General features: G+C 63.6%; 58 protein-coding genes (1 of these 58 cut by a window edge). 17 read left to right on the top strand and 41 right to left on the bottom strand.

Going from position 1 to position 54,620, the window contains the following annotated elements:
- The 16 genes from ACT6VE_RS15475 to sdhC all read right to left on the bottom strand — a co-directional run.
- Window positions 1-282 carry the 5' end (the start) of an SDR family oxidoreductase gene (locus tag ACT6VE_RS15475; RefSeq protein ID WP_444799446.1) on the bottom strand. The gene continues 471 nt to the left of window position 1, outside the view, so the window shows 282 of its 753 coding nt (coding positions 1-282); it begins with the start codon at window positions 280-282; its stop codon lies off the left edge, out of view.
- Window positions 279-770: a hypothetical protein gene (locus ACT6VE_RS15470; RefSeq protein ID WP_444799445.1), complete on the bottom strand. Its 492-nt coding sequence runs from the start codon at window positions 768-770 to the stop codon at window positions 279-281. Before ACT6VE_RS15470 ends, ACT6VE_RS15475 begins: the two co-directional genes overlap by 4 nt.
- A 3-nt stretch (window positions 771-773) precedes the next feature.
- The gene (locus ACT6VE_RS15465) at window positions 774-1,418 is read right to left on the bottom strand and encodes a LysE family translocator (protein ID WP_444799444.1); all 645 of its coding nucleotides are present in this window, start codon (window positions 1,416-1,418) and stop codon (window positions 774-776) included.
- Between the two features lie 34 nt (window positions 1,419-1,452).
- Window positions 1,453-1,866, bottom strand: a complete 414-nt coding sequence (locus ACT6VE_RS15460) for an MAPEG family protein (protein WP_444799443.1) — start codon at window positions 1,864-1,866, stop codon at window positions 1,453-1,455.
- A gap of 11 nt (window positions 1,867-1,877) precedes the next feature.
- Complete coding sequence (gene odhB / locus ACT6VE_RS15455) at window positions 1,878-3,107, bottom strand: 2-oxoglutarate dehydrogenase complex dihydrolipoyllysine-residue succinyltransferase (RefSeq protein WP_444799442.1); 1,230 nt, start codon at window positions 3,105-3,107, stop codon at window positions 1,878-1,880.
- Window positions 3,108-3,159: 52 nt separating this feature from the next.
- Window positions 3,160-6,156 (bottom strand): 2-oxoglutarate dehydrogenase E1 component, encoded by a 2,997-nt coding sequence (locus tag ACT6VE_RS15450; RefSeq protein ID WP_444799441.1) that lies wholly within the window; start codon window positions 6,154-6,156, stop codon window positions 3,160-3,162.
- Between the two features lie 148 nt (window positions 6,157-6,304).
- Window positions 6,305-7,207 (bottom strand): succinate--CoA ligase subunit alpha, encoded by a 903-nt coding sequence (sucD, locus tag ACT6VE_RS15445; RefSeq protein WP_069060768.1) that lies wholly within the window; start codon window positions 7,205-7,207, stop codon window positions 6,305-6,307.
- A 17-nt stretch (window positions 7,208-7,224) separates the two neighbouring features.
- Window positions 7,225-8,418, bottom strand: a complete 1,194-nt coding sequence (gene sucC / locus ACT6VE_RS15440) for an ADP-forming succinate--CoA ligase subunit beta (protein ID WP_444799440.1) — start codon at window positions 8,416-8,418, stop codon at window positions 7,225-7,227.
- Between the two features lie 25 nt (window positions 8,419-8,443).
- Complete coding sequence (gene mdh / locus ACT6VE_RS15435; protein ID WP_444799439.1) at window positions 8,444-9,406, bottom strand: malate dehydrogenase; 963 nt, start codon at window positions 9,404-9,406, stop codon at window positions 8,444-8,446.
- Between the two features lie 166 nt (window positions 9,407-9,572).
- A complete protein-coding gene (gene zapE / locus ACT6VE_RS15430; RefSeq protein ID WP_444799438.1) occupies window positions 9,573-10,766 on the bottom strand; it encodes a cell division protein ZapE in 1,194 nt (397 codons plus the stop codon).
- 39 nt (window positions 10,767-10,805) lie between these two features.
- Window positions 10,806-11,351 (bottom strand): protease inhibitor Inh/omp19 family protein, encoded by a 546-nt coding sequence (locus ACT6VE_RS15425; RefSeq protein ID WP_444799437.1) that lies wholly within the window; start codon window positions 11,349-11,351, stop codon window positions 10,806-10,808.
- A 156-nt stretch (window positions 11,352-11,507) separates the two neighbouring features.
- Window positions 11,508-12,311: a nucleotidyltransferase domain-containing protein gene (locus ACT6VE_RS15420; RefSeq protein WP_444799436.1), complete on the bottom strand. Its 804-nt coding sequence runs from the start codon at window positions 12,309-12,311 to the stop codon at window positions 11,508-11,510.
- A gap of 2 nt (window positions 12,312-12,313) precedes the next feature.
- Window positions 12,314-13,093: a succinate dehydrogenase iron-sulfur subunit gene (locus tag ACT6VE_RS15415; protein ID WP_444799435.1), complete on the bottom strand. Its 780-nt coding sequence runs from the start codon at window positions 13,091-13,093 to the stop codon at window positions 12,314-12,316.
- An 18-nt stretch (window positions 13,094-13,111) separates the two neighbouring features.
- Window positions 13,112-14,953, bottom strand: coding sequence for a succinate dehydrogenase flavoprotein subunit (gene sdhA / locus ACT6VE_RS15410; protein WP_444799434.1), 1,842 nt, complete (start codon window positions 14,951-14,953; stop codon window positions 13,112-13,114).
- Between the two features lie 6 nt (window positions 14,954-14,959).
- Window positions 14,960-15,340 (bottom strand): succinate dehydrogenase, hydrophobic membrane anchor protein, encoded by a 381-nt coding sequence (gene sdhD / locus ACT6VE_RS15405; protein WP_444799433.1) that lies wholly within the window; start codon window positions 15,338-15,340, stop codon window positions 14,960-14,962.
- Window positions 15,341-15,350: 10 nt separating this feature from the next.
- The gene (sdhC, locus tag ACT6VE_RS15400; RefSeq protein WP_444799432.1) at window positions 15,351-15,743 is read right to left on the bottom strand and encodes a succinate dehydrogenase, cytochrome b556 subunit; all 393 of its coding nucleotides are present in this window, start codon (window positions 15,741-15,743) and stop codon (window positions 15,351-15,353) included.
- 300 nt (window positions 15,744-16,043) lie between these two features.
- Between sdhC and ACT6VE_RS15395 the strand changes: the two genes are divergently transcribed.
- Window positions 16,044-16,502 (top strand): hypothetical protein, encoded by a 459-nt coding sequence (locus tag ACT6VE_RS15395; protein WP_444799431.1) that lies wholly within the window; start codon window positions 16,044-16,046, stop codon window positions 16,500-16,502.
- On the opposite strand, the gene ACT6VE_RS15390 is transcribed toward ACT6VE_RS15395, so the two are convergent.
- The 5 genes from ACT6VE_RS15390 to tsaD form a co-directional block, all read right to left on the bottom strand.
- The gene (locus ACT6VE_RS15390; RefSeq protein ID WP_444799430.1) at window positions 16,483-17,139 is read right to left on the bottom strand and encodes a class I SAM-dependent methyltransferase; all 657 of its coding nucleotides are present in this window, start codon (window positions 17,137-17,139) and stop codon (window positions 16,483-16,485) included. The genes ACT6VE_RS15395 and ACT6VE_RS15390 overlap by 20 nt on opposite strands.
- A gap of 70 nt (window positions 17,140-17,209) precedes the next feature.
- Complete coding sequence (locus tag ACT6VE_RS15385; RefSeq protein ID WP_444799429.1) at window positions 17,210-17,641, bottom strand: EVE domain-containing protein; 432 nt, start codon at window positions 17,639-17,641, stop codon at window positions 17,210-17,212.
- 5 nt (window positions 17,642-17,646) lie between these two features.
- Window positions 17,647-17,940, bottom strand: a complete 294-nt coding sequence (locus tag ACT6VE_RS15380) for a YciI-like protein (RefSeq protein ID WP_444799428.1) — start codon at window positions 17,938-17,940, stop codon at window positions 17,647-17,649.
- A gap of 17 nt (window positions 17,941-17,957) precedes the next feature.
- Complete coding sequence (locus ACT6VE_RS15375) at window positions 17,958-18,944, bottom strand: NAD(P)H-dependent glycerol-3-phosphate dehydrogenase (protein ID WP_444799427.1); 987 nt, start codon at window positions 18,942-18,944, stop codon at window positions 17,958-17,960.
- Window positions 18,941-20,035 carry a tRNA (adenosine(37)-N6)-threonylcarbamoyltransferase complex transferase subunit TsaD gene (gene tsaD / locus ACT6VE_RS15370; RefSeq protein WP_444799426.1) on the bottom strand — a complete coding sequence of 365 codons (1,095 nt, stop codon included), beginning with the start codon at window positions 20,033-20,035 and terminating at the stop codon, window positions 18,941-18,943. The genes ACT6VE_RS15375 and tsaD overlap by 4 nt, the downstream gene beginning before the upstream one ends.
- 73 nt (window positions 20,036-20,108) lie before the next feature.
- Here tsaD and hemC point away from each other — a divergent pair, with 73 nt between their 5' ends.
- From hemC to ACT6VE_RS15335, 7 genes are all read left to right on the top strand, one after another.
- Window positions 20,109-21,038 (top strand): hydroxymethylbilane synthase, encoded by a 930-nt coding sequence (gene hemC / locus ACT6VE_RS15365; RefSeq protein WP_444799425.1) that lies wholly within the window; start codon window positions 20,109-20,111, stop codon window positions 21,036-21,038.
- Window positions 21,039-21,041: 3 nt separating this feature from the next.
- A complete protein-coding gene (locus tag ACT6VE_RS15360; RefSeq protein WP_444799424.1) occupies window positions 21,042-21,767 on the top strand; it encodes a uroporphyrinogen-III synthase in 726 nt (241 codons plus the stop codon).
- A 98-nt stretch (window positions 21,768-21,865) separates the two neighbouring features.
- The gene (locus tag ACT6VE_RS15355; protein ID WP_444799423.1) at window positions 21,866-23,113 is read left to right on the top strand and encodes a COG4223 family protein; all 1,248 of its coding nucleotides are present in this window, start codon (window positions 21,866-21,868) and stop codon (window positions 23,111-23,113) included.
- A 12-nt stretch (window positions 23,114-23,125) separates the two neighbouring features.
- Complete coding sequence (locus tag ACT6VE_RS15350; RefSeq protein ID WP_444799422.1) at window positions 23,126-24,757, top strand: heme biosynthesis protein HemY; 1,632 nt, start codon at window positions 23,126-23,128, stop codon at window positions 24,755-24,757.
- A 27-nt stretch (window positions 24,758-24,784) separates the two neighbouring features.
- Window positions 24,785-25,273, top strand: coding sequence for a tellurite resistance TerB family protein (locus tag ACT6VE_RS15345; RefSeq protein ID WP_444799421.1), 489 nt, complete (start codon window positions 24,785-24,787; stop codon window positions 25,271-25,273).
- A 3-nt stretch (window positions 25,274-25,276) separates the two neighbouring features.
- Window positions 25,277-25,993, top strand: a complete 717-nt coding sequence (locus ACT6VE_RS15340) for a glutamine amidotransferase (protein ID WP_444799420.1) — start codon at window positions 25,277-25,279, stop codon at window positions 25,991-25,993.
- A gap of 154 nt (window positions 25,994-26,147) precedes the next feature.
- The gene (locus ACT6VE_RS15335) at window positions 26,148-26,441 is read left to right on the top strand and encodes a YggT family protein (protein WP_069060745.1); all 294 of its coding nucleotides are present in this window, start codon (window positions 26,148-26,150) and stop codon (window positions 26,439-26,441) included.
- Window positions 26,442-26,535: 94 nt separating this feature from the next.
- Here ACT6VE_RS15335 and ppa read toward each other — a convergent pair whose 3' ends face one another.
- Window positions 26,536-27,069, bottom strand: coding sequence for an inorganic diphosphatase (gene ppa, locus ACT6VE_RS15330; RefSeq protein ID WP_069060744.1), 534 nt, complete (start codon window positions 27,067-27,069; stop codon window positions 26,536-26,538).
- A gap of 131 nt (window positions 27,070-27,200) precedes the next feature.
- Between ppa and ACT6VE_RS15325 the strand changes: the two genes are divergently transcribed.
- On the top strand, window positions 27,201-27,818 hold the full coding sequence (locus ACT6VE_RS15325; protein ID WP_444799419.1) for a hypothetical protein: 618 nt from the start codon (window positions 27,201-27,203) through the stop codon (window positions 27,816-27,818).
- 1 nt (window position 27,819) lies between these two features.
- Here ACT6VE_RS15325 and ACT6VE_RS15320 read toward each other — a convergent pair whose 3' ends face one another.
- The 4 genes from ACT6VE_RS15320 to ACT6VE_RS15305 form a co-directional block, all read right to left on the bottom strand.
- Entirely contained in the window at window positions 27,820-28,326 is a 507-nt protein-coding gene (locus ACT6VE_RS15320) for a GNAT family N-acetyltransferase (RefSeq protein ID WP_444799418.1), read from the bottom strand.
- Between the two features lie 215 nt (window positions 28,327-28,541).
- Entirely contained in the window at window positions 28,542-30,368 is a 1,827-nt protein-coding gene (gene typA / locus ACT6VE_RS15315; protein ID WP_444799417.1) for a translational GTPase TypA, read from the bottom strand.
- A 134-nt stretch (window positions 30,369-30,502) separates the two neighbouring features.
- Window positions 30,503-32,065, bottom strand: a complete 1,563-nt coding sequence (locus ACT6VE_RS15310; RefSeq protein ID WP_444799416.1) for an alkaline phosphatase D family protein — start codon at window positions 32,063-32,065, stop codon at window positions 30,503-30,505.
- 282 nt (window positions 32,066-32,347) lie between these two features.
- On the bottom strand, window positions 32,348-34,408 hold the full coding sequence (locus ACT6VE_RS15305; protein ID WP_444799415.1) for a M3 family metallopeptidase: 2,061 nt from the start codon (window positions 34,406-34,408) through the stop codon (window positions 32,348-32,350).
- A 379-nt stretch (window positions 34,409-34,787) separates the two neighbouring features.
- Between ACT6VE_RS15305 and ACT6VE_RS15300 the strand changes: the two genes are divergently transcribed.
- Window positions 34,788-35,906, top strand: a complete 1,119-nt coding sequence (locus ACT6VE_RS15300; RefSeq protein WP_444799414.1) for a DUF475 domain-containing protein — start codon at window positions 34,788-34,790, stop codon at window positions 35,904-35,906.
- Between the two features lie 195 nt (window positions 35,907-36,101).
- On the opposite strand, the gene ACT6VE_RS15295 is transcribed toward ACT6VE_RS15300, so the two are convergent.
- From ACT6VE_RS15295 to ACT6VE_RS15275, 5 genes are all read right to left on the bottom strand, one after another.
- Complete coding sequence (locus tag ACT6VE_RS15295) at window positions 36,102-36,266, bottom strand: hypothetical protein (RefSeq protein WP_171902425.1); 165 nt, start codon at window positions 36,264-36,266, stop codon at window positions 36,102-36,104.
- 158 nt (window positions 36,267-36,424) lie between these two features.
- Window positions 36,425-37,942, bottom strand: a complete 1,518-nt coding sequence (locus ACT6VE_RS15290) for a tripartite tricarboxylate transporter permease (RefSeq protein ID WP_444799413.1) — start codon at window positions 37,940-37,942, stop codon at window positions 36,425-36,427.
- Window positions 37,943-37,952: 10 nt separating this feature from the next.
- Window positions 37,953-38,441: a tripartite tricarboxylate transporter TctB family protein gene (locus tag ACT6VE_RS15285; protein WP_069060736.1), complete on the bottom strand. Its 489-nt coding sequence runs from the start codon at window positions 38,439-38,441 to the stop codon at window positions 37,953-37,955.
- On the bottom strand, window positions 38,438-39,382 hold the full coding sequence (locus ACT6VE_RS15280) for a Bug family tripartite tricarboxylate transporter substrate binding protein (protein ID WP_069060735.1): 945 nt from the start codon (window positions 39,380-39,382) through the stop codon (window positions 38,438-38,440). The genes ACT6VE_RS15285 and ACT6VE_RS15280 overlap by 4 nt, the downstream gene beginning before the upstream one ends.
- A 230-nt stretch (window positions 39,383-39,612) precedes the next feature.
- Complete coding sequence (locus ACT6VE_RS15275; RefSeq protein WP_444799568.1) at window positions 39,613-40,680, bottom strand: ABC transporter substrate-binding protein; 1,068 nt, start codon at window positions 40,678-40,680, stop codon at window positions 39,613-39,615.
- Window positions 40,681-40,759: 79 nt separating this feature from the next.
- Here ACT6VE_RS15275 and ACT6VE_RS15270 point away from each other — a divergent pair, with 79 nt between their 5' ends.
- Together ACT6VE_RS15270 and ACT6VE_RS15265 are read left to right on the top strand one after the other, a co-directional pair.
- Window positions 40,760-41,434, top strand: a complete 675-nt coding sequence (locus ACT6VE_RS15270) for a response regulator (RefSeq protein WP_069060734.1) — start codon at window positions 40,760-40,762, stop codon at window positions 41,432-41,434.
- Window positions 41,431-42,822, top strand: coding sequence for a sensor histidine kinase (locus tag ACT6VE_RS15265; RefSeq protein ID WP_444799412.1), 1,392 nt, complete (start codon window positions 41,431-41,433; stop codon window positions 42,820-42,822). The genes ACT6VE_RS15270 and ACT6VE_RS15265 overlap by 4 nt, the downstream gene beginning before the upstream one ends.
- Here ACT6VE_RS15265 and ACT6VE_RS15260 read toward each other — a convergent pair.
- Window positions 42,819-43,460, bottom strand: a complete 642-nt coding sequence (locus ACT6VE_RS15260; protein WP_069060732.1) for a LysE family translocator — start codon at window positions 43,458-43,460, stop codon at window positions 42,819-42,821. The two genes, ACT6VE_RS15265 and ACT6VE_RS15260, sit on opposite strands and share 4 nt — an antisense overlap.
- A gap of 164 nt (window positions 43,461-43,624) precedes the next feature.
- Between ACT6VE_RS15260 and ACT6VE_RS15255 the strand changes: the two genes are divergently transcribed.
- Window positions 43,625-44,110 (top strand): MarR family winged helix-turn-helix transcriptional regulator, encoded by a 486-nt coding sequence (locus ACT6VE_RS15255; RefSeq protein WP_444799411.1) that lies wholly within the window; start codon window positions 43,625-43,627, stop codon window positions 44,108-44,110.
- On the top strand, window positions 44,107-45,324 hold the full coding sequence (locus tag ACT6VE_RS15250; protein WP_444799410.1) for a multidrug effflux MFS transporter: 1,218 nt from the start codon (window positions 44,107-44,109) through the stop codon (window positions 45,322-45,324). The genes ACT6VE_RS15255 and ACT6VE_RS15250 overlap by 4 nt, the downstream gene beginning before the upstream one ends.
- Window positions 45,325-45,386: 62 nt before the next feature.
- Here the strand turns inward: ACT6VE_RS15250 and ACT6VE_RS15245 are convergent, their stop codons facing one another.
- The 5 genes from ACT6VE_RS15245 to ACT6VE_RS15225 all read right to left on the bottom strand — a co-directional run bounded on the left by ACT6VE_RS15245 (window position 45,387) and on the right by ACT6VE_RS15225 (window position 49,086).
- Window positions 45,387-45,890 carry an invasion associated locus B family protein gene (locus ACT6VE_RS15245; protein ID WP_444799409.1) on the bottom strand — a complete coding sequence of 168 codons (504 nt, stop codon included), beginning with the start codon at window positions 45,888-45,890 and terminating at the stop codon, window positions 45,387-45,389.
- Between the two features lie 341 nt (window positions 45,891-46,231).
- Window positions 46,232-46,621, bottom strand: a complete 390-nt coding sequence (locus ACT6VE_RS15240; protein ID WP_069060728.1) for a YkvA family protein — start codon at window positions 46,619-46,621, stop codon at window positions 46,232-46,234.
- A gap of 85 nt (window positions 46,622-46,706) precedes the next feature.
- Window positions 46,707-47,015 carry a 4a-hydroxytetrahydrobiopterin dehydratase gene (locus ACT6VE_RS15235; RefSeq protein ID WP_444799408.1) on the bottom strand — a complete coding sequence of 103 codons (309 nt, stop codon included), beginning with the start codon at window positions 47,013-47,015 and terminating at the stop codon, window positions 46,707-46,709.
- 77 nt (window positions 47,016-47,092) lie between these two features.
- On the bottom strand, window positions 47,093-47,818 hold the full coding sequence (locus tag ACT6VE_RS15230; protein WP_444799407.1) for a beta-ketoacyl-ACP reductase: 726 nt from the start codon (window positions 47,816-47,818) through the stop codon (window positions 47,093-47,095).
- A gap of 86 nt (window positions 47,819-47,904) precedes the next feature.
- A complete protein-coding gene (locus tag ACT6VE_RS15225; protein ID WP_444799406.1) occupies window positions 47,905-49,086 on the bottom strand; it encodes an acetyl-CoA C-acetyltransferase in 1,182 nt (393 codons plus the stop codon).
- Window positions 49,087-49,377: 291 nt separating this feature from the next.
- Between ACT6VE_RS15225 and phaR the strand changes: the two genes are divergently transcribed.
- Window positions 49,378-49,956 (top strand): polyhydroxyalkanoate synthesis repressor PhaR, encoded by a 579-nt coding sequence (gene phaR, locus ACT6VE_RS15220; protein WP_444799405.1) that lies wholly within the window; start codon window positions 49,378-49,380, stop codon window positions 49,954-49,956.
- 34 nt (window positions 49,957-49,990) lie between these two features.
- On the opposite strand, the gene ACT6VE_RS15215 is transcribed toward phaR, so the two are convergent.
- The 4 genes from ACT6VE_RS15215 to mtgA form a co-directional block, all read right to left on the bottom strand.
- Window positions 49,991-50,398 (bottom strand): hypothetical protein, encoded by a 408-nt coding sequence (locus tag ACT6VE_RS15215; protein WP_069060723.1) that lies wholly within the window; start codon window positions 50,396-50,398, stop codon window positions 49,991-49,993.
- Between the two features lie 166 nt (window positions 50,399-50,564).
- Window positions 50,565-50,750 carry a 50S ribosomal protein L32 gene (gene rpmF, locus ACT6VE_RS15210; RefSeq protein ID WP_069060722.1) on the bottom strand — a complete coding sequence of 62 codons (186 nt, stop codon included), beginning with the start codon at window positions 50,748-50,750 and terminating at the stop codon, window positions 50,565-50,567.
- A 147-nt stretch (window positions 50,751-50,897) separates the two neighbouring features.
- Entirely contained in the window at window positions 50,898-51,545 is a 648-nt protein-coding gene (locus ACT6VE_RS15205) for a glutathione S-transferase family protein (RefSeq protein WP_444799404.1), read from the bottom strand.
- A gap of 76 nt (window positions 51,546-51,621) precedes the next feature.
- Entirely contained in the window at window positions 51,622-52,305 is a 684-nt protein-coding gene (gene mtgA / locus ACT6VE_RS15200) for a monofunctional biosynthetic peptidoglycan transglycosylase (protein ID WP_150129983.1), read from the bottom strand.
- Between the two features lie 208 nt (window positions 52,306-52,513).
- Here mtgA and ACT6VE_RS15195 point away from each other — a divergent pair, with 208 nt between their 5' ends.
- On the top strand, window positions 52,514-53,431 hold the full coding sequence (locus ACT6VE_RS15195; protein WP_444799403.1) for a polyprenyl synthetase family protein: 918 nt from the start codon (window positions 52,514-52,516) through the stop codon (window positions 53,429-53,431).
- A 4-nt stretch (window positions 53,432-53,435) separates the two neighbouring features.
- The gene (hisC, locus tag ACT6VE_RS15190; protein WP_444799402.1) at window positions 53,436-54,491 is read left to right on the top strand and encodes a histidinol-phosphate transaminase; all 1,056 of its coding nucleotides are present in this window, start codon (window positions 53,436-53,438) and stop codon (window positions 54,489-54,491) included.
- Window positions 54,492-54,620: the final 129 nt, after the last annotated feature.

Below are 54,620 nucleotides of genomic sequence, written 5' to 3'. Positions count from 1 at the left end.
GGCGACGATGCCGGCATTGTTGACCAGCCCGTCGAGCCGGCCGAACGTGCCGTCGATCGCCGAAAAGATCGAGGCGAGGCCGAGCTCACTGCCGACATCGCCCTGAACGGCAATCGCCGAGCCGCCCAGCGCATGGATCTGCGCGACGACAGCCTCGGCCGCGTCGAGGTTGGAGACGTAGTTCACCGCGACCTGCCAGCCGGCAGCGCCTGCCATGCGGCAGACACTCGCGCCGATGCCACGGCTGCCGCCGGTGACGAGAAGAACGGGCGCTTCCGTCATGCGGCGCATCCCTTCCGCTTGAACACGTCCCACGGCGCGACCTTGGCCTTGCCCTCGTCCCACAGCGTCGAATAGCGCAGCGACGGCCCGAAGCCGGCCAGCAGCAGCGTTTCGGCTGCCTTGGCGCCTTCCTCCGGCAGGACGGCTGCATCACCGGCGCCGTCGAGCACGTAGACCACGCCCTCCCAGACGGTGCAGGCGGCGATCTCCTCGCCGGTCACGTCGCCTTCCGGGCAATTGTGCATGACCATGCCGTTGGAACGGACCGGGTCGTCACCGGGCATGACGATGCCGTCGAGAACGGTCTTGCTCGAAAGAACCTTCAGCTTGAAGTGATGGCTGGTTGCCGCGGCACTCGACCCGACCGGCTCGAAGGTCAACTCATAGCCCCCGTCGCGATCCGCATAGATCGCGCGGTCCTGCCGGCACTCCGCCGCGGAGGCGGCGGTCGCGGCAACGAGACCGAGGAAAACGAGGGCGGTGCGCATGGCTCAGTGGGCCTTTTCCGTGGCGAGCTTGATGCCGAGCGCGATGAAGACGAGACCGCTGGCCCGGTCGATCCACTGGCTGGCACGGGAAAACGCCGCCCGCATGCGCGGCGTCGTCATGAACAGCGAGACGCCGACAAACCAGGCGATCAGGCAAGACGCCATGACGAGGCCATAGCCGAACTTGATGGCGATCGGCGTGTGGGCGCTGACGACGGTCGAAAAGATCGACAGGAAGAAGAAGACCGGCTTGGGGTTCAGCGCATTGGCGAGGAAGCCGAGGCCGAAGGCGCGCAGCGCCGACTGCTCGCCCTTGCCGTCCTCGTTGCCCTTCACCGCCTCGACGGACATGTCCGTCTTGCCGGCACGCAAGGCCTTGATACCGATATAGATCAGGTAGGCGACACCGCACCATTTGACGATGTTGAAGAGGTAGATCGACTGGGAAATGATGAGGCCGAGGCCGAGGATCGTATAGGTGACGTGGAACATCAGCGAGGTGCCGACGCCGAAGGACGTGATGATCGCCGAACGGCGCCCATGCACGATCGACTGGCGCATGACCATGGCAAGGTCGGCACCGGGCGAGACGATGGCAAAGGAGAAGATCGCCATCAGTGAGGCGAGTTCCAGAAAATAGCTGCTCATGTTGACTCCAGCAGTGAATGTCACGCCACGTTTCCTAGAGAACGATCACACCCGCCATGATCGCAAGCCCCGCCAGCGCGACGAGCCAGACGATCGAACGGATATAGGGAATGCCTGCAAGATAGAGCGGGATATAGGCGAGCCGGGCAACAAACCACAGCCACGCCCCGATGAGGCCCCAGCCCGACGCGTCCCCCGCGATGGCGAGTGCCAGCGCAAGGGCGACGAAGGCAGGGTAGGTTTCCCGATAGTTCGCTGACGCGCGGGCGGCGCGTCCGGCAAGTTTGCCCGCCGGCTCCCGCGCGTCGTCGCGCGGGCCGGCGTTCCAGGTGGAGCCGAGCTCCTTCGTGGCCAGCATGCCCTGGAGCCCGATATGGAAGACGAGCAGCGCCACGCTCAGTGCGAGAAGCACGAGCATCGGCGAAGATGCAGACGCTGCCGCCTCCATAGGGACCTCCCTTACAGATCGAGAACGAGACGTTCCGGATCTTCCAGGCTGTCCTTGACGCGGACCAGGAAGGTAACCGCTTCCTTGCCGTCGACCATGCGGTGGTCATAGGAGAGGGCGAGATACATCATCGGGCGGATGACGATCTGGCCGCCGACGACGACCGGGCGCTCCTGGATCTTGTGCATGCCGAGAATGCCGGACTGCGGAGCGTTGAGGATCGGCGAGGACATCAGCGAACCGTAGACGCCGCCGTTCGAGATGGTGAACGTGCCGCCCTGCATGTCGGCCATGGAGAGCGCGCCGTCACGGGCGAGCTTGCCGAGGCGGCCGATGTCCTTTTCAATCTCGGCAATCGACATCTGGTCGGCATCGCGCACGACCGGAACGACAAGACCCTTGTCCGTGCCGACGGCGACGCCGATGTGGCAGTAGTTCTTGTAGATGATGTCGGTGCCGTCGATCTCGGCGTTGACCGCCGGGAGTTCCTTCAGCGCGTGCGTCACGGCCTTGGTGAAGAAGCCCATGAAGCCGAGTTTTACGCCGTGCTTCTTCTCGAACAGGTCCTTGTAGCGGTTGCGCAGGTCCATCACGGCCGACATGTCCACCTCGTTGTAGGTGGTGAGCATGGCGGCGGTGTTCTGCGCATCCTTGAGGCGCTTGGCGATCGTCTGGCGCAGGCGCGTCATCTTCACGCGCTCTTCGCGCGGCGCATCGGCTTCCGTAGAGGCTACACGAGCGACAACCTTGACCGGTTCCGCGGCGGCGGCAGGGGTTGCCGTGATGCCCTTGGCAACAGCGGCAATGACGTCACCCTTCAGCACCTGGCCACGCTTGCCCGAACCATCGACCTGATCGGCCGAGACGTTGTTTTCGGCAAGCAGCTTTGCAGCGGACGGGGCCGGCGGCATGGAGGATGCAGCAGCGGCAGGCTTGGCTTCAGCAGCCGGAGCGGCAGCGACAGCCTTCTCGGCAGCAGCAGGCGCGCTCGCGCCGGCAGAGGCGCCTGCGGAGATCTGACCAAGCAGCCCGCCGGGCGCAACGGTGTCGCCGGCATTCGCGACGATTTCCGACAGCACGCCTGCGGCCGGTGCGGGCACTTCGATCGTCACCTTGTCGGTTTCGAGCTCACAGAGCGGCTCGTCGGCCTTGATGACGTCGCCGACCTTCTTGAACCAGGTGCCGACGGTGGCTTCGCTGACGGATTCGCCCAAAGTCGGGACGCGGATTTCGGTAGCCATGAGTGTGTTCCGTTCTTGATTTCGTTGTCGCGGGTGCGGGGAACTGGGCGGATCAACCGCCCAGTGCGTCCTCAAGGAAGGCAGCGAGCTGCGCGAGGTGCTTCGACATCAGGCCTGTTGCCGGCGAGGCAGCGGCCGGACGGCCGGTGTAGCGCACGCGCTGGTACTTGGCGTCGATATGGGCAAGCACCCATTCGAGATAGGGGTCGATGAACGCCCAGCCGCCCATGTTCTTGGGCTCTTCCTGGCACCACACCATCTCGGCATTGCGGAAGCGCGACAGCTCGTTGATCAGCGCCTTGGCCGGGAACGGATAGAGCTGTTCCAGGCGCAGCAGGTAGACGTCGTCGATGCCGCGCTTTTCGCGCTCTTCCAGAAGGTCGTAATAGACCTTGCCCGAGCACATCACGACGCGACGGATCTTCGCGTCCTTCTGCAGCTTGATCGGGCCGTCCTTGATGACCTCCGCATCGTCCCACAAGAGGCGGTGGAACGAGCTTTCGCCGGCCATTTCCGACAGCGACGAAACCGCCTTCTTGTGACGAAGCAGCGACTTCGGCGTCATCATGATCAGCGGCTTGCGGAAGTCGCGCTTCACCTGACGGCGCAGGATGTGGAAGTAGTTCGCCGGCGTCGTGACGTTGGCGACCTGCATGTTGTCTTCGGCGCACATCTGCAGCCAGCGTTCGAGGCGGGCGGAGGAGTGCTCCGGACCCTGGCCCTCATAGCCGTGCGGCAGCAGGCAGACGAGACCCGACATGCGCAGCCACTTGCGTTCGCCCGACGAGATGAACTGGTCGAAGACGACCTGCGCACCGTTGGCAAAGTCGCCGAACTGGGCTTCCCACAGCGTCAGCGCGTTCGGACGGGCCAGCGAATAGCCATATTCGAAACCGAGCACGGCCTCTTCCGAGAGCATCGAGTTGATGACCTCGTAGCGGGCCTGGGTCGGTGCGAGGTTGGCGAGCGGTATGTAGCGGTCTTCGGTCTCCTGATCGTAGAGCACCGAATGGCGCTGCGAGAAGGTGCCGCGTTCGCAATCCTGACCGGACAGGCGGATCTTCGTGCCCTCGACGCAGAGCGTACCGAAAGCGAGCGCCTCGGCCATCGCCCAGTCGATACCCTCGCCCGTCTCGACCATCTGCATGCGGTTGTCCATGAACCGCTGGATGGTCTTGTGGGCGCGGAAACCTTCCGGGATGGTCGAGATCTTACGCCCGATTTCCTTCAGCTGCTTCATCGGCACGGAGGTCTTGCCGCGACGCTGTTCGTCCTGATTGTCGGCCGAGCGCAGGCCCGACCAGACGCCGTCCAGCCAGTCGGCCTTGTTCGGCTTGTAGGACTGGCCGATCTCGAACTCCTGTTCGAGGTTGGCGCGCCAGTCGGCCTTCATCTTCTCGAATTCGCCCTCGCTGATCACGCCCTCGGCAATGAGGCGCGCGGCATAGATGTTGACCACGGTCTTGTGGGCGCGGATCGCCTTGTACATCTTCGGCTGCGTGAACGCCGGCTCGTCGCCTTCGTTGTGGCCGAAGCGACGGTAGCAGAACATGTCGATGACGACCGGCTTGTGGAACTTCATCCGGAATTCGGTGGCGATCTTCGCAGCGTAGACAACCGCTTCCGGATCGTCGCCGTTGATGTGGAAGATCGGCGCCTCGATCATCTTGGCGACGTCCGACGGATAGGGCGAGGAGCGCGAAAACGCCGGATTGGTGGTGAAGCCGATCTGGTTGTTGATGATCACGTGCACCGTGCCGGCAACGCGATGGCCGCGCAGGCCCGACAGGCCGAGGATTTCAGCCGTAACACCCTGGCCGGCAAAGGCCGCATCGCCGTGCAGCAGCAGCGGCATGACCTGCGCCCGCTCGGACAACGGAATGATGTCGCCCTCGAAGACCTTCGCCATCTGGTCCTGCTTGGCGCGCGCCTTGCCCATGACGACCGGGTTGACGATTTCGAGATGCGAGGGGTTGGCGGTCAGTGACAGATGCACCTTGTTGCCGTCGAACTCGCGGTCCGAGGAAGCGCCGAGATGGTACTTCACGTCGCCGGAGCCTTCCACTTCGTCCGGGGCGTAGGAGCCGCCCTTGAACTCGTGGAAGACGGCGCGGTGGGGCTTGGCCATCACGTTCGTCAGAACGTTGAGGCGGCCGCGATGCGCCATGCCGAGCACGATTTCCTTGAGGCCGAGCTGGCCGCCGCGCTTGATGATCTGCTCAAGTGCCGGGATCAGCGATTCGCCGCCGTCGAGGCCGAAGCGCTTGGTGCCCTTGTACTTGACGTCGATGAACTGCTCGAAACCTTCCGACTCGATCAGCTTCTGCAGGATCGCCTTCTTGCCTTCCGGCGTGAAGTCGACGCCCTTGTCCGGGCCTTCGATGCGTTCCTGGATCCAGCCCTTCTCTTCCGGGTTGGAGATGTGCATGAACTCGACGCCGATCGTCGAGCAATAGGTGCGCTCGAGGATTTCGACCATTTCGCGAATGCTCGCGTATTCGAGGCCGAGCACGTTGTCGATGAAGATCTTGCGGTCGAGGTCGGCATCGGTGAAGCCGTAGTTCGACGGCGACAGCTCGTGATAGTCCTCGACGGGTGCGGCAATGCCGAGCGGGTCGAGCTTCGCGTGCAGGTGGCCGCGGGCGCGGTAGGCGCGGATCATCATGATGGCGCGCACGCTGTCGCGCGTCGCCTGGTTGATGTCGGCCTGGTTGATGGGCGCACCGGTCTTGACGGCAACGGCTTCCGCCTTGGCCTGGACCTTCTTCTCAAGCACCTTCTCGACGACGCCCCAGTTGCCGTCGAGCGCCGAGACGAGTTCGCCATTGGCGACGATGGGCCAGTTCGTCCGCTGCCACGAGGCGCCCTTGGCGGCCTTCACAATGTCAGAGGGCTGGTCTTCGAGGGCCTTGAAGAAGGCCTGCCACTCTTCGCCGACGGAAGCGGGGTTCGCCTCATACTTCGCATAGAGCTGTTCGATATAGGCTGCGTTCGCGCCGTCGAGGAAGGACGTGGCGAGAAATTGTTCGTTGGCGTCTAGTCGTGCCATGGTATTTCGCGGGCGTAGCACCCGCCTCCCGAACGATCGTGTTGACCGGGCTTTTCCCGGTTTGCCACCCGTCGCGTGCCTGTCCGCACCGCGCCGGGAAGTGACGGACCGGCCGGCATTTTCAGCCGGCCCATCCAGTTCTGATGTCTCAGCCCTTCAGGACTTCGACGAGGGTCTTGCCGAGACGTGCCGGCGACGGCGAGACGCGGATGCCCGCGGCTTCCATCGCGGAAATCTTGGATTCCGCATCGCCCTTGCCGCCGGAAACGACAGCGCCGGCGTGGCCCATGGTGCGGCCCTTCGGCGCAGTACGGCCCGCGATGAAGCCGGCCATCGGCTTCTTGCGACCCTTCTTGGCTTCGTCGATGAGGAACTGCGCCGCATCTTCTTCAGCCGAACCGCCGATTTCGCCGATCATGATGATGGAGGTCGTGGCGTCGTCCGCCAGGAACATCTCCAGCACGTCGATGAATTCGGTGCCCTTGACCGGGTCGCCGCCGATGCCGACAGCCGTCGTCTGGCCGAGGCCTTCGTTGGAAGTCTGAAAGACGGCTTCATAGGTCAGCGTGCCGGAGCGCGAGACGATGCCGACCGAACCCTTGCGGAAGATCGAGCCTGGCATGATGCCGATCTTGCATTCTTCCGGCGTCAGGATGCCCGGGCAGTTCGGGCCAAGCAGGCGCGAGGAGGAGCGGTCGAGGCGGGCCTTGACGCGCACCATGTCGGCAACCGGGATGCCTTCGGTGATACAGGTGATGAACGGGATTTCCGCTTCGATCGCCTCGATGATGGCGTCCGCAGCACCTGCCGGCGGAACGTAGATCACGGAAGCGTCCGCGCCGGTCTTTTCCTTGGCTTCGGCAACCGAGGCAAAGATCGGCAGGCTTTCGCCCTTCGAGCCGGTCCAGGTTTCGCCGCCCTTCTTCGGGTGGATACCGCCGACCATCTGCGTGCCGTAATAGGCGAGCGCCTGCTCGGTGTGGAAGGTACCGGTCTTGCCGGTCAGGCCCTGAACGAGGACCTTGGTGTTCTTGTTGACGAGAATCGACATGAGGTCAGGTCCTTCAATTAGCCGTTGATCGCGGCAACGATCTTCTTGGCAGCATCGTCCAGATCGTCGGCGGCGGTGATCGCCAGGCCCGATTCGTTCAGGATCTTCTTGCCAAGTTCGACATTCGTGCCTTCGAGACGAACGACCAGCGGAACCTTGAGGCCCACTTCCTGCACGGCCGCGACGACGCCTTCAGCGATGACATCGCACTTCATGATGCCGCCGAAGATGTTGACGAGGATACCCTCGACCTTCGGGTCGGCCGTGATGATCTTGAAGGCCGCAGCGACCTTCTCCTTGCCGGCGCCGCCGCCGACGTCGCAGAAGTTCGCCGGCTCCTTGCCGTACAGCTTGATGATGTCCATCGTCGCCATGGCGAGCCCGGCACCGTTGACCATACAGCCGATGTTGCCGTCGAGCGCCACATAGGCGAGATCCCACTTGGAGGCCTCGATTTCCTTGGCGTCTTCTTCGGTTTCGTCGCGCAGCGCCTTGATGTCGTCGTGGCGGAACAGCGCGTTGCCGTCGAACGAGACCTTGGCGTCGAGAACGCGCATGCGGCCGTTCTTCATGACGATCAGCGGGTTGATCTCGAGCAGGCTCATGTCCTTCTCGACAAAGGCCTTGTAGAGGATCGGGAAGAGCTTTTCGGCGTCAGCCTTGGCTTCGCCTTCAAGCTTCAGGGCCGAGGTGAGCTTCGCCAGGTCGTCGGCGGTGACGCCGGCTTCCGGGTTGATCGCGACGGTGAGGATCTTTTCCGGCGTGTCGTGGGCGACGGCCTCGATGTCCATGCCGCCTTCGGTCGAAACGACGAAGGCAACCTGGCCGACGGAGCGGTCGACGAGCAGCGACAGGTAAAGTTCACGGTCGATGTCGGCGCCGTCCTCGATATAGAGGCGGTTCACCTGCTTGCCGGCGGGACCGGTCTGCGCGGTGACCAGCGTGTTGCCGAGCATGTCCTTGGCGTGAGCCTTGGCTTCCTCGATCGAGAAGGCGAGGCGCACACCACCCTTGGCGTCGGGGCCGAGTTCCTTGAACTTGCCCTTGCCGCGGCCACCGGCGTGAATCTGGCTCTTGACCACGTAGAGCGGACCGGGAAGCGACTTCGCAGCCGCTTCCGCCTCGTCGGCGGAGAAGATGGCAACGCCTTCGGCGACCGGAGCACCAAAGCTCTTCAGCAGAGCCTTGCCCTGATATTCATGAATGTTCATAGGGGATTCCTATCCTGATACCGGATTACTTCAGCGAAGGCGCGATGTTGATGCAGGCTTCGCAAAGACCCGCAACGGCACCGACCGACTTCTCGAAAGCTTCCTGTTCGGCCTTGTTGAACTCGACTTCGATGATGCGCTCGACACCACCTTCGCCGATGATGGTGGGCACGCCGACATACATGTCCTTCACGCCGTACTGGCCGGAAAGGTAGGCCGCGCAGGGCAGGACACGCTTCTTGTCCTTGAGGAAGGATTCGGCCATTTCGATCGCCGAAGCGGCAGGCGCGTAGTAGGCCGAGCCGGTCTTGAGCAGGCCGACGATTTCAGCGCCGCCGTCACGGGTGCGCTGGATGATTTCTTCGAGGCGTTCCTTGGTGACCCAGCCCATCTTGACGAGGTCGGTCAGCGGAATGCCGCCGACGGTCGAGTAGCGGGCGAGCGGCACCATCGTGTCGCCGTGGCCGCCGAGAACGAAGGCGGTGACGTCCTGGACGGAAACCTTGAATTCTTCGGAAAGGAAGTGGCGGAAGCGGGCACTATCCAGCACGCCGGCCATGCCGACGACCATGTTCTTCGGCAGGCCGGAGAACTTCTGCAGCGCCCAGACCATCGCGTCGAGCGGGTTGGTGATGCAGATGACGAAGGCGTTCGGGGCATACTTCTTGATGCCGGCGCCGACCTGTTCCATGACCTTGAGGTTGATGCCGAGCAGGTCGTCGCGGCTCATGCCGGGCTTGCGGGCAACACCGGCGGTGACGATGCAGACATCCGCGCCTTCGATGGCCGCGTAGTCGCTTGCACCTGTCAGCGAGGCGTTAAAACCTTCGACCGGCGCGGACTGGGCGATGTCGAGGCCCTTACCCTGCGGAATGCCGTCGGCGATGTCGAAGAGGACGATGTCGCCCAGTTCCTTCAGGCTGGCGAGATGCGCCAGCGTGCCACCGATCATTCCAGAACCAATAAGTGCGATCTTCTTGCGGGCCATGAAAGCTTCCTCTTGCTCCGATCAACAGGTCCCGAATGTCGCAATTGCAGGACCTTTCGGCGCAAGGGCTTACGCCCCTCCCGTTAAAAATTCAATACATACTTTTGGAGTGAGGCTTTTCAATCGGTTAGATGTAAAAACTCTTACGTAAACGTAAGAATTACCGTCACGCTTCCGTCACGTGACTGGTGTAACGGGCCTTATGGTCGGCCAGATACTCGGTGCTGCGGATCTCGATGAGGCGCGATACCGTGCGGTCGAACTCGAAGCCTTCCGTACCCTTTCGGGTTACAAGCAGGCTCTCCGGTGCCGCCGCAGCCGAAGCGAAGAGCCGCGCGCGATGATCGTAGATCGTATCGACGAGGTTGATGAAGCGCTTCGTCTCGTTGCGCTTTTCCGCCCCGAGCAAAGGCACATGATCGACGAACAGCGTGTCGTAATGCGCGAGGATTTCCAGATAGTCGGCCGCGCCCAGCGGCCGCTCGCAGAGATCGGCGAAGGAAAAACGCGCAATGCGGCCTGCCGCCTGCGGCACGGCAATTTTTCTGCCCCGGAAGGAAATCGTCTCGGATGTGACCGCCCTGCCCGCCGTCTCGCGCCGCCACGCCGCATCCATCGCCATATCGGCTTCGACGCTCAGCGGATAGCGAAAGACCGGCAGACCGCTGTCCTTCTCCAGCCGGTAATCCGTCAGGGAATCGAGCGGCACGATCTCGACATACTGCTTGAGGAGATCGACAAACGGCAGGAAAAGGCTGCGGTTGAGGCCGTCCCGATAAAGATTGTCCGGCTCGACATTCGACGTCGCGACCAGAATGCAGCCGCGCCGGAACAGTTCGCCGAAGAGACGCGACAGGATCATCGCGTCGGCAATGTCGGTCACGGAAAATTCGTCGAAGCAGAGAAGCCGCGCCTCCTCGATCAGGCTTTCGGCGACCGGCGGCACGGGATCGGCCTGCCTGGTCTCGCCGGCTTTCAGCTTCTGGCGATGTTTGTGGATACGATCGTGCACATCGGCCATGAATTCATGGAAATGCGCCCGGCGCTTGCGCTTCACCCGCGCCTGCTCGAAAAACATGTCCATGAGCATGGTCTTGCCACGCCCGACGCCGCCATGAATGTAGAGCCCCTTGGGCGCACTGACGGTCTCGGGCTTGCGGGAGGCGAAGAGCCAGCCGAGCGCACTCGACTTGCGTGCCGGCCGCTGGGCATGAAGCTCGACAAGCAGGCGGTCGAAACGCGCCGCCATCGCCCTCTGGGCTTGGTCCGGCTTCAACTCACCGCTTGCGACAAGCGCTTCAAGCCGATCCGAAACACCGTGGTCCGGATGCGTCGAACCCCTGTCCCAGTCCTTGCCCATAGGCGGAGGCTACCCGTATCGGAGAGATCTAAAGGGGGATCAGCGCGAGAGGCTGACGGGCTGGCCCGAATTGGTCGTGCCGTTGAAGCGGGCATCCGCCGACTTGTAGAGGCGCGCGATCGCGTTGCCGGCACGGTCCTTCAGCACGACCTGCTTGCCGGCGACTTCCCAGGAGCCCATCGCCGTCAGCTCGCCGGCGCAACCGCGCGTACCGCCGCGCGACCCGCCGCCAAGGTTGGTGAGCGTCAGGAACATGTCGCAGGAGGAGGGGCCGCTTGCCACGCGCCAGTTGCCGACCATGGATTCCTTGGTGACATCGAGCGCCGTCGTTGCCGCCGCATCCACCGCGCCGCCAGCAACGCCGGTGCCGGTCGCCATCGCCGTCTCGGTCGTCGGCTTTGCCGGGAACTGCGAGGTATCGGTAGTGGGGTCCGGAAGCTGGCTCGACTGGACAGTCCCAATCGGCTGGGCTTCCAGCGGCGTGAGGTTCTGCTGCGTATTCACGCTGTCCATCGACGAAGTCCGCTGGCAACCAGCCAGAGCAAGCGCCATCATCAGCCCGCCTGCTACATGTACAATCCGCATGTCGTTACTCCTGCCTTCGTGCGATGCCGTGCATACGCGACAATCATGGCGAATTAGCGTGAATCGTTGGTTTAAATCAAGTGTCGGTGAGCATGTTTCGAGTTCACGGAGTCTGTCACACGTTTACTTTACGCGCAGTAAACTTGCCGACACTCTCTAGGACGACCCGCTAAGAACTTCGGCTCGGTAGAACGCATTCGCCTTTTCTTTTCGCCAGTCGACGTCAGGTGCAGTTTTTAGTACCTGCTTATCCATGTCGGCGAAGCGAGCGTGGGTCTCCGCTACAAAGGCCCGCAAGGCCGGATGTGGCACGCCCTCACCCATCTCCCGTGTCCGTTTCTTGGTGTCTATGAGCAGCAAGGTTTCGCGCGTGACCTCATCCGGAAGCGCTACACCCTCCATGCATTCCACCATGTTCATCGGCGGCAGCGACTTGAAATCCCGCGCCGACATCCAGGCAAGCGCGATTGCGGGACGAAGCGCGTAAAGGAATTTCTTCAATCTGGCCGATTCGAGCGGGCCATCGCCGGCGTGCTTTTGCAGAAGCCCTACATAGTGCTTGGCCACCCGCTGCGGCTCGACGATCTCGTCGAGCAGCGCAGACATTCGAGCACGGAAGCCCGCTTCTTCCTCGTAGACCAGCGGCGATTTCAGCCACTCGATGATCACGGCATTGCCCGAAAGGGCGAGAAGAAGTGCCTTGCGAAGATCCCAGCCGCCCGTATCGACGAGACCGACAATCGGAAACTCGATCACGTCTCGCGCCGCATTCAAGCTCAGATGGTCCGTCACCGGCCGCACATAGACGAAGCGGCAATCGTAGTCGCTGTCAGGCGAAGGAAATCCCCAGGCACGACTGCCGCTTTCGATGGCAAAACCAATGCGAATGCCCTGCGCCCGCACGCTGTCCAGACGACGGCGAATCTCTGCGACGATTTCGGGTGCGAAACCGTCCAGCATGGTCAGAGACGGCGCTCGATCATCATCTTCTTGATTTCGCCGATGGCCTTGGCCGGGTTCAGCCCCTTCGGGCAGGCCTGGGCGCAGTTCATGATCGTGTGGCAGCGATAGAGGCGGAAGGGGTCTTCCAGATTGTCGAGACGCTCGCCCGTTGCTTCGTCGCGGCTGTCGATCAGCCAGCGGTAGGCCTGGAGGAGGACGGCCGGGCCGAGATAGCGGTCGCCGTTCCACCAGTAGCTCGGACAGGAGGTCGAGCAGCAGGCACACAGGATGCACTCATAGAGGCCGTCGAGCTTCTGGCGGTCGTCGTGGCTCTGTTTCCATTCCTTGGCCGGCGTCGGCGACACGGTTTTGAGCCACGGCTCGATCGAGCGGTGCTGGGCGTAGAAATTGGTGAGGTCTGGAATAAGATCCTTCACCACCGGCATATGCGGCAGCGGATAGACCTTTACCGTGCCCTTCACCTCGTCCATGCCCTTGGTGCAGGCGAGCGTGTTGGTGCCGTCGATGTTCATGGCGCAGGAGCCGCAGATGCCCTCGCGGCAGGAGCGGCGCAGCGTCAGCGTCGGGTCGATCTTGTTCTTGATATAGAGCAGCGCATCCAGCACCATCGGGCCGCAATCGTCGACGTCGATGGTGAAGGTGTCGATCGACGGGTTCTTCCCGTCGTCCGGGTTCCAGCGGTAGATACGGAACTCGCGGGTGTTCGTGGCGCCGGCCGGCTTCGGCCAGACCTTGCCTTCGGTCATCTGCGAGTTTTTCGGGAGAGCGAGTTCAACCATGTCCTGTTCTCCTCGGGATCAGTAGACGCGGGCCTTGGGCTCGATCTTCTTGGGATCGATCCCGTCCGCGATGAGGTCGGTGTGCACCGGGCGATAGTCGAGCGATACGTCGCCCGCCTCGTTCACCCAGGACAGAGTGTGCTTGCGCCAGTTGACGTCGTCGCGGCCAGCGAAGGGGCCGTCGACATAGTCTTCGCGGGCATGCGAGCCGCGGCTTTCCTTGCGCGCTTCCGCGCCGTAGACCGTGGTGATGGCGTTTGCCATCAGGTTTTCCAGCTCCAGCGTCTCGACGAGGTCGGAGTTCCAGATCATCGAGCGGTCGGTGACCTTGACGTCCGGCAGCTCCTTCCAGATCGCCGTCATGCGCTTGCAGCCGCTTTCGAGCGATTCCTGGGTGCGGAACACCGCCGCGTCATCCTGCATCGTGCGCTGCATCTTGTCGCGCAGGATCGCCGTCGGCGTGCCGCCATTGGCGTTCCGCAGGCGATCGAAACGGTCCATGATCTTGTCGCAGGCGGCAATGTCGAGCGCCGGCACGGCGCCGACGCGATCGATCACCTGGCCGGCGCGGATGGCGGCGGCGCGGCCGAACACCACAAGGTCGATCAGCGAGTTCGAGCCGAGACGGTTGGCGCCGTGTACCGAGGCACATCCGGCTTCGCCGACAGCCATCAGGCCGGGCGCGATGCGCTCCGGGTTCTCGCTGTTGGCATTCAGCACTTCGCCCCAATAGTTGGTCGGCACGCCGCCCATATTGTAGTGCACGGTCGGCAGAACCGGGATCGGCTCGCGCGTCACGTCGACGCCGGCAAAGATTTTTGCGCTCTCGGAAATGCCGGGCAGGCGCTCGTGCAGCACGGCCGGATCGAGATGGTCGAGATGCAGGTAGATGTGGTCCTTGTTCTTGCCGACGCCGCGGCCTTCACGGATTTCCATCGTCATGCAGCGCGAGACGACGTCGCGCGATGCGAGGTCCTTCGCCGACGGGGCATAGCGCTCCATGAAGCGCTCGCCCTCCGAATTGACGAGATAGCCGCCTTCGCCGCGTGCACCTTCGGTGATGAGGCAGCCCGCGCCATAGATGCCGGTCGGGTGGAACTGCACGAATTCCATGTCCTGCAAGGGCAGGCCGGCACGCGCGATCATGCCGCCGCCGTCGCCCGTGCAGGTATGGGCCGAGGTGGCGGAGAAGTAGGCGCGGCCATAGCCGCCGGTTGCCAGCACCACCATCTTGGCGGCGAAGCGGTGGATCGTACCGTCATCGAGGTTCCAGGCGACGACACCGGTGCAACGGCCATCGGGCGCCATGATCAGGTCGAGCGCGAAATACTCGATGAAGAATTCCGCATTGTGCTTGAGCGACTGGCCATAGAGCGTGTGCAGGATGGCGTGACCGGTCCGGTCGGCGGCGGCACAGGTGCGCTGCACCGGCGGGCCTTCGCCATAGTTCTGCATATGGCCGCCGAACGGCCGCTGGTAGATCTTGCCTTCCGCGTTGCGCGAGAAGGGCACGCCGTAATGCTCCAGCTCATAGACCGCCTTCGGCGCTTCCATGGCGAGGTACTGCATGGCGTCGACGTCGCCGAGCCAGTCGGAGCCTTTGACGGTGTCGTAGAGGTGCCACTGCCAAGAATCCGGCGTCATGTTCTGCAGCGAGGCCGCGATGCCGCCCTGGGCGGCGACCGTGTGCGAACGTGTCGGGAAAACCTTGGTGATGCAGGCGGTCTTGAGGCCTTGCTCGGCCATGCCGAGCGTGGCGCGCAGACCCGCACCGCCGGCGCCGACGACGATCACGTCGAAGGAGTGGTCCACATAGTTATAGGCCTTGCCGTTGGCCGCCGGGGAGGAGATCGCTGCCATGATGGATTATCCTGCGAAAGCGATTTTGAGGACGGCGAAAAGACAGAGCCCGCCGACGAGAATCGCGAAGAAGGTGTTGAGCATGAGAAGGCCGATCTTGATGCCCTCCGCATGCACGTAGTCCTCGATGATGACCTGCATGCCGAGCTTCATGTGGATGAGGCCAGAGACGACGACAAGGCCCATGAGGACGGCGACGATCGGGTTCGACAGCGCTGCCGTCACTTCGGCAAAGGACGCGCCGTTGTAGCAGATGAGGAAGCCGATGAAGAACAGGATGAGCGGAACGTTGGCGACGGCCGTCAGGCGCTGGCGCCAGAAATGCTCCGTGCCGTCCTTTGCCGAGCCGAGGCCGCGAACCTTGCCGAGGGGCGTGCGCATGTCCATGGGGCTCTCCTCAGCGGGCCAGATAGCCGACGACCCAGATCAGCACCGTCAGGGCGACGGAAACGATCGGGGTTGCGATGGCGAGTTTGGTTGAAAAGTTCTTCTCGTAGCCGTGGCCCATGTCCCACATGAAGTGGCGAAGGCCACCGAGCATGTGCTGCATCAGCGCCCAGGTGTAGCCGAAAAGAATGAGGCGACCGATCAGCGAGCCGAAGAACCAGTTGGCCCAGTCGAAATAGGCCTCGCCCGACGCGGCGGCAATCAGCCACCAGGCGACCAGCACGGTACCGAAATAGAGGGCTGCTCCGGTGATGCGGTGCACGATGGACATGACCATCGTCGGGATCGGTTTGTAGACCTGGAGATGCGGCGAGAGCGGCCGGCTTCGAGTGACATTCGTCATCTGAACCTCACGGAACCCCGGAGAGCCAAAAACTGGACAAATTTTCTCCGGAATTGCAGTATGTTGTGCACAATGTAGTGATTGCGACGTTTACTCACCAGAGGGCGGGACCACAAGCCTCATTGCACTGCAAAATGAATTTAATCGATTATACGGCTATCGCGATTTGCGCCATTTCGAGACGCTTTCCGCCAATTAACGATAACGCCAAAATTCATAACCAAATCCGTGACTTTTGCCCGGCCCTGCCCCATCTTGCCATTAAGGATTTGTTAAGCGTATTCTGGAAGGCAGGACAGAATGACTCTGTTTTCAGTATCCCGTGCGACGAAAGTTCTAGTGCTTTCGGTCGCATTGGCAGCGGGCGGCATGACGGCCGCACAGGCGAGCGACCGCAATTCCGATATCGGATGGTCGGGCGGTTCCGAATTGTCGCAGGACAGCATCAGCGGCCGCGTCACGACGCAGCGCGACCGTCGCGAATGGCGACCGCGCGACCGAAACCGTTATGAGCGCCGGGTGGAGCGCAATCGCGACCGCCATTGGCGGCAGGACCGCAACTTCTACGGCGGCGCCATCTCGGCCTACCGCGATCCCGGCAACGGCCTGTATTTCTACATCGACCGGGACCGTTATTCTGACGACCTGATCGACGCGCCGTTCGTCGAAAACCGCAGGCCCAAGGTCATCACGGTCACGCCAGGCCAGGACGGTTGTTCGTGGGAAGCCGGCGTCTGCGTCATCCGGCCGGGTTCCTGAACCGCCAGACGGTGGTTTTCTTGGCTTCGCTGTCCTCCAGCGCCCGCGTCACCGGCACCGTATAGATCGCGAGCGCTTCCATGCGCTCGCGCGGGCAGTAGGCGCGGCCCGGATCGCCGACGATCACCATTGCCCCGCGCGCCGCAAGGGCGGTAAACCACGGGATGAGGGCGTCCGCAAACACCCGGTCATAAAAGACATCGCCGGCAAGCACGACATCCCAGCCCTCGTCCCTGCCCACCATATTTTCTGCGGTAGAGGCGAGTTCCACGCCATTCAGCGCCGTATTGAGCCGGATTGCGGTTTCGCTCCAGGGGTCGATATCCGCTGCCAGAACAGTTGAGGCTCCCGACAGGCGCGCCGCGATGCCGACAAGGCCGGAACCGCTAGCGAAATCCAGCACCGATCGGCCGGCAACCAATCCCGGATGATCCAGCACATGGCGAGCCAGTCCCTGCCCGCCGGCCCAGGCAAAGGCCCAGAACGGCGGCGGCAGGCCGATGGCCTCCAGCTCCTCCTCCGTCTTCAGCCAGAGCTCATGCGCCTCGGTGGCAAGCCTGAGCTTGACCTCCGGCACATGCGGCGGCGACAGCACATCGGTGTTTTCGCGGATGAAGACTTCGGGGTCGGTTTTCACCGAAGCATCGTCCCGAAAAGTGGGAACCGGTTTTCGGAAAGACGATGCGAAGAACAAAAAAGGCGAAGCATTAGCGCGGCGGCTTGGCGAGGCCACCCATGCGGCAGACCTCGATCCACTCGTCCTCGGTCACCGGCTGCACCGAAAGACGCATGGAGGTGACGAGCGCCATGTTGGAGAGCTTGGGATTGGCCTTGATATCCTTCAGCGTCACCGGTTTCGGCATATCCTGCAGCGCGCGAATATCGACGCAATCCCAGCGAGGATCCTCGCCGGCCGTCGAATCCGGATGCGACAGCGCACAGACTTCCGTGAAGCCGACGATCTCCAGCCCTTCATTCGAATGATAGAAGAAGCCCTTGTCGCCGACCTTCATCGCCCGCATGTGGTTGCGCGCCAAATAGTTGCGCACGCCGGTCCATTCGGTGCCAGCTTCACCGGCATCCTTCTGCATCTGCCAGGACCATTTGAAGGGTTCGGACTTGTAGAGCCAATATGCCATGCGTCTCAGGCCTCCGGATTGTTGAAGACCCAGTTCCAGGCCTTCACCTCGACGGAGGCGAACAGGCCAGCCTTGGCATAGGGGTCGTTGTCGGCGATCTGCCGCGCCTCTTCGATCGTCTCGGCCTTGACCACGACGAGGCTGCCGGTCGGCTTGCCATCGTCACCGAGGAAAGGACCGGCAAAGGCGAGTTTTCCGCCCGCATTGAGGTCGTTGAGATAGGCGACGTGTTCAGGCCGTGTATCGAGGCGGATCTGAAGCGCACCGGGCTTGTCTGCGCAGATGAATGCGAAAAGCATGAAACAATCCTTCCTGTCTATTCCTGGGTGATCGGGCGCGTCATCAATTGCCCGATCGCTGTCTTCACGTCGAGCGTGCCGTCGATGATGCGGGCGACCGCATCGGTGATCGGCATGTCGATACCCTTTTGCACGGCAACGCCGGCGGCAACCGAAGCGGCAAAGGCGCCCTCGACGAGATCGCCCGACCAGCCGGCGGCATTGCCGTCGCGGCCGAGCGCGATGCCGAAGCGCAGGTTGCGCGACTGGTGGCTCGTGCCTGTCAGCACGAGGTCGCCGAGGCCGGAAAGCCCCGTCACCGTGTTGCCCTCCCCGCCATGCGCCGCAACGAAGCGCGACAGTTCCGCAAGCCCGCGCGAAATCAAGGCTGCACGCGCCGAATCACCGAGCTCGGCGCCCTCGATGATGCCGCAGGCTATCGCCAGCACATTCTTCAAGGCGCCGCCAAGCTGCACGCCGATCCGGTCCGTCGATGGATAGAGCCGGAACGTCGGCCCGGACAAAGCCTGCGCCAGCGCCGCACCGATCTCCGCCGTCCGCGCGGCAATCACCATCGCCGTCGGCAGGCCGCGCGCGATATCCGCGGCAAAGCCGGGGCCGGACAGCACCGCAATCTCGCGGCCGGGCAGTTCCTCTTCCAGCACATCCGTCAGAAGCCGGCCGGTGCCCTTTTCCATGCCCTTGGCGCAGATGACGACCGCCGTGCCCGGTGCCAGCAGGGGCGCCAGATCCCGCGCCGCCTGGCGCTGCGCCTGCGAGGGCATGGCAAACAGCACGATGCCGGCACCGCGAACGGTTTCGACCTCGGCGCTGAAGGCCAGCGCTTCAGGCAGGTCGATGCCCGGCAATGCCTTCTCGTTGCGCCGCGACGCGCGCATGACCTCAACGGCCGCAGCATCACGACCGATCAGCGTGACATCGCCGCCGCTCGCCGCGGCAACACTCGCCAGCGCCGTGCCGAAGGCGCCAGCGCCGACGACGGCGATCTTCGGGGTGGTGCTCATGCCTTGGCTCCCCGTTTGCCGGATCCAAGCATCGTCGCGGCCTCACGGTCGAGCGGCCAGCGCGAACGCGGCGCGACAGCAAGGTCATCCGGCGCAAAGCCGGCCGCCATGCGCTCCAGCCCCGCCCAGGCGATCATCGACGCATTGTCGGTGCAGAGCGCCAGCGGTGGTGCGATGAAACGGAATTTGTGTTTGTCGCAAAGCGTCTGCAACGTGGACCGCAGCTCGGCATTCGCCGCGACACCACCGGCAACGACGAGCGCCGGTGTTGCCATTTCGGGAAAGAGCCTGCGGAACCGTTCGAGACCACGGCCGATGCGGTCCTTCAGGGTGCGCGACACGGCGCGCTGGAAGGAGGCGCAGATGTCCGCGATGTCCTGCTCCGTCACCGGCTCGATCGACTGTGCCGCCTGACGCACTGCGGTCTTCAGGCCGGAGAAGGAAAAATCAAGCCGCGCCTCGCCGACGAGCGGCCGCGGAAAGGTAAAGCGTTCCGCATTGCCCGTCTTCGCCGCGCGCTCGACCGCCGGCCCGCCGGGATAGGGCAGGCCGAGCAGCTTTGCCGTCTTGTCGAAGGCCTCGCCGAGCGCATCGTCGATCGTCGTGCCCCAGCGCTCATAGTCGTCGACGCCGCGGATCAGCACGAGCTGGGTATGGCCGCCGGAAACGAGCAGCATCAGATAGGGAAACGACAGTCCGTCCGTCAGCCGCGCCGTCAGCGCATGGCCTTCGAGATGATTGACGGCATAAAGCGGCTTGCCGGTGGCGCGGGCGATCGCCTTGCCCGTCATCAGCCCAACGATGAGCCCGCCGATCAGCCCCGGCCCGCTCGTCGCGGCGATGGCATCGACATCCTTGAGCGAACGCCCGGCGCGCAAAAGGGCTTCGGCAATCAGGCTGTCCAGAGCTTCCACATGGGCGCGCGCCGCGATCTCAGGCACCACGCCGCCATAGGCGCTGTGCTCTTCGAGCTGGCTCAGCACGACTTCGCCGAGAATCTCGCCCTTTCCGTCCGGATCGCGCACGACGATGGCAGCGGCGGTCTCGTCGCAGCTCGTTTCGATGCCGAGAATGGTCAATTGGGACGACATGAAGCACTAGGATTGATTGCGGGCGGCTTTAAAGCCGGTTACGAGACATCCCGGTAACAACGGATTACGGCGGATGCAAACAAAACCTTTCAGGATCGGCACGCGCGGCAGCCCGCTGGCGCTCGCCCAGGCCCATGAGACCCGTTCGCGCCTGATGGCGGCCCATGGTCTTTCGGAAGCAATGTTCGAGATCGTCGTGCTCTCGACGAAAGGCGACCGCATCACCGATCGTTCCCTGGCGCTGATCGGTGGCAAGGGCCTGTTCACCGAAGAAATCGAGGCGCAGCTCATCTCCGGCGAACTCGATTTCGCCGTGCATTCCTCCAAGGACATGCCGACGAAACTGCCGGACGGCTTGTATCTCTCTGCCTTCCTGCCGCGCGAAGACGTCCGTGACGCCTTCATCGGCCGTGCGGCAAAACGCCTGCTCGACCTGCCGCAGGGCGCCACCGTCGGCTCCGCGTCACTTCGCCGCCAGGCATTGATCCGCCGCCTGCGGCCGGACCTCAACGTCATCGTCTTCCGCGGCCAGGTCGAAACGCGCCTCGCAAAACTCGCCGAAGGCCAGGCCGATGCGACGCTGCTCGCCTATGCGGGTCTCAAGCGCCTCGGCAAGCTCGACGTGCCGACGGAAATCCTCGATCCCGTTTCCTTCCCGCCCGCCCCGGCGCAGGGCGCGATCTGCGTCGAAAGCCGCCTAGGCGATGATCGCATGAACAGCCTGCTCGCCGCCATCGACGACCGGGCGACGCGCGCCGCCGTCACCTGCGAACGCGGCTTCCTCGCCACGCTCGACGGTTCTTGTCGCACGCCGATCGCCGGCTATGCGACGGTCGAGGGCGAGCACCTGCAGTTCCGCGGCATGATCCTGACACCCGACGGCAGCCAGTATCACGAGATCGAGACGAGCGGCCCGGCGGGCGATGCCGGACGGCTCGGCGAAGAGGCCGGCCAGACGATCCGCGGCAAGGCGGGAGCGGATTTCTTCGAAAGCTGGGGCTGATCCGTGCAGGTTGTCGTCACACGACCGCAAAAAGCGGCAGCACGCACCGCACGCAAGCTGGAGGCGCTCGGCCATGACACGAGGCTGCTGCCGCTGGCCGCACCGGAACACGACGTCGAAGCCCTGAAATCAGCTCTTGCCGTGCGCCATTCGGCAATCGCCATCACCAGCGCGGAAGTCGCCCGCCTTTTCGGCATGGTCGGCGAGACACTCGACCGCCACCTGCTAACCACCGTCTTCTCGGTCGGTCGCGCCTCGGCGCAGGCGGCGGCAGAGGCCGGTTTCCGCACCGTGCTGACCCCCGAGGGGGACGGCCGGGATCTGGCCAACATGATCATCGGGCATTGCCGGGATTTCGGCATGCCAGCAGAACCGATCCTCTATCTTGCCGGCAATCCGCGCGCGCCCGCCTTCGAAGCCCGCCTCAAAGAGAACGGCATCCCCTTCCGGACGGTCGAATGCTACCGCATGGTGTCCCGCATCCCGAGACGCAGCGAAACGGAGGCCGCCCTCCTCCGGCCCGTACCCGATGCGGTGCTGTTTTATTCGCGGGAAACCGCCCGTACTTTCTTCGAACTGTCGCCGCTGATCGAAATGCCAGAACGCTTTCTTTCGACGCTCATGCTCTGCATGAGCCCGAACGTCGCTCGCGGCGTGCCGCAGCGTTTTGCGGCCTTGACGGTCGTCGCCATCGCCCCCAACGAGGAAAGCCTGCTCGATCTGCTCTAAGCGCGGGCGCCGGTGGATGAATTTACCGCAAGGGTCTTTCCCTCCTTGCCATCCCTGTCTACGTTTAATGCAATGCACATGAACGCGAGGAGCTCGCCATGGAACCGGAAACCCCGTCCCGTCGCAAGAAGGCCAGCGATGAACCCGTGACCATCGACCTGGAGGCGGTTCCGGCCTCCGTGAGCAACGAAGCGCTCGCGGCCGAGGAAAAGGCCGAAGCCGAGGCCGTCACACCGGAAACCGCAACCGAGGAACCGGTCGCCGAAGAGATTGTTGCCGCTGAGCCTGAGGTCGTCGAGGAAAAGCAGGACCCGGTCGAGCCGGCCCGGTCGACCTATGAGGAACCGGTGCGCGCGCAAACGCCACCGCCGCCGCAGAAAAGCAATGCCGGCGTGCTTGCTGCCAGCATTCTCGGCGGCCTGATCGCGCTTCTCGGCGCCGGCAGCCTGCAATATGGCGGCTACCTGCCGGCACTCGGCCCGGAACGCGCCGGCGACAGCAGTGCGGTCGCGGCCCTTTCCAATGAAGTCGAGGCGCTGAAAAGCCGGCTCTCCGAAACCACGGCCGCCAGTCCGGTCGATCTCCAGCCGATCGAGGCCCGCATCGCGGCGCTCGAAACCTCGGCAGGCAACGGCGCGGCTGCCGCCGGTGCGGCGCCGGAGGCTGTCACCAGGCTCGAAGCCGACGTGACGCGCCTTACGACCGAGCTGACGGCGCTCCGTGAAGCCGTGGCGCGCACCACCGAGGCGGTCAGCTCCACCGAAACCCAGTTGACCGAGCGCATTGCCGCCGCCGAGCAAAAACTCGACGAACCGCGCAACGACACGGAGCTGGCGCGCGCCGTGGCCGCAAGCGCGCTCAAGACCGCGATCGACCGCGGCGGCCCCTATCTCGCCGAACTCGAGGCCTTCGCCAGCATCTCGCCGGACGACCCGTCCGTCGCGGGCCTGCGCGAACACGCCGCCATCGGCGTGCCGTCGCGCTCGGACCTCGTGCGCGATTTCCAGAAGACCGCCGACGGCATTCTCGACGCCGTGCACCAGCCGGACGGCGACCAGGGCATCTTCAATCGCCTGATGTCGAGCGCCGCCTCGGCGATCCGCGTGCGGCCGGTCGGCACAGTCGAAGGGGATTCACCCGAAGCCATCGTCGCCCGTATCGAGACCAAGCTGCAGAACGGCGATTTCAAGGGCGCGCAGATCGAATGGCAGACCCTGCCGGACGTCGGCCAGGCCGCGGCAGTCGATTACAAGCGCACGCTCGACCAGCGCGTCACCGTCGAAGGCCTGATCGGCAGCGTCGTTTCCGGCGCGATGATCGGCACATCCACCGGCAACCAGGGCTGAGGAGAAGACTTCATGATTCGCATTCTGGTCTTCGCTCTGTTCGTTCTCGCCCTTGCCGCGGGCTTTGCCTGGCTTGCCGACCGTCCCGGCGAGCTATCCATCATCTGGCAGGGCCAACGCGCCGACATGAGCCTGATGGTCGCCGCCACGCTCGTCGTGTCGCTGATCGCCGCCGTCATGTTCTCCTGGTGGATTGTGCGCGTCGTCTGGACCTCGCCGCATTCCATCCAGCGCTATTTTCGCGCCCGCAAGCGCGACCGTGGCTACCAGGCCCTGTCGACCGGCCTGATCGCTGCCGGTGCCGGCGACGCCGCCGGTGCCAGAAAGATGCTAGGCCGCACCAAGGGCCTGCTCAACGCCGATCAGGAGCCGCTGCTCCATCTGCTCGAAGCACAGGCGGCCATGATCGAAGGCCGCTATGACGATGCGCGCAAAAAATTCGAGCTGATGGCCGATGATCCGGAGACCCGCGAGCTCGGCCTGCGCGGCCTCTATCTCGAAGCCCGCCGTCTCGGTGCCAACGAAGCCGCCCGGCAATATGCCGAGCGTGCCGCGGAAAAGGCGCCGCAACTGCCCTGGGCGGCCGAAGCCGCGCTTGAATACCGCTCCGCTGCCGGCGATTGGGACGAAGCCCTGAAACTGCTTGGCGACGGCCGCACCGGCTCGCCCGAAGAGAAGAAGACCCATGCGCGCCGCAGGGCCGTGCTGCTCACCGCCCGCGCCGCTGCAAAACTCGATGCCGACCCCAAGGGTGCGCGCGACGATGCGCATCAGGCGCTGAAGCTCGACGAAAACTTCGTGCCGGCCGGCCTCATCGAGGCCAAGGCCTATTTGCGTGAGGACAATCTGCGCAAGGCCGCCACCATCCTCGAAAAGCTCTGGAAGGCGACGGCGCATGGCGACGTGGCAAAACTCTATGTCCGCGCCCGCAGCGGCGATTCGGCATCCGACCGGTTGAAGCGGGCGGAAAAGCTGGAAGCACTGCGGCCGAACAATGCCGAGGCGCTCTATGCCGTTGCCGAGGCCGCGCTGGAAACCCGCGACTTCGCGCTTGCCCGCACCAAGGCGGAGGCCACCGCACGCCTTTCGCCGCGTGAAAGCGCCTTCCTGCTGCTCGCCGACATCGAGGATGCCGAGACCGGCGACCAGGGCCGCATCCGCCATTGGATGAACCAGGCGCTAAAGGCGCCGCGCGATCCTGCCTGGACCGCAGACGGCATCACCGCGCCGGAATGGCGCGCCGTCTCGCCCGTCACCGGCCGCCTCGATGCCTTCGAATGGAAGACACCGGTCAGTGAATTGCAGGGGCCGGTCGAAGAGGGCTCGACGGATGCCGTCGACGAGGCCATCCGCACATTGCCGCCGCTCGCCATCGAGGCGAAGCCGGTCGTCCGGGTCGAAGAGGTGGTGAAGGTCGAAAAGGCAGAGGCAGAGACCCCCGTGGTGATCGCCACGGTGGTCGAGCCGATCCCCCTCAAGACCGTTACGCCGGCCAAGACACCTGAAAAGGCGCCCGAAAAGGCGAAGGTGGAGATGGTGGAAGAAAACGAGGAAGAACGTCCCTTCTACGGCCTGCCCGACGATCCGGGCGTCAAGGAAGGGGCAGTCAAGCGAGACGGTACGAGCGGCTTCAGGCTGTTCTGAGGGTTTTGGGAACGGGGCTAAATATCAATGTTTGAACGCTTGCAGCAATTCCTTGCGAGCCTCTCCGGCGGTGACGGCAAGCCGACCTTTGCCGCCGATGATCCGCGCGTCGCGGTCATGGCGCTGTGCATCCAGGTGATGGAGGCGGACGGCAAGGTGCTTGAGGTCGAGAAGAAGGCGCTGCGCGCCCGCTTCAAGGAATTTTACGGTGTCGACGAGGCGGAACTCGATGCCCTCGTCGCCGCTGGCACGGATGCCGAAAGCGAGGCGATCGATTTCTTCCGCTTCACCTCCGAGCTGAAACGCCAGCTTTCGGAAGAGCAGCGTGTCGATCTCATCGGCCTGCTGTGGGAGATCGTCTATGCGGATGGCGAGCGCAGCGAGATGGAGGATCACGCCATCTGGCGCATTGCCGACCTGATGGGCGTCTCCGGGCGAGAGCGCATCATGAAGCGGCAGGAAGTCGCCGGACGTGTGGGGGTAGCCGGGGAGAAAGAGGAACAGGACGAAGCCTGAGCCATGCTCGATTTCCCGCGAAACCCGCGCCGCAGGCGCCCTGTCCTGATCGTGCTGCACCAGGAGACCTCGAGCCCCGGCCGCGTCGGCCAGATCCTGCAGCAGATGGGTCATGCGCTGGATATCCGCCGTCCCGTGCAGGGCGATCCGCTGCCCGAAACGCTGGAACAGCATGCCGGCGCCGTGGTCTTCGGCGGGCCGATGAGCGCCAATGACGACGAACCCTATGTCCGGCAGGAAATCGACTGGCTCTCGGTACCGCTGGCGGAGAACAAGCCGTTCCTCGGCATCTGCCTCGGCGCGCAGATGCTGGTGAAAAATCTCGGCGGCACGGTGTTCGGGCACGAGGACGGCTGGACGGAGATCGGCTGGTATCCGCTGAATGCCACCGAGGCCGGCACGGCGCTGATGCCCTGGCCGGAGATGGTCTACCAGTTCCACCGCGAAGGCTTCGACCTGCCGACAGGCGCAACACTGCTCGCCACCGGCCATCACTACGAGAACCAGGCTTTTCGTTATGGCGACAATGCGTGGGGCATCCAGTTCCACGGTGAACTGACGCTTGCCATGATGCACCGCTGGGTCGTGCGCGGTGCGCACCGCTTCGAGTTGCCGGGCGCGCAGGCCGGCCGCGCCCATCTCGATGGCCGCCTGCTGTATGACGCCCGCCTGCGTCTCTGGATGACGGCCTTCCTCGACCGCATTTTTCACGAGGGTTGAACGCAATTCCAGCCGACGGCGAAACGGTTTTGCGTCGGCAATTGCGTAGAGACAAAAGGCCGGCATTAAACATGTTGCCGCCTGCCTTGACCGCGGCCTTGCTGGCGGGGCCTGCAATGGCTACATGTCGTGACGAAACCAATTGGAGACGTCAATGATAGCGGTCATCAACACCCTATTGTTCATCATCAGCATAGCGTGGTTCCTGGTGATCGCCTCGGCGATCTTTTCCTGGCTCTACGCGTTCAATGTCATCAACGCGAACAATCAGGTGATCGCGACCATCGGCCGCTCGCTCTACCAGCTGACCGAACCGATCTATCGCCCGATCCGCCGCATCCTGCCGAATTTCGGCGGCGTCGATCTGTCGCCGCTCGTCGTGCTCGTCATCCTGTTCTTCCTGGAGCAGGTGATCCGCAGCGTCCTGGCGCCCGCCCTTCTGTCCTGATCTCAGGGCCGACGACACTCAGAAAAAGAAAATCCTCCGGATCGACAGCGACCCGGAGGATTTTTGTTTCAGGCTCGAAGAGCGCAGCAGGCGCTTACTTCTGGGCGTTGTAGCGGTCGACCGCCTCGAGAATCATCCGCTTGGCGACGTTGACGTCTTCCCAGCCGGCGATCTTCACCCACTTGCCGGGCTCCAGATCCTTGTAGTGCGAGAAGAAGTGCTCGATCTGCTTCAGCGAGATTTCCGGCAGGTCGGTGTAGTTCTCGACCTTGTCGTAACGGCGCGTCAGCTTCGGCACCGGCACGGCGATGATCTTCTCGTCCTTGCCGCCATCGTCTTCCATGACCAGCACGCCGATCGGGCGCACGTTGATGACGCAGCCCGGAACGAGCGGGCGCGTGTTGGCGATCAGCACGTCGATCGGGTCGCCGTCTTCCGACAGCGTGTGCGGCACAAAGCCGTAATTGCCCGGATAGGTCATCGGCGTGTAGAGGAACCGGTCGACGACGAGCGCGCCGGCTTCCTTGTCCATTTCGTACTTGATCGGGTGGCCGCCGACCGGCACCTCGACAATGACGTTCACGTCGTCCGGCGGGTTCTTGCCAACGGAAATCGCATCGATACGCATGGGGGCTCCCTCAGTGCACTGGGTTGATTGCGGGCTTCCTAATGCGAATCCCGTTGCGGCGCAACATGACTTTCACTGGGGCCGAATAGACCGCTATCATGTTTCGTCTTCTGAGGACCGGAGGATGACCCATGCGCCTGACAGCTTTTCTTCTCGCGACAACCCTCGCCGCTTGCTCCACGACCCTCGCTAAGGCAAACGAAAGCGCCTATTCCGAGCGCAACCTCGATGCCTGCAAGACGCTGTCACAAACCGACGACGACGACCCGAGCATCACCCTGCAATGCGACGGCTACAAGGATTTTTCCGTCTATTTCAAGGAGGGCGACCTCCGGCAAAGCCAGGCCTATGGCCCGATCAGCAAAGAATGGCTCGACGAAGCCTTCGAGAGTTTTGGGCCGTTCAACCACACCAACGCCAAGATCGAATGGCGTCTCGGCACGGGCGGCAAGCCGGTTGCGACCATTGTCCGCTGGTTCGTGTCCGACCCCGAGACGACCAGCGATGCCGACGCGCGCTACGGCCAGGTCCTCGTCGTCTCGACGGTCGCAACCAGTGACAACCCGACAAGCTGCGTCGTCGGTTATGTCGACGCGCTGGAAAACAAGGATGCCAACACGCTCGCCCGTAAGATCGCGGACGAGGAAGCGCATGATTTCGCCTGCGGCGTCAGCGAGCCGCAATGGCTGGGAACACGTGGTAAGCTAGCAGGGGAACCGATGCGTTATCTGCCAGAGGCCAAGGAATAGTCTAAGGCCAGACGAAACCGACCTTCTTCAGTTCCTTCACGCCGAAACTCTCCATGCCTTCAGCAATATCGCGGCCGCCGGCGGAGCGGAAGAAGCGGTCAGCGTGTTCGCTGTCTTCCAGGCACCAGACGATCAGGCCGTTGCAGCCGAGCGACTTCAAAAGTCGTTGCGCCTCGCCGAACAGCAGCCGGCCAAGGCCCATACCCTGGTACTCCGGGCGCAAATACAGTTCGTAGATCTCGCCTTCCTGCGGCAGAGCCCGGGCACGGTTGAGGCCGAGCGTGGCATAGCCTGCCACCGTACCGGCGACATCCAGCACGAGCAAAGTCGCGGGACCGCACGTCGCCTTGCGCCACCAGGTCTCGCCCCGTCGATCGACCATCTGGTTGAGCGGGATATGCGGAATGAGGCCGCCATAGGTCTGCAGCCACGATACCCGGTGTACCTCGGATATCGCGCGCGCGTCCTGCGGCTCGGCGCGCCGCACATCGATCGACAGTGTTTTCATAACACCACTCTTATTCCCGCACCGATTCCATCGGAATCCCGCACCCTGCAAAGGCATCCATTGCCCACAGGCGAGTTCCGGATGGCACGCGGAAAAGTTAACGCTTTTTTAACAAGCGTCACAAGTCGTAAAACGATGGCACACACATGAAAAACCCCGGCCCCCTTGTTTCAGGGAGCCGGGGTTCAAAATGTCCCGTTTCGGGAAGGAGCGGCTTATGCCGCGCCGGACGCGCGCTGCTTGTCGAATCGCTTACGGTCGTTGGCGTCGAGGAACATCTTGCGCAGACGGATCGACTTCGGCGTCACTTCCATCAGCTCGTCGTCCTGGATCCACGACAGCGCGCGGTCGAGCGTCATGCGGATCGGCGGGGTCAGCTTCACGGCTTCATCCTTGCCGGCGGCGCGGATGTTGGTGAGCTGCTTGCCCTTCAGCACGTTGACCTCGAGGTCGTTATCACGGGTGTGGATGCCGATGATCATGCCTGCATAGACCTTTTCACCCGGCTCGATGATCATCGGGCCGCGGTCTTCCAGGTTGAACATGGCATAGGCGACGGCTTCGCCCGAAGCGTTCGACAGCAGCACGCCGTTGACGCGACCACCGATGGCACCCTTGTAGGGCTGGTAGTCGTGGAACAGGCGGTTCATGACAGCCGTGCCGCGCGTGTCGGTCAAGAGTTCCGACTGGTAGCCGATCAGGCCGCGGGTCGGCGCCAGGAACTTCAGGCGAACACGGTTGCCACCCGACGGACGAAGCTCCGTCATCTCGGCCTTGCGCTCGGACATCTTCTGCACGACGATACCCGAATGTTCTTCATCGACGTCGATGACGACTTCTTCGATCGGCTCCATCGTGGTGCCGTTCTCGTCCTTGTGCATGACGACGCGCGGACGCGACACGGCAAGCTCAAAACCTTCGCGGCGCATGGTCTCGATCAGAACGGCGAGCTGAAGTTCGCCGCGGCCGGAAACGAAGAACGAATCCTTGCCTTCGGCCTCTTCGATCTTCAGGGCGACGTTGCCTTCGGCTTCCTTGAACAGGCGGTCGCGGATGACGCGGCTCGTCACCTTGTCGCCTTCGGTGCCGGCAAGCGGGCTGTCGTTGACGATGAACGACATGGTGACGGTCGGCGGATCGATCGGCTGCGCCTTCATGGCCTCGGTGACCGACGGATCGCAGAACGTGTCGGCGACGGTGCCCTTGGAGAGACCGGCAATAGCGACGATGTCGCCCGCATGCGCTTCGTCGATCGCCGTGCGCTCGATGCCGCGGAAGGCGAGGATCTTCGAGATACGGCCGGTTTCGATGAGCTTGCCGTCCTGGCCGAGAACCTTGACGGCCTGGTTCGGCTTGATCGAGCCGGAATGGATGCGGCCGGTGATGATGCGGCCGAGGAAGGGGTTGGCTTCGAGGATCGTGCCGATCAGACGGAACGGACCGTCGGCGACCGTCGGCTCCGGCACGTGCTTCAGCACGAGATCGAGCAGCGGCGCCATGCCTTCGTCCTTCGGGCCTTCCGGATTGACGTTCATCCAGCCGTTGCGGCCCGAACCGTAGAGGATCGGGAAGTCGAGCTGTTCGTCGGTGGCGTCGAGATTGGCGAAGAGATCGAAGACCTCGTTCAGCACTTCCTCATGGCGGCCGTCCGGGCGGTCGATCTTGTTGATCGCGACGATCGGCTTCAGGCCGACCTTGAGCGCCTTGCCGACCACGAACTTGGTCTGCGGCATCGGGCCTTCAGACGAGTCGACGAGAACGATGGCGCCGTCCACCATCGACAGGATGCGTTCGACTTCGCCGCCGAAGTCGGCGTGGCCGGGGGTGTCGACGATGTTGATGCGAACACCCTTCCACTCGACCGAGGTCGCCTTGGCGAGAATGGTGATGCCGCGTTCTTTTTCGATGTCGTTCGAGTCCATCACGCGTTCGGCGACGCGCTGGTTTTCACGGAACGAGCCGGACTGCTTCAGAAGCTCGTCAACGAGCGTGGTCTTGCCATGGTCGACGTGCGCGATGATCGCGATATTGCGGATAGACATGGTGTAATCTCTGAGGTTCGGGGCGCGCAGGGTATAAGGGCGCCGTCTTCAATGGTCGGGCTCTTACATGTTTTTCCGCAAATGCGAAAGGGGCGGGATGCAACTCTGTTGCCCGATCAGCGCGCAGCTTGCTCTCATGATGAACGCACCGGCGGCAAGGTGATGCGCCAAAGCTCCTGATCCTCCCGGTCCATCAGCCGCACGGTCATCTCCTCGCTCGACCCGTTGATATCGACGAGACCAAAGAATTGCAGGCCGGCGGACGGCGGCAGATTGCTATCGACCCCGCCTTTCGACGACTTGATGAAACGGACGTCCGGGCCGAAGGTCATGTCGAGCGGCTTTGGTCCATAGGTTCCGGAATGCAGCGGCCCGGAGACGAATTCCCAGAACGGATTGAACTCCTGGAATTTTGCGCGCGACGGATCGTAGTGGTGCGCGGCCGTGTAGTGCACATCCGCCGTCAGCCACACGACATTGTGGATCGCATTGTCGCGCATGAAGGAAAGCAGGTCGGCGATCTCGCGCTCACGCGCCGCCGGCGGGCCGTTGAGACCGTCCGCAACCCCCTCATATCCAAGGCTATTGGCGTAATCGTCCCAGATGACGAGGCCGAGCGGCATGTCGCAGGCAATGACCTTCCAGACAGCCTGCGAGGCCGCAAGCTCGCGGCGCAGCCAGTCCGCCTGCCGCCAGCCGAACAGGCCGTTCTCCGTGCCGCCCCGGTTGGGGCTGCGATAGGAGCGCAGGTCGACGAAGAACACGTCGAGCAGCGGCCCATAGGCGACCTTGCGGAAGATGCGGCCGGGCTCGGTGGGAAAATAGCGGATCGGCGTCATTTCGTGGAAGGCGCGCCGCGCACGCTCTTCATAGACGCCGATATCCTTGTCCGGATAGCGCCGGTCGCCGGTCAGGTCGCTCGATTCCGACCAATTGTTCAAAACCTCGTGGTCGTCCCACTGGAAGAAGGTCGGGCATTGGGTGTTGAAAGACAGCAGGTGGCCATCGAGCAGATTATATTTCCACTGGCCGCGAAATTCTTCCAGCGTGCGCGCCACGCTGCGTTTTTCGTCGGTCACGATGCGGTTCTTCCAAACGCCCCCGTCGCGCAGCGGAATTTCGTCCGGGATCGGCCCGTCCGCGTAAACGGTATCGCCGGAATGGATGAAGAAATCCGGCTCGTGGCGCAGCATGGTCGAATAGGTCTTCATGCCGACATCGTCGATGCCCCAGCCTTGGCCTGCCGTATCCCCCGACCAGACGAAACGCACCGAGCGCTTGCGCATCGGCGCCGTGCGGAAACGCCCGACGACCGGCTCGGAGATCAGATGGCTGGAATAGGGATCGCTCGCGGTGAAGCGATAGAAAATGTCCTGGTCCGGCAGCAGGCCCTGCAGCATCGCCTTGATGGTATTGTCCGATCCCATCGTCGCTTTCTGCAACGGCAGGCGTGCCGCATCGAGAAAACTCTCGGTGGTCGAATATTCAAGCGTCACTTCCGCCGGCCGATCGACCCGCGCCCAGACCATACCGGACGAACAATCGACATCACCAGACTGCACGCCGTGGGAAAAGACCGGACTGCCATGCCGTCGCGCGTAGTAAGGCACTGCCAGCGCCGAGGACGTCGCAAGCGCGCCGGCCCCTGCGGTCAGAAGGAAAGAACGCCGCGTCAGCGTCTCCGGAACAATCGCCATGCCACCTCCGGCCTGACCCGCGAATCGAAACGCCAGGCGGGCAGACCATGAGTCCCGGCCATGTCAGTCCGGTAACGGGACGATGACGATTCACCGAAAGTTCAGTGACGGCACGATGACGGCGGCGGGTCTCCTCATGCCGCGCCCCTCATCCGGCCCTATCGGGCCACCTTCTCCCCGAGGGGCGAAGGGAAACGAGGCGCCGCAGTTGACCCCCTTCTCCCCAGCGGGGAGAAGGTGCCGGCAGGCGGAAGAGGGGGCCGCCTGAGCGATGGGTCGCCCCTAAGCCGCCAACCCCTTCTTCTCCAGCATCGCCTCCGGGCTCGGCAGCTTGCCGCGGAAGGCCTTGTAGGCGTCTTCCGGGTCGACGGAGCCGCCGACGGCGTAGATATAGGTCTTCAGCCGCTCGGCCATGGCCGGGTTGAAGGCATCGCCGGTTTCCGTGAAGGCGGCGAAGGCATCGGCGTCCAGCACTTCCGACCACATGTAGGAATAGTAGCCGGCCGAATAGCCGTCGCCGGAGAAGACATGCTGGAAGTGCGGCGTGGCATGGCGCATGACGATGGACGTCGGCAGGCCGATCTTTTCCAGCACCTCAGCCTGCACCGCCATCGGATCCTCGACGGCGCCGCGCGTGTGGAAGGCCATGTCGACCAGCGCCGAGGAGGTGAACTCCACCGTCGCGAAGCCGGAATTGAAGGTGCGGGCGGCAAGCACCTTGTCGAGCAGCGCTGCCGGCATCGCTTCGCCGGTCTGGTAGTGCACGGCGTAGCGCGTCAAGATTTCCGGTACCGTCAGCCAATGCTCATAGAGCTGCGAGGGCAGTTCGACGAAATCACGCGAAACGCCGGTGCCCGACACCGACGGATAGGTGACGTCCGACAGCATGCCGTGCAACGCATGGCCGAATTCGTGGAACAGCGTGCGGGCATCGTCGATCGACAGCAGCGCCGGCTTGCCCTCGGCGGGTTTGGCGAAGTTGCAGATATTGTAGACGATCGGAATTTCGCCGATCGAACCGCTCGCAAGCGGCAGCCGGTGCTGGCTCTGGTAGGAGCTCATCCAGGCGCCCGAGCGCTTGGAGGACCGGGCGAAGTAATCGCCGAGGAACATGGCCACAAGCTTGTCCTCACGGTCACGGATCTCGAACACGCGCACGTCAGGATGATAGACCGGCACATCCTTCTTCTCGATCGCCCGGATGCCGAACAGCCGCTCGGCAACGTCGAAGCAGGCGTCGATGATCTTTTCGAGCTGGAGATAGGGTTTCAGCTCGGCCTCGGAGAAGTTGAACTTTTTCGCCCGCAGCTTTTCCGCATAGTAGCGCCAGTCCCATGGCATGACCGCGTGGTTGCGGCCTTCGTCGGCGACGAGCACGGCCAAATCCGCCTCCTCTTCCCGCGCCCGCGCCACGGCCTTTTCCCAGACCTGCATCAGGAGCCCGTTCACCGCGTCGGGCGTCTTCGCCATGGTGTTGTCGAGCTTCAGCGCAGCAAAGTTCTCGTAGCCGAGCAGGCCCGCCTTTTCCGCGCGCAGCGCCAGCGTGTCCTTGACGATGCCACGATTGTCCGTCTCGCCGTCGTTCTCACCGCGCGCCACCCAGGCGTGAAAAGCTTGTTCGCGCAGGTCCCGGCGCGCCGAGAACGTCAGGAAGGGTTCGATGATCGAGCGCGACAGCGTGACGGCATAGCGCCCGTCCTGGCCGCGCTCGCGCGCCGCTGATGCCATGGCATCCTTCAGGAAATCCGGCAGGCCGTCGAGCGCATCGCCCTCATCGAGGAACAGCACCCAGCTCTTTTCGTCGGCGAGCACGTTCTGGCCGAATTTCGCACCGAGCCCGGCCAGCGTCTCGTTAATCGTCGAAAGTCGTTCCTGCTCCGGCTTTTCAAGCTTGGCGCCCGATTTCACGAAACCCTTCCAGTGTCGCTCCAGCACGCGGGTCTGCTCCAGCGAGAGGTTCAGGGCCTCGCGGCCTTCCCACAGCGCATCGATGCGCTGGAAGAGCACGGCATTGGTGCCGATCTTCGAATAGTGCCGCGACATTTTTGGCGCGATCTCGCGTTCCAGCGCCTGGATCAGGTCGTTGGTGTTGGCGCCCGCCCGGCTCCAGAACAGGGCGGAAACGCGCGACAGCTGGTCGCCGGCAATTTCCAGCGCGACGATCGTGTTCTCGAAGGTTGCCGGCTCCACGTTGTTGGCAATCCCGTCGATCTCCGCCTCATGCGCTACCAGCGCCGCATCGAAGCCCGCGGCAAAGGCTTCGTCCTTGACGCGGTCGAACCGTGGCAGGCCGTTGAGGCCGGTCCACTCGACGAGGGCGGGATCGATGCGCGTTTCAGTCATGCGGGCGGTTCCTTCTGGCAAATCACTGTGCGGCGAATATAGGAACGGACCAGCGTGTTGGTACAGGGCGCCGGCATAAAATACGGGAACCGAGGTCGCGCAAACGCGTTGAGGGCAATGCGGCGCCCTGCCTCTTGACGCGGAGGGCAACTTCGGTGAAAACAGCCTCTATCGCGGCTTTTGACATCCTGCCGCGGTAAACCCTGGTGCCGGGCCCCTCTGGCGAGAGTTTTTACGGCGCTCTCGTGATGTCGGTACCGCCAGCAATTAGCCGGCGGATTCAAACGCACATGAAAATCCTGACCATGCCTTATCCGCATGCCCGTTGTGGTATGCGCACCCTCACTTCCCGTATCTCCATGAACATGGAGGCGCTGTCATGATCGGCAACGGCGAAGGCAAGACCACCCTTTCCTACCTGAAATGGGCCATCATCTCCACCGTCATCGGCCTGGCGCTCGGCGCCTTGCTCGGCTGGCAGACTGAAGGCACGCTCGCCGGCATGGCGACCGTCTTCTTCATCTGCGCGGTTCTGGCGGTTCTGGAGATTTCGCTCTCCTTCGATAACGCAATCGTGAATGCCAACAAGCTCAAGGACATGACGCCGGTCTGGCAGCACCGGTTCCTGACCTGGGGCATCGTGATTGCCGTCTTCGGCATGCGTATCGTCTTCCCGCTGCTGATCGTCGTCATTGCCGCCGGCATCGGCCCGATCGAGGCGCTCATTCTCGCCGCCCGCGAGCCTGCGGAATACGCCCGCATCATGAACGAAGCCCACCTGCCGATCGCAGCCTTCGGCGGCACCTTCCTGATGATGGTCGGCCTCACCTACTTCTTCAACCATGAGAAGGACGTGCACTGGATCGGCTTCATCGAGAAGCACATGGCCCGCTCGGCGACCGTCAAGGGCATCGAGATCGCCTTTGTTCTCGCCCTGATCCTCGTCTTCTCGAACCTGCTCGAGGGTGAGGACGCCAATACCTTCGTGTTCTCCGCCATCTACGGCCTCCTGACCTTCCTTGCAGTGGAAGTCGTCGGTGGCCTGCTCGATGCCTCGCAGAAGGCGATGTCGGAAGCGGCTAAGGGTGGCCTCGGCGCGTTCATCTATCTCGAAGTGCTCGATGCCAGCTTCTCCTTCGACGGCGTCATCGGCGCCTTCGCGCTGACCCAGAACCTCTTCATCATCGCCATCGGCCTCGGCATCGGCGCCATGTATGTGCGCTCGATGACGATCATGCTGGTGGAGAAGGGCACGCTTGCCGAATACCGCTACCTGGAGCACGGCGCGTTCTACGCGATCCTGATCCTGTCGGTCGTCATGTACTTCCAGACGCTGGTGCACATTCCGGAAGTCATCACCGGCCTTGGCGGCGCAACGCTGATCGGTATCTCGCTCTGGTCGTCGATCCGCTATAATCGGCGCGAACGGGAACTGGGCAACCATGCCGGCCACGGCTCGGACCGCGTGTCGACCCAGCTTGGCGAGAACAACGCCTAACGAACATTGAGCCGGCCGTTTAGGCGGCCGGCTTTTCCTTCGTTGACACGCCGCGAACTTCTCCTTCGTCATGGTCGGGTTTGACCCGACCATCCATCCACCGGCAGGTCGACCGAAGCAAATCCCAAAAACACAGAAGGCCCGCTGATCTTGCGATCAGCGGGCCTTTTCATTCAGAGAATTCTATACTTCGCGTTAGACGCGCGGGAAGTCGGCAGGGTTGATGCCGAGCGTCTTCAGGTCGCGTTCCTTCGGGCGGCGGTGCCCTTCGACAGCCGCGGCGGCTGCATTGGCAGCGCTCAGTACGGCGAAGGCCCGGCCGAAGAAGCCCTGGGCGAAGGAGTTGCGGAGGGTGGTCATTTGGATTGCTCGCTTTCTGTTTTAGCTTACGAGCAGAAGATGATGCTTGCGGCCCGAAAGAACAACGGACGGTTTGTCAGGCCAGCCATGCAACGAATGCAGGCCGGAAACGGGGGCTTCCGGCCTGCACTGCTTTCGATCCCGGGAGGAGCCGAGATCTAGTCTTCATTCGCCGCAAACTGCGAGAGAACTTCACCCTTGCCGCGCGCCCGCAGGATGAGCGGCACGACGACGGCGAGCACCGCCAGCACGAAGAGCACGGCAGCGATCGGCGACATGAACAGCGAGGTCACATCGCCCTGGCTGATCGCCAGCGCGCGGCGCAGCTGCTGCTCCGCCATCGGCCCGAGGATGAGACCGACGACGACCGGCGCGATCGGATAACCGAAGATGCGCATGGCAAAGCCGAGCAAGCCGAAGACCAAGAGCATGCCGAGTTCGAACACCGATGGGTTGGCGCCGATCGTGCCGAGCGTCGCAAACAGCAGGATGCCGGCATAGAGCCACGGCTTCGGGATCGTCAAAAGCTTCACCCAGAGGCCGATCAGCGGCAGGTTCAGCACCAGCAGCATGAAGTTGGCGATCAGCAGGCTGGCGATGAGGCCCCAGACGAGTTGCGGATTGGTGGCAAACAGCAGCGGGCCGGGCTGAAGGCCGAATTGCTGGAAGCCGGCGAGCATGATCGCCGCCGTCGCCGTCGTCGGCAGGCCGAGCGAGAGCAGCGGCACGAGCGTGCCGGCGGCCGACGCATTGTTTGCCGCCTCCGGTCCCGCAACACCCTCGATGGCGCCCTTGCCGAACTCGTCTCTGTGCTTGGAGAACTGCTTTTCCGTCGAATAGGACAGGAAGCTCGCAATATCCGCACCGCCGGCCGGCATGGCACCGATCGGAAAGCCGATGAACGTGCCGCGCAGCCACGCTTTCCACGAGCGCGCCCAGTCCTGCTTGCTCATCCAGACCGAACCCTTGACCGCCTCCACCTTCTCGGGGATGCGGTCGCCCTGACAGGCGACGTAGAGCGTCTCGCCGATGGCGAACATGGCAACGGCAAGCGTCGTCACCTCGATGCCGTCGAGCAGGTCGGGAATGCCGAAGGACATCCGCGCCTGGCCTGTCTGCTGGTCGATGCCGATGACGGCAAGTGCGAGGCCGACGAAGAGGGCGGTAAGGCCGCGCAGCGTCGAATCGCCGAAAGCGGCCGAAACGGTCACGAAGGCGAGCACCATCAGCGCGAAATATTCACGCGGGCCGAAGGAGAGCGCGAATTTCACGACGAAGGGCGCGATGAAGGCAAGGCCGAGCGTGGCGATCAGGCCGGCGACGAAGGAGCCGATCGCGGCCGTCGCAAGGGCCGGTCCGCCACGTCCGGCACGAGCCATCTTGTTGCCTTCGAGCGCGGTGACCACCGAGGCGCTTTCGCCCGGCGTGTTGAGCAGGATCGACGTCGTCGAACCGCCATACATGCCGCCGTAATAGATGCCGGCAAACATGATCAGCGATCCGGCCGGATCGAGCTTGTAGGTGACGGGCAGAAGCAACGCGACCGTCAGTGCCGGGCCGATGCCGGGCAGGACGCCCACGGCGGTGCCAAGCGTGACGCCGATCAGCGCATAGAGCAGGTTCATCGGCTGCGCGGCGATGGCGATGCCCTGCAGCAGGAATTCGAAAGTACCCATTGTCAGGCCCTCAGAAGAACAGGTGCTCGAGCGGCCCGGCAGGCAGCGAGAGCTGCAGGAAGCGGCCGAAGATGATGAAGACGACGAAGCTGAACGCGATGCCGATCGGCAACGAGATCCACAGCTTGCGCCGGCCGAAGCCGAAGGCCGTCAGCGCGAACAGCACGCCCGTCGCAATGGAGAAGCCGGCGGTCTTGAGCAGGAGCATCTGCCCGGCAAGGCCCGCGACGATGAAGACCACCGGCTGGACCTCGATCGGTTCGCGCTCGGGAAAATCGCCGCGCCAGGCTTCAAACGCCGTCCAGATGGCGAGCAGCGCCAGACCGATGGCGACGACATGCGGCACGGTGGCGGGGCCGATGCGCGAATAGTTGCTCATCTCCGCAAGGCGGCCGGCATCCCACCAGATCACGGCAGCGATGATGAAGAGGACCGGTGCAATGACCAGCGCCGCCCTGTCAGGGCGGCGCTTTTCGTTGGAGGACTGGACCTCGCTCATTTGACGAGCCCGATGTCCTTGAGGATGCTTGCGGTCGAAGCAATGTCCTTGTCGAGCTGGGCGTTGAAGGCGTCACCGGCGAGATAGGTGTTCTGCCAGCCCTTGGTCTTCAGGATGCCCTTCCAAGCGTCGGAGTTCACAACCTTCTCGATATCGGCATTGACCGCGGCCACCTGCTCGGCCGAAAGGCCGGGGGCTGCGGCAACCATGCGCCAGTTTTCAACGACGACGTCGAGGCCGCCTTCCTTGATGGTCGGGGCGTCGATGCCTTCGACACGCTCGGCGCTGGAGATGGCGATCAGGCGCAGCGTGCCGGCCTTGACCTGGGCTTCGAACTCGCCGTAGCCGGAAATGCCGGCCGTCACCTGGTTGCCGAGGATCGCGGCAAGTGCTTCACCACCGCCGGAATAGGCGATGTAGTTGATCTTGGTCGGGTCGACACCGGCTGCCTTGGCGATCAGGCCGACTGCGATGTGGTCCGTGCCGCCGGCCGAACCGCCAGCCCATGAAACGGCACCCGGATCGGCCTTCAGCGCCTTGACGAGATCGTCCATGTTCTGGATCGGCGACGCGGCCGGAACGACGATCGCTTCGTACTCGCCGGTCAGGCGGGCGATCGGCGTGACGTCCTTGAGGGTCACCGGCGACTGGTTGGTGAGGATTGCGCCGACCATGACGTAGCCGCCGACGATGAGCGCGTTCGGATTGCCGGAATTCTGGCTGGCGAACTGGGCTAGGCCGATCGTGCCGCCGGCGCCGGGAACGTTCACCACCTGGACGCTGCCGGAAATCTTCTCATCCTGCAGAACCGTCTGCAGCGAGCGGGCCGTCTGGTCCCAGCCGCCGCCCGGGCCTGCCGGTGCGATGATCGAATAGTCGGCGGCAAAGGCCGGAAGCGCCATGGCGCCGGCAATCAGGGATGCCAGGAAGAAATGTTTCAAGAGTGTGTCCTCCGTCAGGCGCGGCTTGTTTCGCGCATCGTTGATTATGGAGGGAGGAACGGATCGGCCACGGCAACGCGAACGTCGGTTCGCGGGCGCAATTTTGGCTGAAGTCTCCTCCCGGTCTTCCGTCCGCCTCCACGGACGTTGAAGACCCCTAAACCAACACAAGAAGCTGACATCTACCTGACATGGACAGGCTCTCTATCCGCTCGTCGAGCATGAGCGCGCTATTGCGTGCGCAGAACCTCGTTCCAGCGTGCAATCAGCCGCGCGCGCTTCACCTGGTCGAGATAGACCATGAGGCCCGGGCTCACCGGCACCGGCTTCAGCTGCGCGCCGAGCAGCGCACTCATGGTGCGCGCCGTGTTCGAGCCGGAGACCTCCGGGCTGACGGCGGCGATCTGCAATTCGCGCGCCATGATGGTCTGGCCCTCCTTCGACATGAAGAAGGCGAGGTAACGCCGCCCGAGTTCCGGGGAGGCCGCCGCCTGCGGTACCAGGCCGATGCGCGACATGACGACGGTGTAGTCCTTCGGCAGGACGATGCCGACATCCGGGTGACGCGAGGCCCAGTCCGCCGCATAGGAGCCGAGAATGTTGTAGCCGAGCACGAAGCGCCCGTCGGCGACCCGCTCGAGGATGGCCGAACTCGTCGAATAGAGTTTTACCCCCGCCGCGCCCATCGCCTGGATCACCGTCCAGATATCGCCGAACTGCTCCTGGTCGCGCGCCATGAACAGGAAGCCGACGCCCGAACGCTCGATGTCGTAGGTGCCGATGCGGCCATAGACCTTCTCGCCCTGCCGTTTCAGGTATTCGACGAACTCGGCGCGCGAGGCCGGCGGCTTTTCATCCTTGAAGCTCGGCTTGTGATAGACGAAGACGGCCGGCTCGAAGGTCAGCGCATAGGCCGTGTTGCGCCAGTTCGCCCATTGCGGCCAGCGCTCGCTCATCGGCAGGTCGCTGCGCTGGGCATAACCGTCATTGCTGAGCTTGACCTGCAGGTCCATAGCCGAAGAGAAGGCAAAATCCGCCGTCTTCTCGCCGGCATCCGTCTCGCGCACGATGCGGTCGTGCACTTCTCCGGTCAGCATTTCGTCATAGCGCACGGCGACATCGGGATTGGCCTCCTGGAAGCCCCTGATCATCGGCCGGGCGAGCGGCTCGTCGAGCGAGGAATAGACGACCAGCACCGGCGCCTGCGCATTGCCGTCGCGCGCCGGCAAGAAGGTCGGCTCCGCAAAAGCCGGAAGGGGCACCGCAAGTAGGGCAAGAAGGATGAGGACAAGACGCATGGCGCGACCTTGCCAAAGCGCGAGGCCGTTCACAAGTGCACGCGCCACCGTTAGAGTTCCGCAAGGAGGACGAAACGACGTGCGCATTCTACTGGTCGAAGACAATGATGCCCTGGCGGACGGCCTGTCCGCCATCCTCAAGGGCACCGGCCATGCCGTGGACGTGGTGCGCGACGGCGCGTCTGCCGATGCCGCCATCGCGTCGGAAAATTTCGACCTCGTCATTCTCGACCTGACGCTGCCGGAAATGGACGGCCTCGACGTGCTGCGCGCCATGCGCGCCCGCAAGGACAAGGCCTCCGTGCTGATTTTGACGGCGCGCGGTGCCCCGGAGGAGCGGGTGCGCGGCCTCGATCTCGGCGCCGACGACTACATGATCAAACCCTTCGACATTTCTGAATTCGAGGCGCGCGTGCGCATGCTGCTGCGCCGCCAGGCGGGCCTGCGCTCCTCGGCCATCACCTTCGGCGGCGTCGCGCTCGATCTCAATTCGCGCACCTTCTCGGCCGAGGGTGCGCCGCTCGACATTCCGGCCCGCGAAGTCGGCCTGCTCGAAATCCTCTTCATGCGGGCCGGCAAGGTCGTCGCCAAGGAGGCGATCATGCAATCGCTCGCCGCCTTCGATGACGATCTCTCCGCCAATGCCATCGAACAATATGTCAGCCGGCTCCGCAAACGGCTGGCCCCGCACGGCCTGACCGTGCGCACCGCACGCGGCATCGGCTACTATCTCGACAAGGCGCCCGCCGCTTGACCCTCTCTCCCGCCTCCTCGCTTCGTCGGCGCCTGCTGCTCTGGCTGCTCGTCTCGACGGCGGTGATCGGCATCGTCGCTCTCGTCGACACCTACTGGGAGGCCGTGAAGACGGCGAACGCCGTCTCCGACCGGGTGCTCGCCGGCTCGGCGCTCGCTATTGCCGAACGCGTCGTGGTGGCGGAAAACGGCAGCCTCGAAGTCGACATCCCCTATGTCGCGCTGGAAATGCTGACCTCGGCCGCGCAGGACCGCGTCTTCTACCGGGTCGACGGCCCGCCGGGCCAGTTCATCACCGGCTACCAGACGCTGCCGACCATCGACGACATGCAGGGCCAGCCGATCGGCTTCCAGGATGCGACCTTCCGCGGCGAGCCGATCCGCATCGCCGTGCTGCAACGCTCGGCCTCGACCGGCATCAACTCCGTGCCCTTCGCCGTCACCGTCGCCGAAACCACCATCGCCCGCCGGCAATTGGCCCAGGCCATCCTGCTGCGCTCGGCGCTGCGCCTTGCCATGATGATCGCCGGTGCCGCCACCATCGTCGGGATCGCCGTCACCGTGTCGCTGCGCCCGCTCTATCGGCTCAGCGACGCCATCGCCGAACGCAGCCCGAACGACCTGCACCCGATCGAGCAGCGTGTGCCGAGCGAGGTGCAGGGCGTGGTCGAGACGGTCAACTCCTTCATGGTGCGCCTGCAATCGGCGCTCGATGCGCTGCGCCATTTTTCCGGCAATGCCAGCCACCAGTTGCGCACGCCGCTCGCCATCATCCGCACCCAGCTGGCGCTCGCCAGCCGCGCCGGCACGCTGGAGGAAGCGCAGGAGGCCGCCCGCAAGGGGGATGCGGCGGTGGCACATGCCGAGCGCATCCTCGCCCAGCTCCTGCTGATGGCCAAGATCGACGCCGCCGGCTCCAACGAACCGAAGAAACCGGCCCCGATCGATATCGCCGCGCTTGCCCAGCAGCTCACGGCTGACCGTGTGCCATCGGCCGCCGAAGCCGGTATCGATCTCGGCTATGAAGGCGATGGCCCCGCACTTGCCCGCGCCGAACCGCTGCTCTTCGGTGAGCTTCTGCGCAACCTCGTGGAAAACGCCATCGCCTATGCCGGCCCCGATGCGGAGGTGACGGTCTGTGTGCGCGAGGCGGCCGATGCCGTACTCCTCATCGTCGAGGACAACGGGCCCGGTATTCCCCCGGAGCGCCGCAGCCTCGTGCGCCAGCGTTTTTCCCGCGGCGACCACAACACTGCGCCGGGTATGGGGCTGGGCCTGCCGATCGTCGAGGAAATCGCCGCCCTGTTCGATGCGACGATGGTGCTGGAGAGCGGCGCGGACGACAAAGGCCTGCGCGTGACGATCCGCTTCCCCGCCGTCGCAGTCTAGGGTTTGCGCCAGCCCAAAAGACCGGGCGCCGCATGCCAGACGGCCTGCACGGCAAAGCCCATGAAGAGCAGGCCGGACAGGCGCACGATCGCCAGTTCGTGACGCCGGTAGAAGCGGCGCACCAGGCCGGCGCCGATGATGGCGACCAGGATGATATCCGCCATCAGGAAGCCGAAGAACGAGACGCCGAGCAGCGCCGGCAGCGCATCGAAATCAAGCGCGTTCGAGGAACCGGCAAGCAGCGCCGTGAAGGTCGCCAGAGCCACCGGGTAGCCTTTCGGGTTGGTGAGGCCGAAGATCAGCCCGCGGCGCAACGGCCGGTCGACCGTCATTACCGCGCCACCATCCGCGCGCGGTTTTGCCCTGAGCGCCGACCAGCCGATCCAGGCGAGATAGAAACCACAAAGCAGTCCGAGCACGTCGAAGACCGTGGTGCCGATCGTCTTGGCCCCGACGATCGCGACGAGCGCCAGGCTCGACCAGAGCAGGTCGCCGGCAAGATGTCCGCCCATGAACAACGCGCCCGCCTTGCGCCCCTGCCCGGCACCGATGCCGAGAAGGGCGAGGAAAGCCGGCCCGGGAATGAGCACATAAAGCAGGGCAGCCATGAAGGCGCCGAATAGCATCGAACCGGTCATCGGGAATCCTCTGGAATCTCAGGGTATTCCAGCGCCTGCGAAGGCGTTCGTCAAGGGCGCATTTGTCGTTTCGCAAGGCAGCCATGCGTTGCAGCGCTGGCTTGGCCGTTGTTCATTTCGGCCCGGTATAGTAAGTTGAACTTATAATAAGCCAGAAAGTGATCATGTCCCCTCGCCCCGATCCCGACGCCCTCGGTTTCGTCCTCATCGACGTTGCCCGCATGCTGCGTAGCGCTTTCGAGCGCCGCATCGCCACCGCCGGTCTCGGCCTGACGCCGGGCGAGGCCCGCACGCTGGTGCGCATCGCCACGCTGGAAGGCAGCCGGCAGCTCGACATTGCCCAGCGCATGGGCATCGAACCGATGACGCTTTCCACCTATCTCGATCGCCTCCAGAGCCTCGGCTTCATCGAGCGCCGCGCCGATCCGGTCGATCGCCGCGCCAAGCTGATCTTCACGACGCCGGCGGCCGGCGGCCTCATCGCCAGCATCCGCGACGAGCAGATCGAGCTGATGCAGCATGTGACGAGCGGCATCGGCACGGCTGATATCGACGTGATGCGCGGCCAGCTGAAGCAGCTGCGCGCCAATCTCGTGGCACTCGAGGAAGACAGTTCTGCGCTCGCCTTCGTCAAGGAAGGTATTCGATGACGGCGCCGCGCATGAGCGAACGCCGGACCAGCATCATCAGCGCCTTTCTCGTGGCGCTCGGCCCCGTCTCCATGGCGCTCTACACGCCGGCCATGCCGGAACTGGTGCATGCCTTTGCCTCGACGGAATCGGCGATCAAGCTGACGCTGTCGCTCTATTTTGCCGGCTTCGCCCTGTCGCAGCTGGTGTCCGGCACCATGTCGGACGTGCTTGGGCGGCGCAAGACGACGCTGATCTTCATGGCCGTCTACCTTGCCGGCAGCCTGATGGCGGCCTTCGCGCCAACGATCGAGGTGCTGCTCGCGGGCCGCCTCGTCCAGGGCATCGGTGCCTCCGTCGGCATGACGGTGTCGCGCGCCATCGTGCGCGACCAGTTCACCGGCACCGAGGCCGCCCGCATCATGAACATGGTGGGCATGATGCTCGCCATCGGCCCGGCCGTCTCGCCCACCCTTGGCGGTTTGGCGCTCGGCTTGTTCGGCTGGCAGTCGATCTTCTTCCTGATGGTCGGCTTCGCGCTGACCGCCTGCGGCGCGGTCTATTTCTGCATGACCGAGACGACGACGCCGGACCCGGCCAAGGGCCATATCGGCCCGATCCTGCGCGGTTATCGCGAACTCGCGACCAGCAGCCGCTTCGTCTCCGCCACGCTCGTCATGGCGGGTGCCGTCGGCGCGCTCTACGGCCAGGCCACCATGCTGCCCTTCGTGTTGATCGACAGGGTCGGCCTGACGCCCACCCAGTTCGGCGTCGGCATGCTCATGCAATCGGGTTTCTTCTTTGCCGGAACCGTCGTCGTGCGTTTCCTGATGCGCAAAATGCCGCCGGCCCGCATCGTCTTCCCAGGCCTCTGCTTCATCGGCATCGCCAGCATCCTGATCGCCGCCACCTCGCACCTCATGGAGCCGACATTCCTGAGTGTCATGGGGCCGGTCGGCATCTATGCCTTCGGTATCGCCTTCGTGATGCCCTATATGATGACGGCCGCCATGGAACCCTTCCCGCATATCGCGGGCTCGACCTCGGCCGCGATGGGGTTCATCCAGATGGGTTCCGGCTTCATCGCCGGCCTCATCGCCGCCGCCATCGGCCTCCCGCTCTTCGCTTTCGGCACGATCATTCCCGCGATGGGCCTGATGGCGATCCTCTCCTATGCCTGGTATCGCACGATCTGCGCGCGAGATGCGCAGCTCCTGACGGAACCGGCGGAATAACCTTCCCGAAACACAAAAGGCCGGCGTGACGCCGGCCTTTTTCTGCAAAATTCAAGACGCTGTTAGCGGCAACCTTCGATCTGCTTCAGCGCCGCCGAGATGCCGGAAAGCGAGTAGGAATAGGACGTGCCCGTGCCGCGGCGCGATTTGGCCTGAACCTGCATGTCCTTGCCGTTCCGCATGGCCGCGACGAGCGCCGGTTCTTCGGCAGCGTTCTCCACCCAGGCCGAATTGCCCTTGGTGAACATTGCGAAGCTACGGCCGTCGATGACGACGTTGACCTTGGAGTTTTCCTGCAACGGATAGCCCATCATCGCCTGCGGCTCGTAGCTGATGTTCTGGCCGGGGCGCTGCGAGACGAGGAAGAACACATCGCCGTGGTCGACGCCGGGCGGGTTCTTGTCCTTCGGCACGGAGAGCACGTAGCAGACCTTGCCGCCGTTCGCCTGATAGGAATAGGCGCCCCAGGCATTGAACTGCTGAATGCGCGTCGGCGTCTGGGCCGAGGCAACGCCTGCGGTCGCGACGACAAGGGCGAGTGCGGTTGCGAGCTTTCTTACGAACATGTTTTCCTGCCGGTTGTCTTGCCTGTTGTGTACCGACCGAAGGCGGCGCCCCCGATGCCGGTTTAAGCCATGCATGATGACGATTTGGTTCATTTTGACTTAATTCAGGTTACCAAACCGTCAACAGACACGCATTTTACCTGGAGTTTCCGCACTGCACCGGGACAGTTTGCGTCGAAAACCCGCCGCTGCCTTTGCAAAAAAGGCGGGCGTCCCCGATCCCCATATGGTGAGATAGAAACCCGTCGAAACCCCTAATGGCACAAGGAATAGGGCAAGAATTTGACTGGCGCGACCGCGCTTCGCGCAAACAACCGGCAGATGCCATCCAGGGCAGCCGTTTAACCGGCGGCCTGCATGTCCGGCTCGTCCGCCATGGCCTTGTCTGCGGCCACATAGTGGTCGGGGCGGATGTGCCCGCGGATCGCCGCGAAGGCCGCCGTCAGCACGGCAATATCGTCGGAAAAGCCGACAAGCGCGAAGAAATCGGGAATGCCGTCGAGCGGCAGCACGAAATAGGCAAGTGCCGCCAGAAGGATGCCTCGAACCCTGGCCGGCGTGCGGGAATCGAGCGCGCAATAGTAGGCGGCAACGAGATCGCGGGAGAAGGGAACCTGCCGCATTGCGCGCTTCAGAACCGGCCAGAACCGCCTCTTCACGCGGCTCTTCTGACGGTCCTGTTCGTCCTCGTCTCCCGGCAGAAGGATCTCGCCGATTTTCACATCATCCATGCAGGGCCTCCTTCAGGTGGCAAAGCCGGACGACAGCGTCCTAAATTTTCCGGCGAGATTCATATGGGAATGCGTTCACGCACCTTCAACTGTTCGTGCGCAGTGCTGCCGCCTTGTCCATGGCGGTCGCCAGCTTGACGTCCAGCTCGGTCAGCCCGCCCGCATCGTGGTTGGTCAGTCGCACATCAACACGATTGTAGACGTTGAACCATTCCGGATGATGGTTGAATTTTTCTGCCGCAAGCGCGCCTTCGGTCATGAAGCCGAAGGCCTCGCGAAACGTCTTGAATTTGAACCGCTTCTCGATGGCGATGCCGTCATCCGAACGGCTCCAGCCGTCCAGTCCCGCCAGTGCCTCGGCAATCGCCTCTTCGCTCAATCGTTCCTGTTTCATGGCCTTCTCCGTCTTGCACACTGTACCACATGAAAACGGCGCCCGAAGGCGCCGTGTTCCATTTTATCAAAATGGTCTCAGACGAAGAACTGACCGCCATTCGCCGATATGGTCGAGCCCGTGATGAAACCGGCATCGTCGGACGCGAGGAAGACGACGACGCGGGCGATTTCTTCCGGCTCGCCGAGGCGACCGACGGGGATCTGCGGGATGATCCGCTCGTTCAGCACCTTTTCCGGAATGGCACGCACCATTTCCGTGCCGATGTAACCCGGGCAGATGGCGTTCACCGTAATGCCCTTGGCGGCCCCCTCCTGGGCGAGCGCCTTTGTGAAGCCGAGGTCGCCGGCCTTGGCGGAGGAATAGTTCACCTGGCCCATCTGGCCCTTCTGGCCGTTGATCGACGAGATGTTGATGACGCGGCCAAAACTGCGGTCGCGCATGCCGGTCCAGATCGGATGGGTCATGTTGAACAGGCCGGTCAGGTTGGTGTTGATGACCGCGCCCCACTGGTCAGGCGTCATCTTGTGGAACATCGCGTCCTTGGTGATGCCCGCATTGTTGACGAGAATGTCCACCGGGCCGAGATCGGCCTCCACCCTGCCGATGCCCTCGACGCAGGCCTCGTAGCTCGAAACGTCCCACTTGTAGACCGGGATGCCCGTTTCTGCCTTGAAGGCATTGGCGGCATCGTCATTGCCGGCATAGCTTGCAGCCACCTTGTATCCCGCGGCCTTCAGCGCCACTGAAATGGCAGCGCCTATGCCGCGCGATCCGCCCGTTACCAATGCTACCCTGCTCATCTGGCTCACTCCCCTGAAACTGTTTTTTGAGTCGCCTGACGCCCTGCGGGCGGCAGGCCTTGGCAAAGCAGAATGTCAGTCGATGCTTACAGGCTCTCGACGCACATCGCCACGCCCATGCCGCCACCGATGCAGAGCGTGGCAAGGCCCTTCGAGGCGCCGCGGCGCTTCATCTCGAACAGCAGCGTGTTGAGGATACGAGCGCCGGAGGCGCCGATCGGGTGGCCGATGGCAATCGCGCCACCGTTGACGTTGACGATCGACGGATCCCAGCCGAGGTCCTTGTTGACCGCGCAGGCCTGCGCCGCGAAGGCTTCGTTGGCTTCCACGAGGTCGAGATCGCCGATCTTCCAGCCGGCCCGTTCGAGCGCCTTGCGCGATGCCGGGATAGGGCCGGTGCCCATGATCTTCGGGTCCACACCGGCGGTCGCCCAGGAAACGATGCGGGCAAGCGGCTGGATGCCGCGGCGCGAGGCTTCGGCTTCCGACATCAGAAGCGCTGCGGCCGCACCGTCATTGAGGCCCGAGGCATTGGCCGCCGTTACCGTGCCGTCCTTGTCGAAGGCCGGCCGCAGCTTGGCCATCGAATCGAGCGTCGCGCCATGGCGGATATATTCGTCAGCATCGACCGACACGTCGCCCTTGCGGGTCTTGACGAGGAAGGGAACGATCTCGTCCCTGAAGCGGCCGTCCTTCTGGGCGGCCTCAGCCTTGTTCTGCGAGGAGACGGCGAAGGCGTCCTGCTCGTCGCGCGAAAGCTGCCACTGCTTGGCGACGTTTTCCGCGGTAATGCCCATGTGGTAGCCGTAGAAGGCGTCGGTCAGACCGTCCTTGATCATCGTGTCGATCATCTTGAAGTCGCCCATCTTCACGCCGGCGCGCATATGTGCGCAATGCGGCGCCATCGACATGGACTCCATGCCGCCGGCAACGATGATGCCGGCATCGCCGGTCGCGATCTGCTGCATGCCAAGTGCTACGGCGCGAAGACCCGAACCGCAGAGCTGGTTCATGGACCAGGCGGTCGCTTCCTGTGGAATGCCGGCCTTCATGGCGGCCTGGCGGGCGGGGTTCTGGCCTTCGCCGGCCTGCAGCACCTGGCCGAGGATCACCTCGTTCACCTCGCCAGCTGCCACGCCCGCGCGCTCCAGAACCGCCGCAATGACCGTCGCCCCGAGTTCGTGGGCGGGCGTATTGGCGAAGGCTCCGTTGAAGGATCCGACCGCGGTGCGGGCGGCGCTGGCGATGACGATGGATGGGGTGCTCATGGTGTACTTCCTCAGTTCTGACGGCCTTGCGGACGGCCTTGGAACCGGGCCCTATGCGCGAACGGCGCGAGCCCGGCGGTTCTCCCAAATCAAAACTGGCAAAGCGGAGGGGGAGAGTCAAACGGGATATCCCGCAGCGCTAAAATTTCATCGAACGGGCATGCAGCATGAAATTCCATGTTGCGCAGCATTCCTCGCCGCATCGCACAATTCGATTGTCAGCCGTCGTCTTTTTGCGGATACTCCCCAGCATCAAAAAAGAAACAGGAACACGGGGATGAGGAGACCCTAATGGCCAAGAACGACGGTCAGATCGTCATCAAGAAATACGCCAACCGCCGCCTCTACAATACGGGCACGAGCACCTATGTGACGCTCGACGATCTCGCAGTCATGGTGAAGAAGGGCGAGGACTTCACCGTGCAGGACGCGAAATCGGGCGACGACATCACCCATTCGGTACTGACGCAGATCATCTTCGAGCAGGAATCCAAGACCGGCAACACGCTTCTGCCGATTTCCTTCCTGCGCCAGCTGATTTCCTATTATGGCGATCAGATGCAGATGGTGGTGCCGAGCTATCTCGAACACTCCATGCAGGCCTTCACCGAGCAGCACGTGCAGATGCGCGAGCAGATCAACAAGGCGCTGGGCGATACCCCGCTCGCCAAGAACCTGCAGGTGCCGATGGCACTCATCGAGGAAACGACGCGGCGCAATACGGAGCTGTTCCAGCAGGCGATGAAGATGTTCGTCCCCTTCGCCAATGCCGCGCCCGCGAAGGAGACCCGCAAGGCCGAGCCCAAGGATCTCGACGAGCTGAAGGAACAGCTGCGCGCGCTGCAGACCAAGCTCGACAACCTGAGCTGAAAACAGAAACGGCGCGGGGCCTCCCCGCGCCTTGTCAGAGCCCGATCGAGAGATCCCGGCCCGCCGTGCGGATCGAGACCGCAAAGCCCGCGATGACGTCGATGAAGCAGATCGTCATCAGGATGAAGAAGATCTGTGTGGCCGCCCCCTGCACCAGCAGGAACTCGACGAGAGACGCCACGAACAGCACCATCGACAACATGTGATCGAAAAGCGCGCGCGAGCCCGGCCGCGTGGCCTTCAGGATTTCCACGAAGAGCAGCACGAGCGCGATGAAGATGAGCAGGTCGCCGAAGGCCATCGTCCAGGTCGTGCCGGACAGCATGTTGACCGCCAGCACCTCGCTGTCGAGCACCGCAGTGCCGCCGTCACCGAACAGCCCGGTCATGGCGAGATTGTAGAGCGCGAACGGGATGATCAGCAGCGGGATGGCAAAAAGCATGGACGGCGCTCTCCTCTGGCCGCTCTCGCACGAGCAGCCCTTCCGGCCCTCTTAGCCGAAGATTCGGCACAAGAAAATGTCGTGCAGATGGGACCGGCAAAAATGGCGCAAAAGAAAAGGGCCGGTCGAGCCGGCCCCTGATCTCAGCTGATGCCGAAAACGCAGATTATGCGCTTTCCTTCGGCGTCAGAACCTGGCGACCGCGGTACATGCCGGTCTTCAGGTCAATGTGGTGCGGACGGCGCAGTTCGCCCGAGTTCTTGTCTTCGATGTAGGTCGAACCCTTCAGAGCGTCTGCGGAACGGCGCATACCGCGCTTGGACGGGCTCGTTTTTCTTTTTGGTACAGCCATTTCACTAACTCCACTTATCGGGCAAACACATCCGCAGGCCACCAAATGGCCGAAAAAGACATGTCTTTATTTCGGAAATTTGGCGGGCTTATACATGGCAAAACCCCGCTTGACCAGTCCCTGGCCCGAATTTTTCGATTCTAAAGCTTAGACCTCGTCTTCCGGCACGATCCAGGGCTCGGCGCGCGAGGCCGCCTCCCATTTCTGCCAGGCCGGGTTCGCCTTCACGCGGGCGATATAAGCCAATACGGTTTCGTCCGTCGTCAGGCAATAGGCCTCCAGCCGGTTGACGACCGGCGCATACATCGCGTCCGCCGCCGAAAACGCGCCGAACAGGAACGGCCCGCCCGAGTTCGAAAGCGCTTGCTTCCAGATCGCCTCGATGCGCGCCACGTCGGCCATCACGCCGCTGGGCAGGTCGATTGCGCCCGGCTTGCGACGGATGTTCATCGGGCAGGCATTGCGCAATGCCTGAAAGCCCGAAAGCATTTCCATCGAGATCGACCGCGCCTCGGCGCGCGCAGCGCGATCCTCTGGCCAGAGCCCGGCCTCGGGAAAAAGCTCGGCGACATATTCGATAATCGCCAGCGATTCCCACACCCGCACCGCGCCGTGATGCAGCACCGGCACCCTGCCGGTCGGCGATATCTTCAGGAACTCGGGATTGCCGGCGGCGAAATCGAAAGGGATGACATGGTCGGTGAAGGCGATGCCCGCCGCTTCCAGCGCGATCCACGGCCGGAACGACCAGGAGGAATAGTTCTTGTTGCCGAGATAGAGGATGAGATCCGACATGGTGCACCCGCGTTTTCAGGAGATGCGGCAAACCCTAGAGGCTCAGGCGGATATGCGCCAATCAAAAGCCCTGACGTCACTCATAAAGGCATTTGATATATTCGCCGGAGCGGCTCGCCCGCCGCTCGATCAGCCGCGCCAGCCGTTGCAGGCCACGCCCCGGCTTGCCGGCATTGCGCTCGAAGGGATTGGGCAGCGAAACGGCGAGAAGGGCCGCCTGCCGGCGTGAGAGTTTGGCGGCCGGGACACCGAAATGATGCTGCGCTGCCGCCTCGACGCCGTAGATGCCCGGCCCCCATTCGGCGATGTTGAGGTAGATCTCCATCAGCCGCCGCTTGCTCCAGACGAAATCCGAAACGACGGCGAGCGGCAGTTCCATCACCTTGCGCAGGAAGGAGCGGCCGTTCCACAGGAACAGGTTTTTTGCGGTCTGCATGGGGATGGTGCTGGCACCGCGCGTCTGCTCGCCGGCCAGCGCCTCGTTCACCACCGCCCGCATCTCGCCCCAGTCGACGCCGGCATGGCGACAGAACTGCCCGTCCTCCGACATCATCACCGCCTGCACGAGATTGGGTGAAATCGCGTCGAACTCCACCCATTGCCGGTCGTAGCCGCGCAGCAGCACGAGATCACTCAGCATGAGGGTCGATACCGGACGGACGAACTCGATCGTGTAGAGCAGGATCAGCACATAGGGCAGTGCGATAAAAGCCGCCACGGCAAGGACAATGCGTCGCCAGTGCCGGCGAAGGCGGGTCATCAAACCATCCTTGCCACCGGCATCTATCTCCGAATTGACCGTGTCTGCCCGTGTTTCCGGTACGATGTCCAAATGGCGGCGCCCGTGCTTCCGTCGTTGCGCTTTCATACCGTCACGGCTCGCCAAAAACCAGCACTGCCCCGCGATTCTTTGCCGCCGTCCCGGCATTCCCGTTGCCTAAGCCCGGAGCCCATGCCAAAGAGCGGCCATGAGCGAACGTTACCAGGAATTCCAGTCCCTCCTGAAGAGCAATGCCGAAGCGGTGGAAGCGCTGCTCGCAACGCTGCTGTCGAGCACCGTGCAGGCGGACGAAATCGCCCGCCCCGAACGGCTTCTCGCTGCCATGCGCCACGGCGTGCTGAACGGCGGCAAGCGCCTGCGCCCCTTCCTCGTCATCGAATCCGCCGCCCTCTTTCCAGGTGTCGAGCGCGAGACGGCGCTGCGCATCGGCGCCGCACTCGAATGCATCCACTGTTATTCGCTCGTGCATGACGACTTGCCGGCCATGGACGACGACGACCTGCGCCGCGGCCAGCCGACCGTGCACATCGCTTTCGACGAGGCAGCCGCCATCCTTGCCGGCGATAGCCTGCTGACGCTTGCCTTCGACATCGTCGCCGCCCCCGAAACCTGCCTTTCCGACGCCACCAAGACGGCCCTTGTGCTGGCGCTCGCCCGCGCCGCCGGCATTGGCGGCATGGCCGGTGGCCAGGCGCTCGATCTTGCGGCGGAAAAACAGGCGCCGGACGAAGACGGCATCGTCACGCTGCAGGCCATGAAGACCGGCGCGCTCCTGCGCTTTGCCTGCGAGGCCGGAGCGATCATCGCAGGCGCCTCGGATGACGAGCGGGCGACGCTGCGCCGCTACGGCGAAACGGTCGGCCTCGCCTTCCAGATCGCCGATGATCTGCTGGATCTGACCGCCGATGCCGAGACCATGGGCAAGGCGACCGGCAAGGATGCCGACCGCGGCAAGGCGACGCTCGTGTCGCGTCGTGGCCAGGCCTGGGCGGAAAGCCGTCTTCAGGAGCTTGTGAAGGAGGCCGAGGCGCATCTTGCGCCGTTCAGCCATCGGGCCGGGATTCTCGTCGAAACCGCCCAATTCATCGCCAATCGCAGGAACTGACCTCATGAGCAAATTCTGGTCGCCGATCGTCGCCACGCTCAAGCCCTATGTCGCGGGCGAACAGCCGCGCATTCAAAACCTCACCAAGCTCAACACCAACGAAAACCCCTACGGCCCGTCGCCCAAGGCGATCGCCGCCATGCAGGCCGCCGTCGCCGACAGCCTGAAGCTCTACCCGGACCCGTCGGCCCTGGCCCTGCGCCAGTCGATCGCCCGCTTCTACGGTGTGGAGGCGGACGAGGTCTTCGTCGGCAACGGCTCTGACGAGGTGCTGGCACACGCCTTCGTGGCGCTTCTCAACCACGAGCAGCCGCTGCTCTATCCGGATATCACCTACAGCTTCTACCCGACCTATTGCCGCCTGTTCGGCATCGAGGCGGTGGAGATCCCGCTGAGGGACGATTTCACCATCGATCTGGCGGACTACGCCCGCCCCGCCGGCGCCATCATCCTGCCGAACCCGAACGCCCCCACCGGCATCGGCCTGCCGCTCGCGACGATCGAAAAGCTCGTCGCGGAACACCCGGACCAGCCGGTCGTGGTCGACGAGGCCTATATCGATTTCGGCGGCGAGAGCGCCATCCCGCTGACCAGGAAATACGACAACCTGCTTGTCGTGCACACGCTGTCGAAATCCCGTTCGCTGGCCGGTCTGCGCGTCGGCTACGCCATCGGCCAGCGCCCGCTGATCGATGCGCTGGAGCGCGTCAAGGACAGTTTCAACTCCTACCCGCTCGACCGTGTCGCCCAGGCCGGTGCTGCCGCCGCCGTGGACGACCGCGCCTGGTTCGACGAGACCCGGGGCAAGGTCATCGAGACACGCGAACGCGTCACCGGCGCGCTTCGCCAGCGCGGCTTCGAAGTCCTGCCCTCGCAGGCCAACTTCGTCTTCGCCCGCCACCCCGGCCACAGCGGCGAAGCCCTCGCCAAGGGCCTGCGCGACCGCGCCGTGCTGGTGCGCCATTTCGCCAAGCCTCGCATCTCGGACTTTTTGCGCATCACCATCGGCACGCCGGAGGAATGCGACCGGCTGATCGCGGCGGTCGAAGAGATCGTCTGAGGTTTCAGACGCCCCCTCATCCCCCTGCCGGGACCTTCTCCCCGCCGGGGAGAAGGGAATAACAGCACCCCTTTCATCCTCTCGATGTTGGCGGCTAAGCAACCACGCCGCCGCGCGTCCCCTTCTCCC

This window comes from Shinella sp. (genome assembly GCF_052438155.1).
GTDB lineage: Bacteria > Pseudomonadota > Alphaproteobacteria > Rhizobiales > Rhizobiaceae > Shinella.
Note: the sequence above shows the minus strand (reverse complement) of the source record. Positions and strands in the feature narration are given on the sequence as shown.

What these genes read in the sequence shown, in the direction of transcription:
- ACT6VE_RS15250 (WP_444799410.1), top strand. Translation starts at nt 44,107, where the DNA reads ATGACGGCGCCGCGCATGAGCGAACGCCGGACCAGCATCATCAGCGCC.
- ACT6VE_RS15255 (WP_444799411.1), top strand. Translation starts at nt 43,625, where the DNA reads ATGTCCCCTCGCCCCGATCCCGACGCCCTCGGTTTCGTCCTCATCGAC.
- ACT6VE_RS15195 (WP_444799403.1), top strand. Translation starts at nt 52,514, where the DNA reads ATGAGCGAACGTTACCAGGAATTCCAGTCCCTCCTGAAGAGCAATGCC.
- ACT6VE_RS15205 (WP_444799404.1), bottom strand. Translation starts at nt 51,545, where the DNA reads ATGTCGGATCTCATCCTCTATCTCGGCAACAAGAACTATTCCTCCTGG.
- mtgA (WP_150129983.1), bottom strand. Translation starts at nt 52,305, where the DNA reads ATGACCCGCCTTCGCCGGCACTGGCGACGCATTGTCCTTGCCGTGGCG.
- ACT6VE_RS15260 (WP_069060732.1), bottom strand. Translation starts at nt 43,460, where the DNA reads ATGACCGGTTCGATGCTATTCGGCGCCTTCATGGCTGCCCTGCTTTAT.
- ACT6VE_RS15230 (WP_444799407.1), bottom strand. Translation starts at nt 47,818, where the DNA reads ATGAGCAGGGTAGCATTGGTAACGGGCGGATCGCGCGGCATAGGCGCT.
- ACT6VE_RS15350 (WP_444799422.1), top strand. Translation starts at nt 23,126, where the DNA reads ATGATTCGCATTCTGGTCTTCGCTCTGTTCGTTCTCGCCCTTGCCGCG.
- ACT6VE_RS15450 (WP_444799441.1), bottom strand. Translation starts at nt 6,156, where the DNA reads ATGGCACGACTAGACGCCAACGAACAATTTCTCGCCACGTCCTTCCTC.
- tsaD (WP_444799426.1), bottom strand. Translation starts at nt 20,035, where the DNA reads ATGTCGTCCCAATTGACCATTCTCGGCATCGAAACGAGCTGCGACGAG.
- mdh (WP_444799439.1), bottom strand. Translation starts at nt 9,406, where the DNA reads ATGGCCCGCAAGAAGATCGCACTTATTGGTTCTGGAATGATCGGTGGC.
- ACT6VE_RS15340 (WP_444799420.1), top strand. Translation starts at nt 25,277, where the DNA reads ATGCTCGATTTCCCGCGAAACCCGCGCCGCAGGCGCCCTGTCCTGATC.
- ACT6VE_RS15225 (WP_444799406.1), bottom strand. Translation starts at nt 49,086, where the DNA reads ATGAGCACCCCATCCATCGTCATCGCCAGCGCCGCCCGCACCGCGGTC.
- ACT6VE_RS15215 (WP_069060723.1), bottom strand. Translation starts at nt 50,398, where the DNA reads ATGCTTTTTGCCATCCCGCTGCTGATCATCCCGTTCGCGCTCTACAAT.
- ACT6VE_RS15355 (WP_444799423.1), top strand. Translation starts at nt 21,866, where the DNA reads ATGGAACCGGAAACCCCGTCCCGTCGCAAGAAGGCCAGCGATGAACCC.
- ACT6VE_RS15310 (WP_444799416.1), bottom strand. Translation starts at nt 32,065, where the DNA reads ATGGCGATTGTTCCGGAGACGCTGACGCGGCGTTCTTTCCTTCTGACC.
- ACT6VE_RS15305 (WP_444799415.1), bottom strand. Translation starts at nt 34,408, where the DNA reads ATGACTGAAACGCGCATCGATCCCGCCCTCGTCGAGTGGACCGGCCTC.
- phaR (WP_444799405.1), top strand. Translation starts at nt 49,378, where the DNA reads ATGGCCAAGAACGACGGTCAGATCGTCATCAAGAAATACGCCAACCGC.
- zapE (WP_444799438.1), bottom strand. Translation starts at nt 10,766, where the DNA reads ATGGGCAAGGACTGGGACAGGGGTTCGACGCATCCGGACCACGGTGTT.
- sucD (WP_069060768.1), bottom strand. Translation starts at nt 7,207, where the DNA reads ATGTCGATTCTCGTCAACAAGAACACCAAGGTCCTCGTTCAGGGCCTG.
- hemC (WP_444799425.1), top strand. Translation starts at nt 20,109, where the DNA reads ATGCAAACAAAACCTTTCAGGATCGGCACGCGCGGCAGCCCGCTGGCG.
- ACT6VE_RS15320 (WP_444799418.1), bottom strand. Translation starts at nt 28,326, where the DNA reads ATGAAAACACTGTCGATCGATGTGCGGCGCGCCGAGCCGCAGGACGCG.
- ACT6VE_RS15285 (WP_069060736.1), bottom strand. Translation starts at nt 38,441, where the DNA reads ATGAGCGAGGTCCAGTCCTCCAACGAAAAGCGCCGCCCTGACAGGGCG.
- ACT6VE_RS15295 (WP_171902425.1), bottom strand. Translation starts at nt 36,266, where the DNA reads ATGACCACCCTCCGCAACTCCTTCGCCCAGGGCTTCTTCGGCCGGGCC.
- ACT6VE_RS15235 (WP_444799408.1), bottom strand. Translation starts at nt 47,015, where the DNA reads ATGAAACAGGAACGATTGAGCGAAGAGGCGATTGCCGAGGCACTGGCG.
- ACT6VE_RS15345 (WP_444799421.1), top strand. Translation starts at nt 24,785, where the DNA reads ATGTTTGAACGCTTGCAGCAATTCCTTGCGAGCCTCTCCGGCGGTGAC.
- ACT6VE_RS15425 (WP_444799437.1), bottom strand. Translation starts at nt 11,351, where the DNA reads ATGCGGATTGTACATGTAGCAGGCGGGCTGATGATGGCGCTTGCTCTG.
- hisC (WP_444799402.1), top strand. Translation starts at nt 53,436, where the DNA reads ATGAGCAAATTCTGGTCGCCGATCGTCGCCACGCTCAAGCCCTATGTC.
- ACT6VE_RS15395 (WP_444799431.1), top strand. Translation starts at nt 16,044, where the DNA reads ATGACTCTGTTTTCAGTATCCCGTGCGACGAAAGTTCTAGTGCTTTCG.
- ACT6VE_RS15240 (WP_069060728.1), bottom strand. Translation starts at nt 46,621, where the DNA reads ATGGATGATGTGAAAATCGGCGAGATCCTTCTGCCGGGAGACGAGGAC.
- sucC (WP_444799440.1), bottom strand. Translation starts at nt 8,418, where the DNA reads ATGAACATTCATGAATATCAGGGCAAGGCTCTGCTGAAGAGCTTTGGT.
- ACT6VE_RS15245 (WP_444799409.1), bottom strand. Translation starts at nt 45,890, where the DNA reads ATGTTCGTAAGAAAGCTCGCAACCGCACTCGCCCTTGTCGTCGCGACC.
- typA (WP_444799417.1), bottom strand. Translation starts at nt 30,368, where the DNA reads ATGTCTATCCGCAATATCGCGATCATCGCGCACGTCGACCATGGCAAG.
- ACT6VE_RS15465 (WP_444799444.1), bottom strand. Translation starts at nt 1,418, where the DNA reads ATGAGCAGCTATTTTCTGGAACTCGCCTCACTGATGGCGATCTTCTCC.
- sdhA (WP_444799434.1), bottom strand. Translation starts at nt 14,953, where the DNA reads ATGGCAGCGATCTCCTCCCCGGCGGCCAACGGCAAGGCCTATAACTAT.
- ACT6VE_RS15420 (WP_444799436.1), bottom strand. Translation starts at nt 12,311, where the DNA reads ATGCTGGACGGTTTCGCACCCGAAATCGTCGCAGAGATTCGCCGTCGT.
- ACT6VE_RS15415 (WP_444799435.1), bottom strand. Translation starts at nt 13,093, where the DNA reads ATGGTTGAACTCGCTCTCCCGAAAAACTCGCAGATGACCGAAGGCAAG.
- ACT6VE_RS15385 (WP_444799429.1), bottom strand. Translation starts at nt 17,641, where the DNA reads ATGGCATATTGGCTCTACAAGTCCGAACCCTTCAAATGGTCCTGGCAG.
- ACT6VE_RS15290 (WP_444799413.1), bottom strand. Translation starts at nt 37,942, where the DNA reads ATGGGTACTTTCGAATTCCTGCTGCAGGGCATCGCCATCGCCGCGCAG.
- sdhD (WP_444799433.1), bottom strand. Translation starts at nt 15,340, where the DNA reads ATGGACATGCGCACGCCCCTCGGCAAGGTTCGCGGCCTCGGCTCGGCA.
- ACT6VE_RS15335 (WP_069060745.1), top strand. Translation starts at nt 26,148, where the DNA reads ATGATAGCGGTCATCAACACCCTATTGTTCATCATCAGCATAGCGTGG.
- ACT6VE_RS15470 (WP_444799445.1), bottom strand. Translation starts at nt 770, where the DNA reads ATGCGCACCGCCCTCGTTTTCCTCGGTCTCGTTGCCGCGACCGCCGCC.
- ACT6VE_RS15325 (WP_444799419.1), top strand. Translation starts at nt 27,201, where the DNA reads ATGCGCCTGACAGCTTTTCTTCTCGCGACAACCCTCGCCGCTTGCTCC.
- ACT6VE_RS15380 (WP_444799428.1), bottom strand. Translation starts at nt 17,940, where the DNA reads ATGCTTTTCGCATTCATCTGCGCAGACAAGCCCGGTGCGCTTCAGATC.
- sdhC (WP_444799432.1), bottom strand. Translation starts at nt 15,743, where the DNA reads ATGACGAATGTCACTCGAAGCCGGCCGCTCTCGCCGCATCTCCAGGTC.
- ACT6VE_RS15275 (WP_444799568.1), bottom strand. Translation starts at nt 40,680, where the DNA reads ATGCGTCTTGTCCTCATCCTTCTTGCCCTACTTGCGGTGCCCCTTCCG.
- ACT6VE_RS15375 (WP_444799427.1), bottom strand. Translation starts at nt 18,944, where the DNA reads ATGAGCACCACCCCGAAGATCGCCGTCGTCGGCGCTGGCGCCTTCGGC.
- ACT6VE_RS15300 (WP_444799414.1), top strand. Translation starts at nt 34,788, where the DNA reads ATGATCGGCAACGGCGAAGGCAAGACCACCCTTTCCTACCTGAAATGG.
- ACT6VE_RS15460 (WP_444799443.1), bottom strand. Translation starts at nt 1,866, where the DNA reads ATGGAGGCGGCAGCGTCTGCATCTTCGCCGATGCTCGTGCTTCTCGCA.
- ppa (WP_069060744.1), bottom strand. Translation starts at nt 27,069, where the DNA reads ATGCGTATCGATGCGATTTCCGTTGGCAAGAACCCGCCGGACGACGTG.
- odhB (WP_444799442.1), bottom strand. Translation starts at nt 3,107, where the DNA reads ATGGCTACCGAAATCCGCGTCCCGACTTTGGGCGAATCCGTCAGCGAA.
- rpmF (WP_069060722.1), bottom strand. Translation starts at nt 50,750, where the DNA reads ATGGCTGTACCAAAAAGAAAAACGAGCCCGTCCAAGCGCGGTATGCGC.